We start from the raw sequence: 55,647 nt of genomic DNA on the forward strand, positions 1-55,647 counted from the left end.
GCGGATGCAGGAGCTGCCGTTCGTGCACGTGGGCCGGGCGCTTCGCTATCTCGGCATCACCGAGACCGTGGCCCTGCGCCCCGCCGATCTCAGCATGCGCCAGGTCGAGACGCTGGAGGCCATGCTGGGCCATCCGATGGAGGGTCGGCTGTCCTATCTGGAGCGCGTGCGCGCCATCCAGATGGCGGCCATGAACGGCTCGTCCGAGGCTCAGCTTGTGCTGGCGGTGATGTATGCCGAAGGCATCGGCGTGCCGGCCGACTACGCGCGCTCGTTCCACTGGTTCTCGGAGGCCGACCGTCAGGGCTCGCCCGAGGCCAAGTTCGCCATGTCCACCTATTTCGCCCTCGGGGTTTCGGGTGTGGCCGACCAGGACAAGGCCCAGGCCGTGGTCTACCGCCTCGAATCCGCCCTCTCAGGTTTCCGCCCCTCGGTGGCGCGCATCCAGGCGATCCTCGCCCAGGTGTCGCGCTCGCAAGGTCAGTAAAGGATCGGGATCAGGTCATGAGACAGTCCCCGAAATCACCCAGTGCCAAATCCCTACGTGAACGCCCTCTGGTGCTGGCCACCGCCTTCGCGGCCATGATCGGGGCCGTGACCCTGATCGGCTCGGGCTCGGGCGGCAGCGCCCAGGCGCAGGTCGCGGCCAAGGTCGAGAGCCAGACCCGCCCCAACTTCGGCATTCTGCTCGATCCGCCGACCCGCACGCGCCCGCGCCACCGCCAGCGCCGGTGGAACTATGGCGAGCATCACCCCGGCTGGCGCCCGCCGCTGCCCGGTCCGATCCTGGGTCAGGAAGAGATCGTGCTGATCGACTGCGGCGGCAACTCGGGTTCGGGTGCGCTGGAACACGCCGTTGCGCGCGTCCGCCCGGGTGGCACCCTGATCGTGCGCGCGCGCGGCGGGCCGTGCGTGGGATGGCTGAACATCGACAAGCCCATGACCATCATGGGCGAGGGCGGCTTTGACAGGCGCGACTGGGATCGCCATCCCGCCGCCTCCATCCAGGCGCCTGCGGGTCTGCCCTGCATGACCGTGGCCCAGGGCGTGCGCGTCGAGGTTCGCGACATCGTGTTCGAGTCGCGCCATGCGGGCCAGGCGGCCTGTGTGGTCGGCTATGGCGCGCAGCTGATCTTCCACCGCACGGGCTTTCGCCATGGCGGCGACGAGGCGGCCATCTATGCCGACGGCGGGCTGATCGACATTCGCGGCTCGGTGATCGAGGCGGCCACCGTGGCACCGGCCATCATCGCCGACAGTGCCACCCTGACGGCTCATGAAGTGGATATCTCCCAGGCCATCACCGGCATCGAGATCATCCCCGGGCCGGGTGAGCCGTCGCGCCTGACGGCCGTGCACCTGAACGGGACCGAGGCCCAGCACACCTTTGGCCCGCGATCCATCGGCCTTCTGGTCCGGGCCGCGCGCAACTATGGCCGGGTCGAGGTCGAGCGCTCGCGCATCTGCGGCTACATCGACGGCATTGTCATCGAGGGCGCGTCGGTCGACGTTCGCCACAGCCGCATCTGCCGCGCCGACAAGGGGGCAGTGGTCTACAACGGCGAGCTGAGCCTGATCGAGAACCGCATCCGCGCCACCGAGGTCGGCTTCGGCGTAGTCTCGGGGCGCGCCGTCGCCAATGACAACACCTTCTCGCGCGTGCAGCAGGTCTATTACGCCGAGCCGCGCGCCAGCGTCGATCTGAACGGCAACCGCGTCTACACGCGCGCCAATCTGTGCCGGCCTCAGTTGGTGCCCGTGTGGCGCGACCGCTATCGCCTGATCTATCCGCGCCATCAGGGCTTCGAGTGTGTCTATACCTCCTATCCCGGCAACTGGTGGGCCGAGGAAGAAGGCTGGTACGGCATCGGCTACTACGACGACGCCTATCAGTGGCCCGGCTATCACGACTTCCATCAGGGCTGGGGCTGGTATGATCAGGGCGGTGCCTATGTGCCCGACCGGCGCTACTTCGGTGATGATCGCTGGGGCCAGCGGCGCAGCGGCGGGGGCCTGTTCGGCGGCGGGCCGCGCCGCAGGTAGCAGCCACAGCCTCACGCGCTGCGCGCATTCCACCCTTAGGGACCTGCCACCCTGAGGGACCATGCCACCTTGAGGGGCGGGGAACCCCGACGCGCCCCCGCTGTTGTCCAGACAGGACAAAGGAGGTTTGCCATGACCGACAAGACACGCCACAGCGAGACCGAACGCGCTCAGAACAACGAGAAGAAGGCGTCAGACACCCTGCGCCCCGAAACTCACGAGCTTGAGGGCACGGGCAACATCAAGGACCGCGAGGCGCAAATCCGTGCCCGCGAGGCCGCCGAGGGCGAAGTGGAACCCGCCAAGCCCGCGCTCAAGCCCGGTTTGGTTACGCCGACCGATCCGACCGCACCCCTCGCCACGGGTGCCAGCGGCGCTTTCGGTGCAGGCGGGCCCGAGGGCTTCGGCACCGGAAGCTGATTACCGCTCAAGTGCCGTCTCGCACTGGCAAGGCCTCGCAGGACCACCTGCGGGGCTTTTTGCTGCGCGCTCATGCTGCAGAAGGTGGTAGGCGCGGAGGGACTCGAACCCCCAACCAGACCGTTATGAGCGGTCGGCTCTAACCATTGAGCTACGCGCCCCCACGCTGCCCTCGCTAGCAGGCGCGCTCTCTCGTGCCAAGGAAAGCGTGGGGGCAACACGGCTGGCCGCAAGCATGACGGCGATTTCACGCAGGTGAACGGATATTCGCCCCATTCGTTTGGCCACCATTCAGGGGCAATGCTGGAGCTTGCCCCCGACCCTGATGCCGGAGCCATCCGACACCGCGTGCCAGGGCCGTGACCCCTCAAGGAGAGCCTGATGGCCGTTTCTCTCTACTCACCCAAGCCTGTCATGGCTGCCATGACCCCGCGCAAGGCGCTCGCCGCCGCCCTGATGGGCGCGGGCCTGATCCTGGCCGTGCCTGCCGCTGCCCAGGACTATTCGCACGGCGCCCATCACATGAGCGTCTCGCCCACCTTCACCCTGTCGGCTTATGGCGAGGTGCGCGTGGCGCCCGATCTGGCGACCATCAACTTTGCCGTGGTCACCGAGGCCGCGACGGCAGAGGCGGCCATGCGCCAGAACCGCGAGCGCATGAACCAGGTCATGGCTGCCCTGCGCCGGGCCGGAATCAGCGAGCGCGACATCCAGACCTCGGGCCTGAACCTGTCGGCGCAATATGACTATGTGCAGAACGAGCCGCCGCGCCTGCGTGGCTATCAGGCCACCAATCAGGTGACGGTGCGGGTGCTCGATCTGGACCGCGTGGGCAGCACGGCCGATGCCGTTGTCTCTGCGGGCGTCAACCAGATCAACGGCATCAGCTTCGGCCTGCGCGATCCCCAGACTGCCGAGAACGCCGCGCGCGAACAGGCTGTGCGCGCCTTGCAGGCGAGGGCGCAGCTCTATGCCAATGCCACCGGTATGCGCCTGATCGGCCTGCGCTCCCTGACCGAAGGCGCGTCCTACGCGCCCCAGCCGCCCATGCCCATGTATGCGCGTATGGCCTCCATGGAGGCGGACAGCTCTACGCCAGTCGCGCCGGGCGAGCTGACCTTGAGGATCACGATCACGGGCGTTTACGACGTCGCACGCTGATTGCGCTTCAGACGAAAAAGGCCCCGGCTTGCCGGGGCCTTTGACGTTTTCGGGCACATCTGATCAGGCGGCGCGCTTGATCGTGTTGCCATCATCCAGCAGCACCACGCTGGGGGCGTGCTGTCGCGCTTCCTCGGCGGGAAGCTGGCAGTAGGAGACGATGATCACCTTGTCGTTGGGCTGGGCCAGACGGGCGGCGGCCCCGTTGATACCGATCACGCGCGAGCCGCGCGGGGCGGGAATGGCATAGGTGGTGAAGCGCGCACCGGTGGTGATGTTGAGCACGTCCACCTGCTCGTGCGCCAGAATGCCCGCCGCATCCAGCAGGTCGGTGTCGATGGCGATCGAGCCCTCGTAGTCCAGATCGGCCTGGGTCACGGTGGCGCGGTGCAGCTTGGCTTTCATCATGGTCAGCAGCATGACCGGAACTCTCGATTTGGCGGCCGGAGAGGGCGCTTTTGCGTGCCCCTCATATAAGGCGGGCGGGCTTTGGCATCAATGATCTTGCCGCAGCGCAACATAAGCTGTGTGCGCCATGTCCCGCTTTCGCCCATTAAGGGACCTTCATTTGACGCCAACACATTGGACTGTATGGTCCAGCCACCGGCCGTCCGGCCATGATGCGGGGCACGATGAAACAGTTTGCACTCACGTTCGTGGCGGCTTTTGCGGCCATGATGCTCTTCTTTCTGGCCCTGCCGTTTGTCCTGATCGGCCTCGTGGCGGCTTCGGCGGGCTCGTCGACGCCATCGGTGCCTTCGGTCGCGGTGATCGAGCTGGACCTGCGCCAGGGCCTGACCGATCAGCCTGATCCCAGCCCCTTCTCGGTGTTCGGCGGTGGTGGCCTCGCCCTGATCGAAGTGGTGCAGACTCTTGATCGTGCCGCCGAGGACAATCGCGTCAAGGGCCTGTTCGTGCGCCTGCCCGAAGGGGGCATGACGCCTGCGGTCGCCGACGAGCTGCGCCAGGCCTTTCGCCGCTTCCGCGCCTCGGCCAAGCCGATCATCATTCACAGCCAGGGGCTGATGCCCTCGGGCGCGGTGATCTCCACCTATATGCTGGGTGCCTCGGGCAGCGAGTTCTGGATGCAGGAGAACGCCTCGTTCCAGGCCACGGGGCTGGCGCGCGAGGAGCTGTTCTTCGGGCGCGCCTTCCAGCGCTATGGCGTGCGCGCCGATTTCGAGCAGCGCTACGAGTACAAGAACGCGCCCAACAGCTTCATCCAGTCCGACTTCACCGAGGCGCACCGTGAGGCCACGGTTTCGTGGATGACCTCGGTCTATGAAACGGCCATCGCTTCTGCGGCCCAGGACCGTCGGCAGGAGCCCGCCGTCCTGCGCGCGGCCATCGAGGGCGGTCCCTACGGCGCTGCCGAGGCGCGTGCGGCGGGCCTGATCGACCGCACCGGTCAGGTCACGGATGCCGAGGCTGAAATCCTCCGGCGCGCGGGCAACAACGCCCAGATGATCCGCTACAGCGACTATGTGGCCCGCGAGCGTCGCCGCGACAGCGGGCGGCACACCATCGCCATCGTGGGCGGCGAGGGTGCCATCATGACCGGTCGCGGCAGCAGCGACCCGTTCGCCTCGGGCTCGACCATCTATTCCGATACCCTGGCCCAGGCCATCCGCGATGCCACCCGCGACAGCGCGGTGCGGGCCATCGTGTTTCGCGTCTCGTCTCCCGGCGGCTCGGATGTGGCCTCCGAACAGATTCTGGCTGCCGTGCGCGAGGCCAAGGCGGCGGGCAAGCCGGTGGTGGTCTCCATGGGTGCCTATGCGGCATCGGGGGGCTACTGGGTTTCGTCCGAGGCCTCGGCGATCGTGGCCCAGCCCACGACTCTGACCGGCTCCATCGGCGTGTTCGGTGGCAAGTTCGTGCTGGGCGACGCCCTGTCACGTTTCGGCCTCGACATGCGCAGCGTCAGCGTGGGCGGCGACTATGCGGACGCCTTCGACACCAGCCGTCCCTTCGATCAGGCTGAGCGCGCCGCCTTCTCTGCGTGGATGGATCAGGTCTATGAGACCTTCGTTACGCGGGTTTCTGCAGGCCGTAACCTGCCGGCGGCGCGCGTGCGCGAGATTGCCCGCGGGCGGGTCTGGACAGGGGCCCAGGCGCGTGAGCTTGGCCTCGTCGATGAGCTTGGCGGGCTCTATGAGGCCATCGCCCGCGCGCGCGTGCTGGCCGAAATCCCCGAGGGCGACAGCGTGCGCTATCGCTACTTCCCCCGCCAGCGCAGTCCTTTCGAGGCTTTTGGTGCCCTGTTCGGCGGATCGAGCGAGACGGCTGAAACCCTGATCGCCCTGAATGCCTTCTTCAGTGACCCGACCGTTCGCGCGGCACTGTCCGAGGCCCGCACGGCCCGTCTTCGCTCTCAGGGCGCGGTGGTGCTGGCTGACGAACCGCTCAATCCCTGAGGCCATCGCGCGCCTCAGCCTGGGTTCATGTGCGGGCGCATGGAGTGCATGCGGCAGCGGTTCGCATTGACGCCGCCGTCCTGGCCCCTCACTCTTGAGGCGGGCTGAGCGGGCGGCACCCCAGGCGCACTGGTGCGTTTTTGTGCGGTGCGTTCTTATCTCGAGGCCCAGCCTCGCAAGGAGTGAAGTCATCATGGACCGGCACAGCCTCTCATTCGGCAAGGCTTCTGGCTCCGGCAACGAAGGTTCGGGACAGGGCGCGCGCAGGGGCGGTGGCATCGCCTCGGCCCTGGCCGGGTTTGCAGGTCTGATCGCCACGGGGACAGCTCTGGCCGCCGGGGCGATCCTGGCGGTGTTCACAGCCATGGCCGTCGCGGTCTTTGCGCTGATCGCTGGCGTGGCTGTCTTCTTCACCGGCCTTGCCCTGAAGGCGCGCCGACGCCATCGCACCCGCAACGCTCCGGCAGGCGAGGGGGTGATCGAGGCCCAGAAGATCAATGGCACCTGGGTCGCCTACGGCTGGGACCGGCAGAGCCGCTGAGCGCTGCGTGAGCATCATCGAGGCGCCATCGCCCAACTTCGATGCCCGGCGCGGCCCGCCGGACATGATCCTGCTTCACTATACCGGGATGCAGAGCGGCGAGGCGGCGCTGGAGCGCCTGCGCGATCCGGGCGCGCGCGTCTCTTCCCACTACATGATCGAGGAGGACGGGCGGGTATATCGCCTGGTGCCCGAGGAGCGCCGGGCCTGGCACGCAGGTCAGTCGTGGTGGCGCGGCGAGCGTGACATCAACGCCGTCTCCGTCGGCATCGAGATCGTCAATCCAGGCCATGAGTGGGGCTATCGCGCCTTTCCCGATGCCCAGATCGAGGCGGTCATTGGCCTGATCGGCGACATCCGCAGCCGCTGGCAGGTGCCCGATGCGCGTATTCTGGGCCATTCGGATGTGGCGCCGTCCCGCAAGACCGATCCGGGCGAACTGTTTCCTTGGCGCGCGCTGGCCGAAGCCGGTCACGGCCTGTGGTTCGAGCCTGCGCCCGAGCGGATCAAGTCGCTGGGTGCGCCACTCGGCCCCGGCGACGAGGGGCTGGGCGTGCACGTCCTTCAGGCGGGTCTTCACCGGCTGGGCTTCGAGCCCCGGCCCTCGGGGCGCTATGATGATGAGACCCGCATCACGGTAGAGGCCTTCCAGCGCCACTGGCGGCCGGAATGCGTGGACGGCATTGCCGATGGCGAGACGCGCGCGCGCCTCGTCGGCCTGCTGCAGCTGGCCAGCATCGAGAGCGTCACGGGCGTGCTCTAGAACCGCGTTTAGGCGCGCGCCATTGACCTTTAGCGTCCGGGGGCGCATCTGCACTGATGTCAGACGGTCGGGCGATCGCGGCGGGGCCTGACTCCGTCGAGGAAAGTCCGGGCTCCACGGCGCAAAGGCGGCGGGTAACGCCCGCCGGGAGCGATCCCAGGGACAGCGCCACAGAAAGCAAACCGCCGTCAGCCTCGTGCCGGCGGCAAGGGTGAAAGGGTGGGGTAAGAGCCCACCGCGCGGCTGGCAACAGTCGTGGCATGGCAAGCCCCGCCTGGAGCAAAACCGAATAGGGACACCGCGCCCGGGGCTTCGGCTCGCGGGCAGGGCGCGTCGGCCCGAGGTGTCCGGGTAGGTTGCTAGAGCGGTCCAGCAATGGCCCGCCCAGATGAATGATCGCCGCCCCCGCTCGCGGGCGGAACAGAACCCGGCTTACAGACCGTCTGACATTTTCCCTCGCCGCATTAAGCAGTTGGGCATCGCTGTGGCGCAAGACAATCCACAGCTGTGGATGCTTTGCCGTGTTCTGTATTCGTTCGTGGTGAGACGGCCTTTCCGCAAACAAAAGGGTTAATGTGGCAGTCAGTGTCATTGCGTCCCAATAGAACCCATGATAACCCAAATCATCACAGGCGGATGATCGCACCGGTCCTCCGTCCGCGTGGGCAACATGAGGTTTGGGGCGGGCCTTGCACGGCCCGGGGCGGAGCGGGTGTTTCTCTCGACCTACGAGAAGCAGCTTGATGCCAAGCGGCGCCTGGTGGTGCCCCAGGACTATCGCTCGCGCGAGAACGGCACCGAAGCCAGCGTGTTCTGCTTTCCCTCCATTGAGGCGGACTGTCTGGAGGCAGGCGGGCAGGCGCTGTTCGATCTCTATCAGAGAGTCATCGACGATCTGCCCTTCGGCGATGCGCTGCGCTCGTCGCTGGAGTGGATGGTCTATGGCGAGCAGAAGCCGCTGGCGTTCGACACCGCTGGTCGCATCGTCCTGCCCGAGCTTCTGTGCGAGGAGTTCGCCCTGACCGATCAGGTCGTGCTGGTGGGCCTGAAGGACCGCTTCCAGATCTGGAACCGCGAGCGCTGGCTTGAGCGCAGGGCCGAGCAGCGGCAGACGGCGCGCGCGGGCCTCTCCCAGCTCGCGGCCCTGCGTCGCGCGGCCATCGTCAAGGTGGGGGAGGCATGAGCCAGCCCCATCTCTCCGTCCTGCTCGACGAGGTTCTTGTTGCGCTTTCCCCGCTGGAGGGCGCCGTGATCGTCGACGCCACTTTCGGTGCCGGTGGCTACAGCCGGGCCCTGCTCGAAGGCGGCGCCAGCGTGATCGGCTTCGATCGGGATCCCGGCGTGATGCCTCACGTCGAGGCGGTGAAAGCGCAGGCAGGCGAGCGTTTCCGCTTCATCCCGCGCCGCTTCTCCGAGCTGGCCGAGGGGCTGGAGGATGCAGGCGTCAGCGGCGTCGATGGCGTGGTCATGGACATCGGCGTGTCGTCCATGCAGCTCGATGAGGCCGAGCGCGGCTTTTCCTTCATGCGTGACGGCCCGCTGGACATGCGCATGAGCCAGAGCGGGGCCACCGCCGCCGATCTGGTCAACCAGGCCGACGAAGCCGAGCTGGCGCGCATCTTCTATGTCTATGGCGAGGAACGTCAGTCGCGGCGCATCGCGCGTCGCATCGTGGAGCGGCGCACCGATCAGCCTTTCGAGACCACGCTCGATCTGGCGGCGGTCGTCGAGCGGGCGCTGGGCGGGCGCAAGGGCGCGCCGACCCATCCAGCCACGCGGGTCTTTCAGGCCCTGCGCATTGCGGTCAACGAGGAGCTGAGCGAGCTGGAGCAGGGGCTGGATGCAGCCGAGGCGGTGCTGAAGCCGGGCGGGCGTCTGGCCGTGGTCACGTTCCACTCGCTCGAAGATCGCATCGTCAAGCGCTTCTTCACCGAACGAGGCGGGCTGAAACCCCAGGGCTCGCGGCATGCCCCGCCCGTGGCCGCAGGGCCGGAGCCGACCTTTCACCTGCCGCACAAGGGTGCGCGCGAGCCCTCCGTGCAGGAACTGGCTGCCAACCCCCGCGCGCGCTCGGCGCGGCTGCGTGCCGGTGTCCGCACGGATGCGCCAGCCCTGAGGGCAGCGGCATGAGCGCGCTGTCGCATCTTTTCACAGCCCGCATGAGGGGTTTCCGCCTGATCGAGATCGTGGCGGGTGTGCTGCTCATCGCCATGGTGGTCTCGGTCTATGTCGCAAAGGCCGCAGCGGCGCGCGAGGACCAGCGCATCGCCGAGCTGGATCGCGCCATCGCGCGTGAGCGCAGCGAGATCCGACTGCTGCGGGCCGAGGTCAGTGCGCTGGAGCGGCCTGCGCGCATCGAGGCGCTGTCGCGCATGGCCGGGCTGGAGCGTGTCGATCCGGCGCGCGTGATCGACGTGACCGACCTGCGTCCCGCCCCCGCGCTGCCTGCGGATGCGGCCGGCGAGGCGCACGACGACGGCGAGGTGCGGCCATGAGGCTGGTGCACCCGCCGCTGCGCCTGATCGGCTCGCTGCTCTGGCGGCTGGAGCACGCTTTCGAGCGCGCGCGGGCCATGGACGCCTCGGGGCGCGGCACGCGCCTGCGCATCTTTGCGGTGATGTTCGGCTTTGCCCTGCTGTTCGGCTGGATCGCGACCGGGGCGGCGCACTCGGCGCTGATGTCGGGCACCCCGAGCGTGGCGACGCGGATGCTGCCCGATGCGGTCGGGCGTGCCGACATCGTGGATCGCAATGGCCAGCTTCTGGCCACCAACATCCGCCACTACGCTCTCTATGTTCAGCCCGACGAGGTGTGGGACCGCGCCCACGCCGTGCGCGCCATCCGCCGGGCCGTCCCGCGCGTGCCCGAGCGTCAGCTGCGCAACGCCATGGAGGCCAGCCGCCGCGCCTACGTCATGGGCGGGCTTGAGCCGGCCGAGCGCGAGGCGCTGATGGCGCTGGGTCTGGGCGGCATCTACTTCGAAAACGAGGACCGCCGCGTCTATCCGCTCGGCGGCACGGCGGCGCATCTGGTCGGCTTCACCGACAGTCACGGCGGCGCGATCAGCGGGGTCGAGCGCGCGCTCGACACGCGCGTGCGCGCCTCCGGTGCCCGTGGTCAGCCCGTGCCGCTCAGCATCGATCTGCGCGTGCAGGCGGCGCTTGAGCAGGAACTGCGGGCGGCCATGGCGGACCAGCAGGCGACGGGAGCGGTCGGCATCGTCACCGATGTGCACACCGGCGAGATTCTGGCTCTGGCCTCGCTGCCCGACTTCGATCCCAACCGCCAGGGCGAGATGGCGGACGAGCGCAAGCTGAACCGGGCTGCGGCCTCGGTCTACGAGATGGGCTCGACCTTCAAGATCTTCACCGTGGCCATGGCGCTGGATGCGGGCATCGCGCGGCTCGACACCACCTTCGATGCCACAGAGCCGCTGCGCGTGGGCGGGCGTGCGGTGCGCGACTTCCACGCCCAGAACCGTGTCATGACCACCGAGGAAGTCTTTCTGCACTCGTCCAACATCGGCACCTCGCGCATGAACATCGGGCTCGGCGGCGATCGCGTCAGGGGCTATTTCGAGGGCTTTGGCCTGCTGGCTCCGGCTCCGAGCGGACTGCCGGAGGCTGCGCGCCCGCGCCAGCCGCCCAACTGGCGCGACCAGACTCTCATCTCGCTGTCCTATGGCTATGCCACCATGGTCACGCCCCTGCACATGGCGGCCTCGGTGGGCGCGATCATGAACGGCGGGCTCTATGTGCCGCTCACCTTAGAGCCGCGCGGTCGCGAGGCCGTGCCGCAGGGCCACCGCGTGGTCTCCGAGGAGACCTCGCGCCAGATGCTGCACCTGATGCGTCAGAACGTGGTGCGCGGATCGGGCACGCGGGCCGACATTCCGGGGCTTCGCGTCGGGGGCAAGACGGGCTCGGCGGAGAAGGCGGTCAACGGACGCTATGACCGCACGCGCATGGTCTCTTCCTTCGCCTCGGTCTTTCCCTCGGAAGGCGCGCTCGATGCGCCCCGCTACCTCGTTTTCATCCTGATCGACGAGCCGCGCGGCAGCGCCGCCACCCACGGGCTGCGCACGGCAGGCTTCGTGGCTGCTCCCGTCGCCGGGCGCGTGATCGACCGCATCGCGGGGTTCCTGGGCGTGGAGCGCCTCGATGATCCGCGCCTGCATCGCTATGTGGCGCGCGATCCTCTGCCCGAGACCCTGTCGGACCTGTCCCTCCTGGCGGAGTATGCCCAGTGAGCGCGCGCAGGCAGAAGCTGTCGGACGTGCTGCGGCGCAGCCTCGATCATGATCCCGTCATCACGGGCGTGACCGCCGACAGCCGCAAGGTCGGGCCGGGTGCTCTGTTTGCAGCCCTTCCGGGCAGCGACGCCGATGGTCGCGCCTTCATTCCCCAGGCGCTCGCCAGCGGTGCGGCAGCGGTGCTCGCCCCGCTCGACACGCCCGATGGTGCCGCACCCGTTCTGGTCAGGAGCCACGACGTGCGCCGCGCTTATGCGCTGGCGGCTCGCAGTTTCTATGACGCCCAGCCGCACACGTGCGTGGCGGTGACCGGCACGAACGGCAAGACATCGGTGGCCACCTTCTGCCGCCAGATCTGGACGGCATTGGGCCATCGCGCAGCCAGCATGGGCACCCTGGGTCTCGTGGTGGGGCGCGACGAGGCCCTTACCGGTCCCGGCCTGACCTCGCCCGATGCGGGCGAGGCGGCGCGCCACATGGCCGAGCTGGCCGGCGCGGGCGTGACCCATGTGGCACTGGAGGCCTCGTCGCACGGGCTCGATCAGAGACGCCTCGACGGCATTGCCCTGAAGGCCGCCGCCTTCACCAATCTGAGCCAGGATCACCTCGACTATCATGGCGACATGGAGGCCTATCGGCGCGCCAAGCTGCGCCTGTTCGAGACCCTGCTGGCGCGCGGGCGCACAGCGGTCCTCAACGCCGATGCCGACGCCTATCCGGCCTTTGCCGCGTGCAGCATCATGGCCGGTCTCGATCTGTATGGCGTGGGCGAGCGCGGCCGCGATCTGACCTTGATCGAGCGCGAGGCCGTGGCGGACGGCCAGATCCTGACCATAGACGTCAAGGGACGTAGCCGGCGTGTGCACCTGCCGCTGGCGGGCAGCTTTCAGGCCGCCAATGCGCTGGTGGCGGCAGGGCTGTGCATCGCCAGCGGTGACGACGCGCAGGACGTGCTTGAGGCCCTGTCAGGCATCGAGGGCGCGCGGGGGCGGATGCAGCGTGTCGGCCAGACGGAGCAGGGCGCGGCGGTCTACGTTGATTATGCCCACACGCCTGACGGGCTCGAGACCGTGCTTGGCGCACTCAAGCCCCACGCGCACGGCAGGCTGATCGTGGTGTTCGGTGCGGGCGGCGACCGCGATCGCAGCAAGCGCCCGCTGATGGGGCAGGTGGCTGCGCGCCTCGCCGATGTGGCCATCGTCACCGACGACAATCCGCGCTCCGAAGACCCTGCGGCCATTCGCGCCGAGGTCATGGCGGGCGGGGCCGGTCTCATCGAGATCGCCGGGCGCGCCGAGGCGATCGGTGCCGCCGTGGCCATGCTGGCGCAAGGCGATCTGCTGATCGTCGCCGGAAAAGGTCACGAACAGGGTCAAATCATCGGAAAAACCGTCTATCCCTTCGACGATGCGAGCGAAGTGGCGCGCGCGTTGAAGGACAGGGGCACATGACACGCGCTTTGTGGACGGCGGAGCAGATCGCGGCGGCAACCGGGGGTCGCCTGATCGGAACGGGTTTCGCCGCGACTGGGGTCAGCTTCGACAGCCGCTCGGTAGAGGCCGGAGACCTGTTCGTCGCGCTCGCGGGCGCGCGCGACGGTCATGATTTCGTGCAAGGTGCCTTTGCCGCAGGCGCTGCGGCGGCCCTGGTCACGCGAGAGCTGGACGGCGGGCCGATGGTGGTGGTCGAGGACACCTTGCGCGCCCTTGAGGCCCTTGCCGTCGCCGCGCGCGACCGCGCCCCCGAGATCAGGCGCGCCGCCGTGACCGGATCGGTGGGCAAGACCAGCGTGACCCAGGCCATTGCGGCGGGACTTCGCCTTGCCGGGCCGGCCCACAGCTCGATCAAGTCCTTCAACAATCATATCGGCGTGCCTCTGACCCTTGCGCGCATGCCGCCGGACTGCGCGCGCGCGGTGTTCGAGATCGGCATGAACGCACCCGGTGAGATCGCGCCGCTGTCCCGCCTCGTCCAGCCCCACGCCGCCTGCGTCACGACCGTTGGCCCGGTCCACATCGAAGCCTTTGCCGATGGCGAGGAAGGCGTCGCACGCGAGAAGGCCAGCATCTTCGACGGGCTGGGTCCGGGCGGCGTGGCGGTCATCAATGCCGACAATCCGTGGTTCGAGATTCTCAAGAAGCGCGCCCTGCACGCTGGCGCGCGCATCATCACCTTTGGCGCGGGCGACAATGCCGATGCCCGCCTGCTGGACTTCGTGCCCGATGCAGACGGCGCCAGCGTCAGTGCCCGCATCTTCGACCATGACTATGTGTTCCGCCTGCGCCAGTCGGGCTTTCACTGGGGCCTGAACGCCCTGGCCGTGCTGATGATGCTCGATGCGCTGGATGTCTCGCTCGAGACCGGCTTACAGTCGCTGTCGCAGTTCGAGCCATTGTCCGGTCGTGGCCGAGTGCGCGAGGTGTCGCTGGGCCGGGGGCATTTCACCCTGATCGACGAGAGTTACAACGCCAACCCGCTGTCGATGCGCGCAGGGCTGGCCTCGCTGGGCGCGCGCGCCGTTGCATCCGGCGGGCGGCGCATCGCGGTGCTGACCGACATGCTGGAGCTGGGCGATCAGTCCGCGGATCTGCACACCCGGCTTGCGGAAGCTGTGGAACAGGCCGGGATTGATCTGGTCTTTAGCGCTGGCTCGCATATGAGGCATCTGCACGATGCGCTCGATCCGGCGCGGCGCGGCGCCCATGCACCCTCGGCGGACCAGATCGCACCGGTGGTCTGCGAGGCCGTGCGCGAGGGCGATGTCGTGATGGTCAAGGGGTCCAACGGCTCGAAGGCGGCCTCGATAGCGGTGGCCCTGCTGGGCCTTGAGCTGGGCCGCAACGAGCGCGGCGAGGGATAGGGGAAAGCCCGATGTTTTATCTGATCTATCTGGCCTTCGCCGATCTGGCGTCAGACTATCCCCTGCTGAACCTTATGCAATATCAGACGGTTCGCGTCGGCCTCGCGTTGATGACGGCTCTGATTATCGCCGTGGCCATGGGCTCGCGCTTCATCAACTGGATGCGCTCAAAGCAGGGCCGGGGTCAGCCGATCCGTACCGATGGCCCCGAGGGGCATCTGCTGACCAAGCAGGGCACGCCGACCATGGGCGGGCTCATGATCCTGGCGGGTCTGGTGGTGGCCACCTTGCTGTGGGCGGACCTGCGCAATCCTTTCATCTGGATCGTGCTGATCCTGACCACGGGCTATGGCCTGCTCGGCTTTGCGGACGACTATGCCAAGGTCACCAAGCAGACCTCTGCGGGCCTGTCCGGCAAGCAGAAGCTGGCGGCCCAGTTCGCCCTTGCCATCGTGGTGGCCGTGATCGCCGTGACCATGGCCACGCCCTCGCCGACCTCGCCGGGGCTCGAGACCTCGCTGGCGTTCCCGTTCTTCAAGGATGTGCTGCTGAACCTCGGCTGGTTCTACATCGCGTTTGCCGCCGTGGTGATCGTGGGCGCATCCAATGCGGTGAACCTGACTGACGGCCTCGATGGTCTGGCAATCGTCCCGGTGATGATGGCCGCGGCGGCGTTCGGCATCATCGCCTATCTGGTGGGCAACTTCGTCTTCGCCCAGTATCTTCAGGTCCACTTCGTGCCCGGCGCGGGCGAGCTGGCCATCTTCTGTGCGGCCCTGATCGGCGCAGGCACGGGCTTTCTCTGGTACAATGCGCCGCCGGCCAAGATATTCATGGGCGACACCGGCTCGCTGGCCCTGGGCGGCGCACTGGGCGGAGTGGCCATCTCGACCAAGCACGAGATCGTCCTGGCCATCGTCGGCGGGCTGTTCGTGGTCGAGGCGCTGTCGGTCATGATCCAGGTGGCCTATTTCAAGGCGACCGGAAAGCGCGTGTTCCTGATGGCACCGATCCACCACCACTTCGAAAAGATGGGTTGGGCCGAGTCCACGGTCGTGGTGCGCTTCTGGATCGTTGCCGCCATGCTGGCCATGATCGGCCTGTCCACGCTCAAGCTGAGGTAGATCATGATTGCCGTCCCCGGCTTCGAGGGCAGGGCGGTGGCGGTGGTCGGGCTGGGCCGCTCGGGCCTGCCTGCGGCAGAGGCGCTTCGCGCCGGAGGCGCGCGCGTGCGCGTCTGGGATGACGGCGAGGCCGCGCGGCAGGCGGCGGCGGGCGCGGGCTTCGAGGTCACGGACCTGACCGGCACGGAATGGAGCGATCTTGCAGCGCTGGTTCTCTCTCCGGGCGTGCCCCTGACCCATCCCGCGCCGCACTGGAGCGTGGCGCGCGCGCGCGATGCCGGCGTTGAGATCATCGGCGATCTGGAGCTGTTTGCGCGTGCCATGGCGGCCTTGCCCCAGCACGCCCGTCCGCGCGTCATCGCCATCACCGGCACCAACGGCAAGTCGACCACCACGGCCCTGATCGGCTGGCTGCTGCGCAGCGCGGGGCTCAGCGTGCATGTGGGCGGCAACATCGGCATCGGCGTGCTGTCCCTGCCCGCGCCTGTGGCAGGGTCGGTCTATGTGCTTGAGGCCTCCAGCTATCAACTCGATCTGACCGGCAGCTTTGCCCCTGACGTGGCGGTGCTGACCAACATCAGTCCCGATCATCTGGAGCGCCACGGCGACATGGTGGGCTATGTCGCCGCCAAGCAGCGGCTGTTCCGCAACCTGTCGGGCGATCAGGTGGCCGTGTTCGGCGTCGACGACGACTGGAGCGCGGCCATGGCCGAGACCCTGCGCGAGCGCGGCGGGCGGGTCGAGAGCGTCAGCGTCCATGGCCGCCCGGCGGATGTCACCCGCAGCGATCAGTGGCTGTTCGATGCCGGCGAGCCCCTGTTCGATCTGGCGAGCGCGCCTGCGCTGTTCGGTGCCCACAATGCCCAGAACGCGGGACTGGCGTGGCTGGCCGTGCGCGCACTGGGCCTCGGTGACGCCAGCATTGCAGCGGGGCTACGCTCGTTTCCCGGCCTCGCCCATCGCATGGAGGAGGTCGGACGGCTCGGCGGTGTGCGCTTCATCAACGATTCCAAGGCCACCAATGCCGATGCGGCGCGTCAGGCCCTGCAAAGCTTTGCCAGGGTTCACTGGATCGGCGGGGGGCGCGCCAAGAGCGACGGCGCCGTGCCGCTGCTGGATCTGACCGGGCGGATGGCCCATGCCTATCTGATCGGCGAGGCAGCCGCCTCGTTTGCCGATGTGCTGGGCGCGCGCGTGGGCGTCACCTTGTCGGGCACGCTCGAGCAGGCCGTACGCGATGCTTTTGAAGGTGCCGTGAGCGACGCCGAAGGGCGCGCAGGCGAAGACGCGGTAGTGCTGTTCTCGCCTGCCTGCGCCTCGTTCGACCAGTATCCCGACTTCGAGGTTCGCGGCGAGGCGTTCCGCGCCCATGTCGCCGCCCTGGGGGCACGCATGAGCACCGGGGGGAGCGCGTCCCGGTGAACAGCCCCGCCCGCCCCTTCGCCCGCACCGACCGCTCGCTGATCGCCAACTGGTGGTGGACGGTGGATCGGGGCGTGCTGATGGCCGTGCTGGTGCTGATCGTGCTGGGGGTCGCCCTGTCCTTCGGTTCCAGCCCCGCAGCAGCCCAGGCCAGCGGGATCAGCCATGACCCGTTCTATTTTGCCTGGCGCATGGTGATGTTCGCTGCCGCCGGTCTGACCGTCATGTTCGGCGCTTCGCTGCTCTCGCCCAGAGGGGTGCGGCGCATCGCGGTCCTGACCTTGCTGGGCTCGCTGTTTCTCATGATGATGCTGCCGCTGATCGGCGACAATGTGAAGGGCGCGACACGCTGGATCAGCGTCGGACCGTTCGGTCTCCAGCCCTCTGAAATGGTCAAGCCGGCCTTCATCGTCTTTGCGGCCTGGATGTTCTCGGAGTCCCAGAAGGGGCAGGGGATACCGGGCATCACCATCGCCTTCGTGACCCTGCTGATCATCATCGGCCTGCTCTACATCCAGCCCGACATCGGACAGACCCTGCTCATCGTGGCGGTGTTCGGTGCCGTCTTCTTCATGGCCGGCGTGCCGCTCAAGTGGATGGGCGTCATGCTCGGAGCAGCGGTTGTGGGCGGGGCCGCGATCTATGCGACCGTGCCCCATGTGCGAGACCGCGTGGCACGCTTCACCTCTCCCGATCAGGCCGATACCTATCAGATCGACCGGGCCGCCGAGGCCATCGCGGCAGGCGGGCTGGTGGGGCGCGGAGCGGGCGAGGGCGTGATGAAGCGCTCGGTTCCCGACCTGCACACCGACTTCATCTATTCTGTTGCCGCCGAGGAGTTCGGCCTGATCTTCTCGCTGCTGCTGATCGGCCTTTATGCCTTCATCGTTCTGAGGGGTATGAGCCGGGCATTGCGGCTCTATGACCCGTTCGAGCAGACGGCGGCGGCGGGGCTGTTCATGCTGCTGGGCTTGCAGGCCGTCATCAATGTGGCGGTCAATCTGAACCTGATCCCGACCAAGGGCATGACCCTGCCCTTCATTTCCTATGGCGGTTCCTCGATGATCGGCATGGCGCTCACCATGGGTTTTGCCCTGGCCCTGACCCGCAGGCGGGCGGGCGCGTTCGATCCCGGCGAGAGCCCCCTGTTCGAGCGTTTGAGGCGTGGCGGATGACAAAGGCAGACGAGGCTCCCCTCGCAATTCTGGCCGCTGGCGGCACGGGCGGGCATATGTTCCCCGCCGAGGCGCTGGCGCGCGAGCTGATGGCGCGCGGCTGGCGCATCGTGCTGGCCACCGACCGGCGCGGTGAGGTCTATGCCAGCAACTTCCCCTGCGAGACGCGCCTCGATCTGGATGCGGCGACCTTTCGGGGACTGAACCCCGTGCGGCTGGCGCGCGCGCTTGTCAGCAATGCCTCGGGGGTGATGCGCGCGCGCCGTGCCATCAGCGAACTGCGCCCGCGGGTGGTCGTGGGCTTTGGCGGCTATCCCTCGCTGCCGACCCTGATCGCTGCCCTGTCCGCGCGCGTGCCGAGTGTCATTCACGAACAGAATGCCGTTCTGGGCCGCACCAACCGCCTGCTGGCGCCGCACGTCGGTCATCTGGCATCGGGCTTTCCCGTGTTGGAGCGGGCTAGACCTGCCGACCGCCAGCGCAACGAGGTGGTCGGCAACCCCGTGCGCGCGGCCGTGCTGGAGATCGCCGATCTGGACTACCCTGATGCCTCCGGCCCGCTTCGCCTGCTGGTCACGGGTGGCAGCCAGGGCGCGCGCCTGCTCTCGCTGACGGTGCCGAAAGCCGTGACCCTGCTGCCCGAAGCCCTGCGCGCACGCCTGCGCATCGCCCAGCAGACCCGGCCGGAAATCCTCGACGAAGTGCGTGCCCTCTATGACAAGGCCCGCGTGGAGGTGGAGCTTGCGCCGTTCTTCTCGGACATGGGCAGTCGGCTGGCCGAGGCGCATCTCGTGATCGGGCGGGCGGGCGCTTCGACCTGTGCCGAGCTGGCGGTGGCGGGTCGGCCCGCCATTCTGGTGCCTCTGGCCATTGCGGCGGACGATCATCAGCGCCTGAATGCCGAGCACTTGAGACAGGCGGGCGCCGCAGAGGTGATAAGTGAATCCGACCTGACGCCGGAGCATCTGGCCGGGCGGCTCGAGGCCCTGCTCGGCGACAGCGAGGGGCTCAGGGCGCGGGCCTTGTCCGCACGTGGCGTCGCCATGAAGGATGCAACAGCGCGTCTGGCCGATCTGGTCGAGAAGGCCGCCCGGCCATAGTGCAAAGCACGCACGAGCCCGCTATAGCCGCTGGATGATTTCGCGCAGCAAGCTCCGTCCCGTCCCGTTCAAGATCGGCCCAGTCCACTTCATCGGCATGGGTGGCATCGGCATGAGCGGCATCGCCGAGATCATGCTCAAGATCGGCTATCAGGTGCAGGGTTCGGACGCGCGCGCCAGCGCCAACACCGAACGCCTGGAAAAGCTGGGCGCAAGAGTGTTCATCGGCCACGACGCGGCGCACATCGGCGAGGGCGTGTCAGCCGTGGTCTATTCGACCGCCGTGCCTGCGGACAATCCCGAGATGCAGGTCGCGCGCGAGCGGCGCATCCCGCTGGTCCGCCGTGCCGAGATGCTGGCCGAGCTGATGCGCCTGCAGTTCTCGATCGCCGTCGGGGGCACCCACGGCAAGACCACCACCACCTCGATGGTGGCTTCCCTGCTGGATGCGGGCGGGCTCGACCCCACCATCGTCAACGGCGGCATCATCAACGCCTATGGCACCAACGCAAAGGTGGGCGATGGCGACTGGATCGTGGTCGAGGCGGACGAGAGCGATGGCAGTTTCCTGCGCCTGAAGTCCACTGCAGCCATCGTGACCAATATCGACCCCGAGCATCTCGATCACTATGGCGATTTCGATGCGGTGCGCCGCGCGTTCTGCGACTTCATCGAGAACGTGCCCTTCTATGGCTTTGGCGTTGTATGCCTCGATCACCCCGAGGTGCAGCGCATGGTGGCGAGCATCGATAACCGCCGCCTGATCACCTACGGGCTCAATCCTCAGGCCATGGTCAGGGCTGATCGCTGCGAGATGTCGCCGGACGGGGCGCGCTTCGACGTGCTTATCCAGCAGCCCGGAACGGCCGCCCTCGACGAGCCAGAGCGCATCGAGGCGCTGCACCTGCCCATGGCGGGCTGGCACAATGTCTCCAACGCCCTGGCGGCCATTGCCGTGGCCCGCGAGCTGGGCGTGGACAACGAGAGCATCCGCAAGGGACTGGCCGATTTCGGCGGGGTCAAGCGTCGCTTCACCACCACGGGCGTCGTCGGCGATGTGCGCATCATCGACGACTATGCCCATCATCCGGTCGAGATCGCCGCCGTGCTCAAGGCCGCGCGCCAGGTGGTCGAGCGCGATGGCGAGCGGGGGCGCGTCATCGCCGTCGTCCAGCCCCATCGTTACACCCGCCTGCGCGACCTGATGAGCGAGTTCTCGAGCTGCTTTGCCGATGCTGACAGCGTGATCGTCGCCGATGTCTATGCGGCAGGCGAAGCGCCCATCGAGGGCGTGGACAAGCTGGCGCTGGTCGAGGGGCTCAAGCGCTTCGGGCACCGCCGTGTGCAGGCTCTGGACAATGCGGCGGCCCTGCCCCGGCTGATCGCCGAGGAGAGCCGGGCAGGCGATGCGGTGGTGCTGCTGGGCGCGGGCGACATCACGGCGTGGGCCTATGCGCTGCCCGCCCAGCTGGAGGCGCTGGCGTGACCGATCACCTTGAACTGCCCGAAGTGCGCGGCAAGCTGCTGCGCGACGAGCCGCTGGCGCCTTTCACATGGTTCAGGGTGGGCGGGCGCGCGGACGTGCTGTTCCTGCCTGCGGACCCCGAGGATCTGGCCCAGTTCCTCAAGGCGCTTGATCCCGCCATCCCGGTCAGCGTTCTGGGCGTGGGCTCGAACGTGATCGTGCGCGATGGCGGTATCGAGGGCGTGGTGATCCGACTGGCGGGGCGCGCCTTTGCTGGCGTGGAGGTCGAGGGCACCAGGCTGCGCACCGGGGCCGCTGCGCTCGATTCCATGGTGGCGCGGGCCAGCGCCAGGGCAGGGCTGGCGGGCCTTGAATTCTATGCCGGCATACCCGGAACCATCGGCGGTGCCTTGACCATGAATGCGGGCTGTTACGGCACCGAGACGTGCGACGTGCTGGTCTCGGCCTGGGGGCTGAACCGGGCCGGTGAGCGGGTCGACTACCAGCTTGCCGACTTCGGCTACAGCTATCGTCACTCGCAGGCACCGTCCGAGATCATCTGGATCGAGGCCGTGTTTCAGGGGCGTTCCGATGCGCCCGACGCGGTTCAGGCGCGCATCGACGCCATCACCGCGCGGCGCGAGCAGACCCAGCCCATTCGCGAGAAGACCGGCGGCTCCACCTTCAAGAACCCCGAGGGCCATTCCTCATGGAAGCTGGTCGATGAGGCGGGCTGGCGCGGCAGGCTGCACGCCGTGACCGGGGGCGGGGCCATGTTCAGCGAACTGCACGCCAACTTCATGATCAATCCCGGCGAGGCCACGGCGGCCGATCTGGAGGGGCTCGGCGAGGCGGTGAGAGCCGATGTTAAGGATAAATTCGGCGTGGACCTGCAATGGGAAATCAGGCGCATAGGGCGGCCGTGATTCCTCGCCTGTACGTGCCTTTTCCTGACCGCGCCCTGGCGGAGTATCCGGCTTGAAAGCGTTTTCCGATCTTCATGTCGCCGTGCTGATGGGCGGGCTGTCGTCCGAGCGCGAGGTGTCCTTGAGTTCCGGCGAGCAGTGCGCGGCGGCTCTGGAGCGGCTGGGCGCGCGCGTCAGCCGGCTGGATGCGGGGCGCGATCTGGCCCAGCGGCTGGTCGCCCTGTCGCCTGATGTCGCCTTCAACGCCCTCCACGGCGCGTGGGGCGAGGACGGCTGCGTTCAGGGCGTGCTGGAGACGCTTGGCATCGCCTACACCCACTCGGGCGTGCTGGCTTCGGCCCTGGCCATGGACAAGGATCGCTCCAAGGCGGTGCTGGCGGCGGCGGGTGTGCCTGTGCCCGGTGGCGGCCTGTTTGATCGCCGCGAGGTCGCGCGCCGCCATGTGATCGCGCCTCCTTACGTCATCAAGCCCAATGCCGAGGGCTCATCGGTCGGCGTGTTTCTGGTGCGCGATGACAGTGAGGCCCCTGTGGCCGCCGTGGGCGCCGAGGGCTGGACCTACGGCGAGCAGGTGATGGTCGAGCCCTATGTCGCCGGTCAGGAACTGGCCGTGACGGTGATGGGCGAGGCGGGCGGCCCGCGCGCCCTGACCGTGACCGACATCACGCCGGTGAAGGGCTTTTACGATTACGAGGCGAAGTATGCGCCCGGCGGCTCGGTGCACGAGCTGCCCGCGCGCCTGCCCGAAGCGGTTTTCCACAGGTGCCTGCGCCTCGCAGAGCGTGCGCATTCGGCATTAGGTTGCCGGGGTGTGACCCGATCCGACTTTCGTTATGACGATGTTAAGGACGTTCTTGTTCTGCTGGAGGTCAACACCCAGCCCGGCATGACGCCGACCTCGCTCGCGCCAGAGCAGGCGGCCCATGTGGGGATGGGCTATGAAGACCTGGTTCGGTGGATCGTGGAGGACGCCTCATGCCCGCGGTAGTTCGCGGCGGCCGGCGAACAAATTCCAGCCCGCAGAGATCGCGGCCCCAGTCGCGCGCCAGTTCGCGCCCGGCGGGGGGCGCGAAGTCCCGTCGGCCGGAAGTGCCCGGCAAGCTCGCTGCTCTGTCCAGTCTGGACCTGTCGCCGCGCGCGGCAGCGATCGGCCTTGGCGTCGTGGCGATGGTGTGCGCGGGCATCATCTTTACCGGATCGCGGGCCGAGCGCCTGTCGGCCTTTGTCAGCGGCGGTATCAACCAGCAGCTGGCGGCGGCGGGCCTGCAATTGCGCCGCGTGCACATCCAGGGTGCATCCACCGAGGCCAATCGCGCCATCCAGCAGGTTCTGAGCCTGCGCCAGGGCGAGCCCATCACGGCCGTGGACCTCGACATGGTGCGCCAGCAGGTCGAGGCTGTCGGCTGGGTCGAAAAGGCCCGCGTCGTGCGCCTGCTTCCCGACACCCTCGTCATTGCCGTGACCGAGCACGACCGCCTGGCCGTCTGGCAGAGCGGCGGGCGCAATGCCGTCATCGACAGTCAGGGCCGTGTGATCGAGGGCGCTGATGCGGCGCTCTATCCCGAACTGCCACTGGTGGTCGGCGAGGGCGCTCATTTGCAGGCGACCGATGTGATCCGCTCCCTCAGCGAGCGGCCTGACCTTATGCGGCGCGTCGAGGCGATCGTGCGCGTGGACGGGCGGCGCTGGGATCTGCGCCTGCGCGACGGCAGCCTGATCATGCTGCCCGAGGCCAATGTGGATGCGGCCCTGATCCAGCTTGAGGCGCTCGATCAGCGTCAGGGCCTTCTGGGGCGGGGCTTCGAGCGGGTGGACCTGCGCCTTCCCGAAGCGGTGGTCGTGCGCCCGAGAGGGACGGGCCGAGGATGAGGGCAGGGGTGTCATGAGCAGAACCGATCCGCGCCAGAACACGAGGGTTGGAGATACGCGCGCGCCGGTCGTGGCCGCGCTCGATCTTGGCTCGTCCAAGGTTTCCTGCTTCATCATGAAGCCCGAGGGCGTGCGCCATGCCGACCGCACCGTGCGCGTGGCGGGTGCCAGTCACGTTCAGTCGAGGGGCATTCGCGGCGGGGCCATTGTCGATCTGGACGATGCGGCCCAGGCCATCGGCCATGCGGTCGAGCGCGCCGAGCGGGCCGCGGGGGCGCCGGTGTCTGGCGTCATCGTCAGCACGGCCATCGGCCAGATGGTCAGCCATCGCCTCAGTGCCGAAGTCTCGCTGGGCGCGCGACCTGTTGGCGATGCGGACCTGGCGCGCGCCATCGCCTCCGCGCTCGCCCAGCTTCGCGTCAGCGAGCGCCGTCCCATCCATGTCCTGCCCGTCTCGTGGTCGGTCGATCGCGTCGGCGGGATTCGCGATCCGCGCGCCATGAGCGGCTCCAGCCTCGGGCTGGAACTGCTGGTGGTCAGCATGAGCGAGAGCGCGTTCACCTCGCTCAGCCACTGTCTGGAGCTGGCGCACCTTGATCTTCAGGGCGTGGCCGCGGCTCCGGTCGTCTCGGCCCTTTCCGCGCTTGAGGAAGACGAGACGGACCTGGGCTGTGTGTGCATCGATCTGGGCGCGGGCACCACCACCGCCTCGGTCTGGCACGAGCGTGCGCTTGTTCACGTCGAGAGCCTGGGCATCGGCGGCGAGCACGTCACGCGGGACATCGCGCGCGGCCTGTCCACGTCCCAGGCGGGGGCCGAGCGACTCAAGACCCTGCATGGCTCGGCCATGGCCTCGGGCAATGAGGACCGCGAGATGGTCGAAGCGCCTCATCGCGGCGAAGACCCGGACGTGGGGCAGGTCGTGGTGCCGCGCTCCATGCTGAAAACCATCATCGCCTCGCGGGTCGAGGAGACGCTGGAGCTGATGCGCGACCGGCTGCGCGCATCCGGTGCCGGACCTGTGCCGGGCGCAGGCATCGTTCTGGTCGGCGGTGCCAGCCAGCTCAATGGCGTGCGCGAGATGGCGGTGCGCGTGTTCGACCGGCCGGTCAGGCTGGGTCGGCCCCAGCGGGTGCCTCATCTTGCCGATGCCGCCTCGGGCCCGGCCTTCTGCGCGGCCTCGGGCGTGCTGCTCAAGACGGCTTATGGCCCGCGCGAAGCGGTCTCGGCGCGCAAGCTGCTCTCGCGCCAGATCACGGCGGCGGATGCGCCCGGCGTCAGCCGCGGCGGCCTGCTGGCCCGTGCGACGGGCTGGCTGCGCGAGAACCTCTGACTACGCGCCCTCGCGCACGCCCAGTATCCAGCCTTCCTCGCGCTCGACCTGGGCGACCATGGCCGCGTCCACGCCCGCAGGCGGGGCGAACAAAGCGCCCAGCTCGCCTTTCTCGTCCAGCCGCGCAAAGGTCTCGGCGGTGATGCGCACCTGGGCTGCATCCTTGACCTCGCCGGGCTCGGGCGTGATGTCGAACAGCGAGGGCCAGACCTCGACGAACAGGGCGCTCAGGGACTCGACGTCAGAGGGCTCAAGCCCCCGCCAGCCCGTGCCGAACGGCCATACCGCAGCACTCGAACCCATGGCCGTCATCAGGCGGTGAACCGCGGCGATACCCACCAGAGACTGACCGCCCACAGCACCCGCGCCGTGCATCTGCCAGACACTCTTGGGCTGTCTGCGTCCCTTGCGCGCAGCCACCTCTGTGGCGCGGAACTCGGGCAGTCCCGCAAAGCCCGAGGACTTTGTGGTCTTGAGCCAGCGCTGGGCCTGACTGGCCGGACAGCCCCAGAACGGCTCGGGCGCATCGGTCATCAGCCGGTTGATCTTGGCGGCCACGGCAAAGCGGTTGTTGGTGTTGTCGCGCTTGTCCACCACGTTGTCGGCGATGAACTTCCACATTCCGCTCCAGTCAGCCGGACCGAGCTTCAGCTTCTCGGCGGTGCCCTGCGGATAGCCGAGCGCAAAGTCGAAGCCGACCAGGGCGCGGTCGCCGCGCTTGTTCAGGTCGGTCAGGATCGAGGCGATCAGGGCCTCGCCTTCCGCGCGCGTGGCCGGATTGTGAGCCTCATAGGCGAGGCGAAAGCGCACGTCGCGCTTCATCACGCCGACCCACAGCGACTGCTCGCCGGTCTTGCGGCCCTCGCCCGCGGTCCAGTCGGCGATGACATAGGCGTCGAACAGGCGCTTCACGAGAAGCCTCCGGGGCAGGACATTTCAGGGCGAAAGATGGCGGGCTTTTACCCCTCATGGGCGAGGGGCACTAGGGCTAATCGTGCGCAGATCGCTCGCTCTGGCGAGGGGCCATCGGCAGCTTTAGCAGAGCCTCGACATGGGAGAGCCAGCGCCGCCCCAGCCGCATGGCCTCGGCGGGCGAGCCCGTCTCGGTGGGCTTCAGCGCATCCCACAGTGTGAGTTCGAACTCGGGGTTGCGCGGGTCATCGAACATCAGACGCAAGGTGACGGCTTCGGCATCGGGGGCCATCACATCGAGCGCGCGGCGCTGTTCACCGCGCTGCACCCGCGCCACCACATGACCGTCTACAATCATCTCTGCCCCGGCGATCTCGTCGAAGCCATAGACCAGTCCGCTGGCACCCCGGTCCCACAAGACGCAGACCTGCCCGGTCTCGAAATCCAGCCCCGCCGCACGGCCCTCGGCCAGTGAGATGGCGACCGCCTCAAGCTCTGGCCCCAGCGCGCGCACCATGGCGCGTTCAAGGCGGCGACCCGGCTGCATCCACCACGCCAGAGCCAGGCTGAGCGTCGTCAGGGCCGCTGCCGCCAGTGCGATCAGAAGCAGGATGCGCACCATCTCGATCATGGGCTTCAGTCCGCCAGTTCGATGACGACCGGCACATGGTCGCTGGGCTTGTCCATGGCGCGCGCATCGCGGTGGGTCTCGATGGCCGCGAAGCGGTCGCAGGCCTGGGCCGACATCAGGGCGAAGTCGATGCGGATGCCGTGATTCCGCTGCCAGGCGCCGGCCTGATAGTCCCAGAAGGTGAAGGTGCCGGGCGGCTGCTCGCCGACCTCATGGGCATCGAACAGGCCGATGTTCTTCAGGGCGCGCAGGGCGGCGCGGCTCTCGGGCTGATAGAGGGCGTCGTCCAGCCATGCGGCGGGATTGGCGGCGTCCTCGGCCTCTGGAATGACGTTGTAGTCGCCGCACAGAACCAGGGCTTCCTCGTGTGCGAGCAGGGTGCTGGCGTGTCGGCGCAGGCGCTCGAACCAGCGCAGCTTGTAGCCGAACTTGTCCGAGGCGACCGGATTTCCGTTGGGCAGATAAAGTCCGCCCACGCGCACGGGGCGCGGACACTCGATCAGCGCCTCGATGTAGCGGGCCTGTTCGTCGCCGTCGTCTCCGGGCAGGGCGCGGCGCACCTCCGACAGGGGATATTTTGAGAGCAGGGCCACGCCGTTATAGCTCTTCTGGCCGAAGACCTCGACGTTGTAGCCAAGGTCTTCGAAGGCTTCACGCGGGAACTTCTCGTCCACGCACTTGATCTCCTGAAGGCACGCCACGTCTGGCGCATGGGTGCTGAACCACGCCAGCACGGTTTCCAGGCGCGCATTGACCGAGTTCACGTTCCAGGTGGCGATACGCATGAGGAGGCCGGGCTAAAGGATGATCAAGGCGGCAGGCTAATGCGATTTGGGCCTTGAGGCCAAGGTTGTGCGCCGATGCAGCTGCGCGCCCGGCAGAAAATGCCCGGCAGGGGGAAATCTTTGCCGCCCGCCTTCTGGCACCCGGCAGATTCTGCCGCGTCCGAACGCGGTAAATCAGTGATTAACACTTTAAAATCAGTAACTTAATGCACGCTGCGACCCCTCCAGACTGGCGCGCGGCTTGCTAGAGGTATCGATGGGCAAAATGCTCCCGGCAGACAAAACGTCAGCCGGACACCTTGAAAGAAGGACTACGTGCCATGGCGCTGAACAGCGTTAACACGAACGTGGGCGCGATGATCGCGCTCCAGAACCTGCAAATCACCAATCAGGAACTGGCCGTCACCCAATCCCGTATCAACACGGGCAAGAAGATCAATTCGGCCAAGGACAATGGTGCCATCTGGGCGATCGCCCAGGGTCAACGCGCTGAAATCGGTGCTCTGAACGCGGTGAAGGACAGCCTTCAGCGTGGCCAGTCGGCCGTGGACGTTGCCGTTGCTGCCGGTGAGTCGGTCTCCGACCTGCTGCTGCAACTGAAGGAGAAGGCGCTCGCCGCCACGGACTCCTCGCTGACCACCTCGGCCCGCAACGCCCTGAACGAAGACTTCGTCGCCATCCGCAACCAGATTGCGACCGTGGTCGGCAACTCCGAGTTCAACGGTGTGAACCTGCTCAAGGGCACCCAGGGCTTCAACGCTCTGGCGAACGTCGCCGGCGACACCATCGCCATCGGTGTCGAGGACATGTCGCTGTCGGGCTCCATCGTGACCCTGACCACGGCCCAGACCGTTGCCACCCAGACCAACGCCACTGCCGCCCTGGCCGCCGTGGATGCTTCGATCGCCAACGTCTCGGCCGCGCTCGCGCGTCTGGGCACCGGCTCGAAGTCGCTGGGCACCCACCTGACCTTCGTCGGCAAGCTCCAGGACACCCTGGAAGCTGGCGTGGGCAACCTCGTCGATGCGGATCTCGCCCGTGAGAGCGCGCGCCTGCAGGCCTTGCAGACCAAGCAGCAGCTTGGCGTTCAGGCCCTGTCGATCGCGAACTCCTCGACGTCGATCCTGCTCGGACTGTTCCGCTAAGGATCACGCCTGAAAGGCGGCGGTGCCGAGTAGCGTTCCGGCACCGCCTGCCCTTCCGGCCACGACCGGAGGCCACGCCCCTTCTCGGGGCTGGACAGAAGGATGAACGAAGCCGCCAGGATAGGCATCATCAGCACCTCCACCGTCGCCCCGCTCTCGTCGTCTGACGGCAGCGGTTTTCGCGATTCGGATCCCTCGAAGGATGCGGAGCGCCTCGAGCGCTACCGCCTCATCATCGAGAAGGTCCCCGACCGACCGGGCTATGTCTACAAGACCCTCGACCGCGTGACCGGCGAGGTCGTGGCCCAGTTGCCGCGAGAGGAAGTGCTGAGGCTGCGCGACCAGCCGGATTATGTGACGGGCAAGCTGATCAACACCCGCATCTGATCCGCACGAGATAGCCGACCCACAACCGTGTGAAGCGCGCTTCACACGGCAAAATGCTTTGAGGGGTTAACGGCGGCGTTAACCATACGCACACGACTCACCGTCTAGCTATTAACCATATAGCCAGAGAAGGTGGCCCCATGACGTCGAGCGTTCACACCAACACATCCGCCCTGATCGCGCTTCAGAATCTGAACAAGACCAATGAGCGGCTGGCCGACGTGCAGGGCCGGATCAACACCGGTCTCAAGGTTCAGGGGGCCAAGGACAACGCCTCCATCTGGGCCATCGCCCAGGGCCAGAGGGCCGACATGGGCGCGCTGGCAGCGGTCAAGATGAGCCTTGATCGCGCCACCTCCATCGCGGACGTGGCGCTGGCGGCAGGCGAGAGCGTCTCGGACCTGCTGATCCAGCTCAAGGAAAAGGTGGTCGCGGCCAACGACTCCTCGCTGAAGACCCAGTCGCGCGAGCTGCTGAACGCGGACTTCCAGGCGATTCTGCGCGCCATCGGTCAGGCGATCAACAATGCGACCTTCGACGGGGCCAATATCCTGAACGGTGCCCTGACCAACGGCATCCAGTTCCTGGCCAATGCCGAAGCCAATGCCTTCGTGACGCTGGGCGCGCGCAACCTCAGCCTCGGCGGCGCGATCATGGAAATCTCGAACGCCGACAGTCTGCTGACCATGACCGGCGCGACCACGGCCCTGTCGCGGCTCGACAACTCGATCGCCCAGCTCAATGCTGCACTCGGCGAGATCGGCTCTCAGGCCAAGCAGATCGCTGCGCACAACACCTTCGTCTCCAAGCTGATGGACACGCTGGAAGCAGGGATCGGCAATCTGGTCGATGCGGACCTTGCCCGCGAGAGTGCTCGACTGAACGCCCTTCAGGTGCAGCAGCAGCTTGGTGCCCAGGCCCTGTCCATCGCCAACCAGGCGCCCCAGATCATCCTGTCGCTGTTCCGCAGCTAGGGCTCGGCGCGCGCGTCGCAGGGTTTTCTTCACCCGCTCGCGGGATAATGGAGCCATAGCCATAGAGGCGCCGCGCGCTCGTGATCAACAACAGCTATCTGCTGGGCCTGTTCAGTCTGCAAACCGGGATCGGCAGCAGCGGGACCAGTGCGCTCGCAAACCCGCCACGCCCGCGCACCACGCCGACGCCGCCCTGGGATGCCAAGGCTGTCGTTCCCCAGGCCGATGCCCTGCTTCGCGCCGCGCTGGGCGGGCGTCGCATCATCGACGAGACCGCTGCACGCCTCGATGTGCCCGGCGCTTCGCGCGACTATCAGCGCCTGTTCACGCTCTATCAGGGCCTTGAGACCCTGACGGCGCTCGCCAATCGTGCCGGGGTGAAGGGGCTGAGTGCCACCGAACAGGCCCTGGTGGCGCGTCGCTTTGAATCGGGCCTGGCCGAACTGGGGCAATGGCTGCCTGGTGCAGGCTTCGACCGGCTCAACGTCACCCAGGGCATTTCGACCAGCTCGACCAAGACCACCGCAGGCGTGGCCCGCGACAGCGCGCGCTCCATCACCGCCCCGATCCATTCGGGATCGCCTGACGCTCCGGTGGCCGCCTTCATGGGCGATGTGCGCTTTTCCATCGACATCGGCCGGATCGCCGGTGACGTGCGCGTGGACATCGACCTTTCAGACATGGGCGACGAGACGCGAACTCTGGGCAGCGTGCTGGCCTTCATCAATCAGAAGCTCGAGGACGCGGGCGTGCAGACGCGCCTTGGCCGCGAGCAGATCAAGGCCGAACCGCGCACCGTTCAGGCGGGGGGGCGCACCATCACCCTGCCGGCAGGGCTCGACCAGTGGGCGCTGGCCGTGCGCGGCTCTGTCGGCGAGAGTATCAGCTTCAGCGCGCCCGATACCGCCGATGCGGTCTATGTCACACAGAAGAATGGCGCAGGTGCCGCCCAGTTGCTCAAGTTTCAGGATGGGGACGCCATTGCAGGCGCCATCCCGCGTCCCGGTGACACCTATTTCGTCGACGGGCGCAGCGTGCAGGAAGCGCTGCCTGCCAATGTGAGCGCTGTGCGCGAGACGCTGGGCGCGGCCGATGGCGGGCTGTGGGTGCTGGCCGATGTCAGCACCGGATCTGCGAACCAGCCGATCAAGGGCGCGCAGGATGTGGCCCTGATGCGTTTCGACAGCGCAGGGCGGCTGATGTTCACGCGCACCCTGGGCGCTGCGGACGAGGCTTCGGGTCTGGCCATGGCGCTTGGCCCCGACGGGCAGGTCGCCATCGCGGGGTCCGTGAAGGGCGCGCTTGAGCCGGGCAGGGCGGGGGCCGATGCCCGCCTGACCGATAGTTTCGTCACCGTGTTCGATGCGACCGGACAGGAGATGTGGAGCCACCGCGAGGGCGCGCGCGGGGAGGACGAGGCCACGGCGATCAGCTTCGATGCCAGCGGTCGCCTGATCGTGGCGGGGCGCACGCGCTCGGCCATGCCCGAGACGGGGCAGGCGGTTCAGGGCGGCTGGGATTCCTATGTGCGCATCATCGAGACCTCGCGCGCCCATGCCTTTGCCCCCATAACGGCGCGGGTGGTCGAAACCGTGCAGTTCGGCACCACGGGCGATGATGGCGTCAGCGCAATCGCCCTGTCAGGCGATACCCTGATCGTGGCGGGCATCGAGGCGGGTGAGGGCGTGCTGCGCAGCTATGATCTGTCGGGCGGCACGCCTGTGCTCGGCCAGACCCGCAGCCTTGGCACGCTGGGCGGGTCCATCGCGGGCGTGTTCATCGAGGACGGGCGGGTGATCGTGGCGGGCACCACTTCCAATGCGGCCCTGTCCGCAGACGCCATCACCTCGGACCACTCGGGGGGGCGCGACGGCTTCGTGGGCAGTTTCGACATGAGCCTCGGCGACGGGCAGCTCAGCTATTTCGGGGCCGAGGGTGACGACACCATCGCCGATGTGAAGGTTCTGGGCGGCAAGGTCTGGATCACGGGCGTTCAGAACCGAGATCCTCTGGCCAAGGATGATGCGCCATCACGCGCCTATCTGCACCGCATCGATGCCGCCAGCGGCACTCTGGAGTGGAGCCGAGACTGGTCGGGAGAGGGCGCACAGGCCGTGCCCATGAGTCTGGCCGTGGCGGCAGGCGGAGCCTCGGTTCTTGATCGGCTGGGCCTGCCCCAGGGCACCATCCCGCAATCCGATTCCAAGCGACTGGTCGATGCCACCGCACTCCGGGCGGGCGATCGCTTCTATGTCGCCAGTCCCACGGGGCGGCCCGTGGCCGTGACCATCGAGGCGCGTGACACGCTCCAGACCCTGGCGCGCAAGATCGAGCAGGCCTCGCAGAACAGGCTTCAGGTCACGCTTATGTCCGAAGGCGGCCACGTCACGGGCAAGGACGGCGAAACGCCGGTCACGGCAGGGGGCTTTCAGCGCCTGATGATCGCGCCGCGCTCGGGCCGCGAGGGTGCGATGCTGATGGCGGGCGAAGCGGGGCGCGATGCCCTGTCCGCACTTGGCCTGACGCCGGGACTGATCGCGCCGTCCACAGCGGGCCAGAAGGATGCGCGCAAGACCTACGGGCTCCAGCTTCTGTCCAGCCTGAACCTGAACTCTCCCGATGCGATCAAGGCCGCCGGTCAGGCCCTGCAACAGGCCATGTCGGTGGTGCGCACCGCCTATCGCGACCTGAACAGCGCGCTCAATCCCTCAAGCCCGGCCATCAGCGGCAAGGCACCGGCCTATCTGACCGGCCAGATCGCCAACTATCAGGCCGCGCTGGCGCGCCTGACCGGGGGCTTGTGAGCGCAAAAGCCCGGCTTGCCGGTTGACGTGCGACGTGCGGGCGGGGTTACTGCTGCTCTCCCTTCCAGCATGAGCGTTCCATGTCACAGAATAATCGTCTGATCCTGATTCTCGGCGCCGCAGCTGCTGTCGTGGTGGCGGTGGTGGTCGCTCTGCTGATGAACCGTGGTCCCGCGCCTGACGAACCGCCGCCTGCATCCAAGGGCGGCCTGCAGCTTGAGGTCACCGAGGTGCCGACCCTGGAGCCCACGCGCGAGCTGCGCTGCTTTGTCGACGGCCAGTTTGTGGGCATGACCACCCTGGCGGACTGCGCGCGCCGCAACGGTCTGGCCACTGACGCGCTGGATGTGGGTATCGATGCCTCGGGCGAACTGGCAGCCGCGCCGACCGCGTCATTCACGCCGCCGCCCGCCCTGCCTCCTGTGGACCTCGCCGAAGTCGCACCCCCGCCGGCCAGCACGCCACAGCCTGCGCCCCTTCCCGCGCCTGGACCCCAGCCCGTGCCCGTCAGCGGGCCGAGCGCGACCTGCCTGCGCCACACGGGCAACGACTGGACCCAGATGTCCAGCGCCACCGATCTGAACACCTGTGTGCAGATGCTGTTCTCGGGAACCTGCGTGCGTCCGGGCGAGGCGCGCTATGGACGCTGGGGTGACATGACCTTGCGCCTGGTGCCGCGCCGCGTCGAACAGTCGGGCGACAATGTGCGCTTCCGCACCTTGGCCGAGCAGGACCGCAACTGTTCCATCGCGCGCGTGAACTGAAGGATTGCCGCCATGAACCGAGCCCTGATCGCGTCTGCGCTGGTCTGCACCGGTGCCCTTGCGCTGGCTGCCTGCGGGGGCGGCACCGAGGCCCCAAACGAGCGCGGCGTCTGCTATCACGTGGTCAATGTCGGCCTCGATGGCGAGGTGCGCGGCGAGGTGCGCTACAACGTTCTGGCGAATGATCAGGAGAGCATCGAGATGTGCGCCGCCCGTCTTGAGGAAATGCGCCAGCAGTTCCAACGCATGGCCGGGGGCAACGACCATGTCGTGGGCACCTATCAGGGCCGGTGGATCTATATCGACCGCGCGGGCGTCTGGTTCGCGCCCTCGCGTCAGGGGGGGCGCTTCTTTGCCCTGAGGCGCACGGGCGACGGACGCCTGGCCATCCCCGGCATTTTCGAGACCCAGCCGAGCGGTCCACAGGCACAGCCGGGCAGCTAGCTTTCGCGGGTTGCCACGGCGCGCGCCAGCGGCTGAATAGGCGGGCGCGCACCCCGGTGCGATTCAGCAGGCTCTTATTTTTGAGGAAACGGCGATGGCGGGCAGTGTCAACAAGGTCATTCTGATCGGCAACCTGGGCCGCGATCCCGAAATCCGCTCGCTGAACTCGGGCGATCGCGTGGCCAACCTGCGCATCGCCACCTCCGAGAGCTGGCGCGACAAGGCCACGGGCGAGCGCAAGGAAAAGACCGAGTGGCACCAGGTCGTGATCTTCAACGACAACCTCGTGCGCGTGGCCGAGAACTATCTGCGCAAGGGCTCTAAGGTCTATATCGAAGGGGCGCTGCAGACCCGCAAATGGACCGACCAGCAGGGCGTGGAGAAATATTCCACCGAGGTGGTGCTTCAGAAGTTCCGCGGCGAGCTGACCATGCTTGACGGGCGTGGCGGCGGTGAGGGCGGCGGCGGCTCGCGCTCGGGCGGAGACGATGATTACGGCTATGGCGGCGGCTCTGGCGGTGGATCGGGCGGTGGTTCTGGTGGGGGCTCGTCCTCGGGCGGCGGCTCGGGCAACTACGACCTCAACGACGACATCCCGTTCTGACCTGTTCTGATCGCTCGGGCGGCGCGCGCCGGCACGGCTACGCAGGCGTTACGCCCGCTTTCCATATGTGATGGGACGCAAGGCGCGCGCCTTGTTAGAGCGGGGGCGTGAGCACTCCGTCCGCCTCCCCCGCGCACCAGCCCCCCACGACCCAGTCTCTGGCCTGGCCCGAGATCGCGGCCATCGCGGCCATCGCGCTGATCTGGGGGGTGAACAATGCCGCCTCCAAGGTGGCCACGGACGTGCTGCCGCCGCTGCTGATGGGCGGGCTGCGCTTTGCCATTGCCGGGGTGTTTCTGGTGTGGTTCGTGCGCCCGCCGTTCCCCAATCTGAAAAGCCTTGCCCTGCTGGTCCTGTTCGGCGGGCCGATCCACTTCGGTCTGGTCTATCTGGGCTTCTGGATGGCTCAGGACCTGAGCCCCTATTCGGTCGCGCTTCAGCTCTGGATACCTTTCACGGCCCTGTTCGCCTTCCTGCTGCTGGGCGAGCACCTGTCGCGACTGGCCATCGCAGGTCTGCTGGTCGCCTTTGCGGGCGTGGCGTTCATGACGCTGGACCCCCACGCCGTCAGGGACTGGGCAGCGATCGCGGTGGGTATCGCTGCCAGCGCGGCCTGGGCCCTGACCACGGTGATCGCCCGGCGCACCACCAAGGTGGCCCCGCTCAAGATGCAGGGGCTGCTGGCGCTGGTTGCGGCTCCCAGTCTGCTGCTGGGCTCATGGCTGTTCGAGAGCGCCCAGGGCGAGGCCATCGCAGCGGCCACGCCACTGGTGTGGGCGAGCGTGCTGTGGGCGGCGCTGGTCTCGACGGTGGTGGCCACCGGGCTGCTGTTCTGGCTGGTCCAGCGGCGCGAGGCGGGGCGGGTGACGCCCTATCTTCTGTCCACGCCGCTCATCACAATCGCCATCGGATGGGCCTTCATGGGCGACATTCTGACCCCCCAGATCCTCATCGGGGCGGCCCTGACCATGGCGGGGGTGGGCGTGGTTTCGCTGGCCGAGCGGGGCCTGCGCGCAGGCGCGGTCAGATCATAGGAATAGCCAAGCAAAATCATATGCATAAGTCGTCGATGGCGCGGGCATAAAAAGGCGCGCCGTCTTTGCGCTGAGGGGCCGGGGGTGCTAACAGTGAGGGACGTTTCGAGCGTGCGATTCTGATGCGCTCAAGGCCCGCATCGCGGCCCGCCCCATCCCTGGCAGCCCATCCCTAGCAGACTGATCCGTTCCTTGACTGATTTGCCCCCCGAAGACACCGCCCCCGAAGGCCAGAGCGGCATCGCGCCGATCGCCATCGAGGAGGAGATGAAGCGCTCCTATCTCGACTACGCCATGAGCGTGATCGTGGCGCGGGCCCTGCCGGACGTGCGTGATGGCCTCAAGCCCGTGCACCGGCGTATCGTCTATGCCATGAACGAGGAGGGCCGCACCTCCGACAAGAAATACGTCAAGTCGGCCAACATTGTGGGCGATGTGATGGGGCGCTATCACCCCCACGGCGACAGCGCGATCTACGACGCCCTTGTGCGCATGGCCCAGCCGTTCTCCATGCGTCTGATGCTGGTCGATGGTCAGGGCAACTTCGGCTCGGTGGACGGCGATCCCGCCGCGGCCATGCGCTACACCGAAAGCCGCATGACCCCGGCTGCCGAGGCCCTGATCGCGGACATCGACAAGAACACCGTCGACTATCAGGAAAACTACGACGGCACCCGGCGCGAGCCGAGCGTTCTGCCCGCGCGCATCCCCAACCTGCTGGTCAATGGTGCGGGCGGTATCGCCGTGGGCATGGCGACCAACATTCCGCCGCACAATCTGGGCGAGGTGATCGACGCCTGCGTGGCGGTGCTGGATGACCCGGACATCGGCATGGACGCCCTGCTCGAGATCGTGCCCGGTCCCGATTTTCCCACCGGCGGCGAGATCATGGGCCATTCCGGTGCGCGTCAGGCCCTGATGACCGGGCGTGGCTCGGTCGTCGTGCGGGGCAAGGCCAGCATCGAGGAGGTTCGCAAGGACCGCGAGGCCATCATCGTCACCGAGATTCCCTATCAGGTGAACAAGGCCAGCTTGATCGAGCGCATCGCCGATCTGGTGCGCGAAAAGCGTATCGAGGGCATCAGCGACATCCGCGACGAAAGCGACCGCCAGGGCATGCGCATCGTCATCGAGATCAAGCGCGACGCCCAGGCCGATGTGGTGCTGAACCAGCTCTACCGCTTCACGCCCCTGCAATCGAGCTTCGGCGTCAACATGCTGGCGCTGAACCGGGGCCGCCCCGAACAGATGGGCCTGCGCGAGATGCTGGGGGCCTTCCTCGATTTCCGCGAGGAAGTGGTGGTGCGGCGCACCAAGTTCGAGCTGGCCAAGGCGCGCGACCGTGGCCATGTGCTGGTCGGTCTGGCCACCGCAGTGGCCAACATAGACGAGGTGATCCACATCATCCGCTCGTCCGCCGACCCGTCCGAGGCGCGCGAGCGGCTGCAGGCCAAGGCTTGGCCCGTGGGCGACATGATGGCGCTGGTCGATCTGATCGCCGATCCGCGCACCGTGATCGTCGAGGACTCCAAAATCCGCCTGACCGACGAGCAGGCCCGCGCCATTCTGGCCCTTACCCTCTCGCGCCTGACCGGCCTTGGTCGCGACGAGATCTTCGACGAGGCGCGCACGCTGTCGGATACCATCCGCGATCATCTGACGCTTCTGTCGGATCGTGCCAACATCCTCGCCGTGGTGCGCGAGGAGCTGATCGAGGTGAAGGACCGGTTCGCCACCCCGCGCCGATCCATCTTCGTGGAGGGCGGCGCCGATCTGGAGGACGAAGACCTCATCCCGCGCGAGGAAATGGTCGTTACCGTCACCCATTCGGGCTACGTCAAGCGCACGCCGCTGGCGACCTATCGCACCCAGCATCGCGGCGGCAAGGGCCGGGCGGGCATGGCGATGAAGGACGAGGACGCCGTGGTGGGCATCTTCGTGGCCTCGACCCACGCGCCGGTGCTGTTCTTTGCCTCCAACGGCAAGGCCTACAAGATGAAGGTCTGGCGCCTGCCGCTGGGCACGCCCCAGTCGCGCGGCAAGGCGTTCGTCAATCTGCTGCCCATCGAGCCCGGCGAGACGATCATGAACGTGCTGCCCCTGCCCGAGGACGAGGCGACCTGGGACCGCTACGACATCATGTTCGCCACCCGCTCGGGTGATGTCCGCCGCAACAAGCTGAGCGATTTCTCCAGCGTCAATCGCGCGGGCAAGATCGCCATGCGGCTGGACGAGAACGACAGCATGGTGGGCGTGCAGTTGTGCACCGCCGACAGCCACATCCTGCTGACCACCGCCAACGGCAAGAGCATCCGCTTCCGCGCCGACGACGTGCGTGTGTTCAAGGGTCGCGATTCCACGGGCGTGCGCGGCATCCGCCTTCTGGGCGACGATGCCGTGATCTCCATGGCCGTGCTGCAAGCTACCGATGCCACGCCCGCCGAGCGCACCGCCTTCCTGCGCCATGAGGCGCGGATGCTGGCCGCCGCAGGCGCTGCGGATGCCGAGGACGCTGTCGTTGCCGACGAAGACGAGGACGGCACGGAGGCCGCCGATCTCAGCGCCCAGCGCCTGGCCGAGATGGGTGCCCAGCAGCAGTGGATCCTGGCCGTCACGGACACGGGCTTCGGCAAGCGCACCTCGTCCCACGCCTATCCGCTGCGGGGGCGCGGCGGGCAGGGAGTGGATGCCCACGACCTGAAGAAGGCGGGAGAGGGGCGCCTGGTGGCCTCGTTCGCGGTCGAGGACGGCGATGGCCTTCTGATGATGACCAACGGCGGCCAGCTGCTTCGCATCAACGTCTCGCAGGTGCGTCAGACCGTGAACCGCAAGACCAAGGGCGTCATCGTCCTGCGTCTGTCGGAGGGCGAGCGCATCGTCTCGGTCGAGCGCCTCGTAGAGCCCGAGGCCGGGATGGACGATCAGGACGGCGGCGAGACCATGGCCGCCCCGGAGGCGGAGGGCTGAGAGGGGCGTGAGCGCGTCTCGCATCACCCTCGACGGCAGGCCGGCCACGGCCGATGATCTGGCGCGCATGGCCATGGTCAACTACGGGGCCTACACCTCGTTTCGCGTCGAGGGCGGGGCGGTGCGCGGCCTGTCGCTTCACCTGGAACGGCTGGAGCACTCGGCCCTGGAGCTGTTCGGGGAAAGCCCCGGTCCTGCGCTGCTGCACAGGCGGATCGTGGAGGCGGTGACGGGGCGCGATCAGGCCTGGGTGCGCATCAGCCTTCACGCGCCCCAGATCAGCCACCGCCATGTGACCTATCGCGGCGCGCCCCAGATCATGGTCGCGGTCTTCGATCCACCTCCGGCCCTGAGCCCAGCCACAGGCACCGGCTTCCGGCTTTTTCCTCTGACCTATGAGCGCGAGCGTCCCCACCTCAAGCATCTGGCCACCTTCGGCCTGATCGCCGCCCGGCGCGAGGCACAGGCGCGCGGCTTCGATGATGCGCTTTTCCTGACCCGTGAGGGCCAGATCAGCGAGGGCACACTGTGGAACATCGGCTTTGTCCGCGGCGACACGGTCATCTGGCCCGAGGCCCCCATGCTCGACGGCGTGACGCGGCGTCTGATCCATCAGGGCCTTGCCGGAGCGGGGCTTGGGGCAACGTCTGCTGCGGTGCGACTGGAAGGCCTTGGCGCTTTCGATCACGCCTTCCTGTGCAATGCGGCGACGCCGTGCGCGCCGATCGCCGCCATCGGGGATCACGCCTTTGCACGCGATGACGCCGTGACAGAGCGCATCGTGGCCGCCTTCGCGCACCAGCCACCCGAGCCGCTGGGCTAGGTTCGCCTCGAAAGCAGTGCTAGATCAGGCCATCAGACGGGGAGGCAGCAGCCCTGATGCGTATCGGACTTTATCCCGGCACCTTCGATCCGGTGACCAGCGGTCACCTCGACATCATCGGCCGTGCGGTCAAGCTGGTGGACCGGCTGGTGATCGGTGTCGCGCGCAACGACGACAAGGGCCCGCTGTTCACCACCGAGGAGCGCGTGCAGATGCTGCGCGCCGAGGTCGCGGGCTTTCAGGCGGACATCGTGGTCCGGCCCTTCGACAGCCTGCTGATGCATTTCGCCGAGAGCCTTCAGGCCAATGTGATCATCCGGGGGCTGCGCGCCGTCGCCGATTTCGAATACGAGTTCCAGATGACGGCCATGAACCAGAAGCTGAACGCCGACATCGAGACGGTGTTTCTGATGGCCGATCCGCGCCATCAGGCGATCGCGTCGCGGCTGGTCAAGGAGATCGCCCGGCTGGATGGCCGCATCGACGATTTCGTGAGCCCGGCCGTGGCCCGGCAGGTTCGCGCCAAGATCAAGGGAAGCTGACAGGTGAGAAGAAGATTGGTGGCGCTGGTCGGCGCTCTGGGCGTGCTGGGCGCGGGACTGGTCATGACAGATGCGCCTGCCGTGGCGCAGGCCGCAGGCGAGTGGCGCACCGTTGCGCCCGAGAACCTGCTGGTGATCGACACCAATCGCGGGCGCATCCTGATCGAGATGGTGCCCCAGGCCGCGCCGGCCCATGTCGAGCGCATGAGAACCCTGAGCGCGAGCGGCTTTTACGACGGCCTGACTTTCCACCGCGTTGTCAACGACTTCATGGCTCAGGGGGGCGATCCTCAGGGCGACGGCATGGGCGCCAGCGACCTGCCCAACCTGGCCGGTGAGTTCCGCTTTCGTCGCGGTGCGGACCTGCCGTTTGCCGAGGTGACGGGCATGCGCGTCAGCCAGACCACGCCGGTCACCTTTGGCATGGCGGGGGTGCTGCCCGTTGCCACCCAGCCCGATGCCCAGATGATGATCACCCGCGATGGCCGCGTCGATGCCATGACCTGGTTCTGTCCCGGTGTGGCCGCCATGGCGCGCGGCGGCGATCCCAACTCGGCCAACAGTCAGTTCTTTCTCATGCGCCAGACCCAGACCCTGCTGAACGGCGACTACACCGCATGGGGTCGCGTGGTGGCGGGGCTCGACGTGGTGCGCGCGCTCAAGCATGGCCCCGATGCCATGGACGGCGCCGTGCGTGACAATCCCGATGTGATGACCCGCGTGCGCGTTGCCGCGGATCTGCCCGAGGCCGAGCGCCCCCGGGTCGAGGTTCTGGACGTGCGCGCTCCGGCCTTCGAGGCCCTGGTCGAGCGCACCCGCACTGAGCGCGGCGTGCGCTTTTCCATCTGCGATATCGAACTGCCTGCCCGGGTGAGCTGAACGGGCCGCCCCGGCCTGAGGAGACCGTGACCATGCTGCGACGCGCCCTTGCTGCCACCCTTGCCCTCTCGCTCGCCCTGCCTGTCGCGGCGTCGCTCGCACAGGACGTTTCCGTCTCCAGCGGCCCGGCCGTCGCCGACAGCGACTGGCGCGAGGTGCCGGGCGAGAACCTGCTGGTCATCGACACCAACAGGGGGCGCATTCTGGTCGAGATGTCGCCTTCGGTGGCACCGCGCCATGTCGAGCGCATCCGCCTGCTGGCGCGTCAGGGCTTTTACGACGGCATCGCCTGGCACCGGGTCATCGACTGGTTCATGGCCCAGACGGGCGATCCGCTGGGCACGGGCGACGGGCAGAGCTACTACCCCGATCTGGTGGCCGAGTTCACCTTCCGCCGCGGCCCCGAGCACGACTTCGTTCCGGTGGCCAGCCCGGCGGGCACCTCGCTGGGCTTCATGGGGGCTCTGCCGGTTGCCAGCCAGCCCGACGAGCTCATGGCGGTCACGGGCGACGGGCGCGTGCATGGCTGGGGGCTCTATTGTCCGGGCGTGGCCGGCATGGCGCGCGGCGATGCCAACGACAGCGCCAACAGCCAGTTCTTCCTGATGCGCCAGCCCTATCCGGCGCTCGACAAGCGCTACAGCGTCTGGGGCACGGTGGTCTCGGGCCTCGACGTGGTGCGCGCACTGAAGGTGGGCGATGGCGACAACGGTGCGGTCACCTCCGAGCCCGACCGGATGCTGCGTGTGCGCGTGGCCGCCGACCTGCCCGAGACTGAGCGTCCGCTGGTGCGGGTGCTGAGCGCGCGTTCGGCCTATTTCCAGGGGATGCTCGCCCAGACAAGAGCCGAGCGCGGGGCCGATTTCTCGCCCTGTGATCTGACCTTTCCGGTGCAGGTGACCACGCGCGGCTGAGATCAGCCCCTGGCCGGGCGGCGCCTGCCCGCCGCCTGATGCATCAGCGACATGAGCAGGCCCTCGCGCAGGCCCCGGTCGGCGACGCGGATGCGGTTGGAGGGCCAGACCCGCTGGACGGCCTCGAGGATAGCGGCACCGGCCATGACCAGCTCGGCGCGCTCCGGCCCGATGCAGGGCTCAAGCGCGCGGCCCTCGCGGCCCATTTCCAGTAGCAAGCTGGTGGCGTCGCGGCACTCCGCCGCCGTCATGCGCAGGCCGTCCACGCGGTCGCGACGATAACGGTCGAGGCGAAGATGGATGCCCGCCAGGCTGGTGATGGCCCCTGAGGTTCCGATCAACTGGCCGCGGCCAGAGGCGAAGATGGGGGCCAGTGCCTGCACCTGCGGATGGGCCTGGCTGTGGGCCGTGAGGGGTTCGTGCATTGACGCGACCATGGCCTCGAACCAGGCTTCGGCGCAGTCCTCGGGCTCTGGGTGCATGTCGGCCAGGCTGACCACGCCTATGGGCACGGACATCCACCCGACTGTCTCGAAGCGCCCGCGCGCGCGCCGTCGCAGCCACGACACCTCGGTCGAGCCCCCGCCGACATCGACGATCAGGGCGGCATGGGCGGAAGGATCGAGCAGGTTCAGGCACCCCTGCACAGCCAGCCGGGCTTCTTCTTCCGCCGGGATGATCCTCAGCTTCAGGCCAGTGTCGCGGCGCACCTTCTCGATGAACGCCGCCCCGTTGGCCGCCTGTCGGCAGGCCTGGGTGGCCACGGCCTCGATGCGCCCCGAGGTGATGTTGCGCCGGGCCAGCCGCTCGGCACAGACACGCAGGGCCTCGAGGGTGCGCGCCATGGCCGCCTCACTGAGCTGACCGGATTGGGACAGGCCCTCGCCCAGCCTCACGATGCGAGAAAAGGAATCGACCACGCGAAAGCCGCCCGGCACCGGCCGCGCGATCAGAAGCCTGCAATTGTTGGTCCCGAGATCGAGCGCACCGAAAACGTCTGCACGCGCCTCGATCTTGGGGCCGGAGTCGCGCTCGCGCGCGCCATCGGCTGGGATCATCGGCCGAACCTTCGTGGCGGGAGTCATTCCCGCGTCGCTGTCAAGCTAGCGCCTGCAAGCGGCCCTGCATAGCGCCAGGGGGCGCATAGGTGCTGTGTGCGGAGCAATTGAGGCACGCGCCCCGAAAGGGCCGGGATTTGGCCAAGAGCCTGAATATTTCCGATATTTCCTTGTCACGGCCCGGTCAGTTCCCCTGCTGCAAGATGGCGGGCATGATGACCATGAGAGAAGCAAAATTCGGGATAGGCGAGGTGGTCTGCCACCGCGACCAGGCCCTGCGAGGCATCATTGTCGATGTCGATCACGCCTTTGGCAGCGAGGCCGAGTGGCTGCGTGATCTCTCGCCGCCAGAGGGCATTCGACGCGATCAGCCCTTCTATCACCTGCTCGCCGAGCATGATGACGAGCCCTGCATGATCTATGTGGGTGAGGACAGCCTGATGGCTGATCCTACCGGCAGGCCCGTTCGCCATCCCGGTGCGGGCGATCACTTTGCCCGCTTCGAAGGCGGACGCTATGTTGGCATGGCGAAACCGATGCATTAGGCCACCCGTTGCAAGGGCGGGTGGCGCGGATTCGCACCGCAGAGCACACCGCTGACCACAGGGCACCCGAGACAGAGGTCGCCTGAAACAGGGACGGAAAGATCGCCATGTCGAAAGCCTCATCCGAAGCCGGTTTCGAGCACGTTTTCGAGGCACCGCCCGAGGGGGCCAACGCCGACTGGACCATTGATCAGGACTGGGACGGCTACAGCGATGTCGAGCACGAGACCTGGGTTACGCTCTACGAGCGCCAGATGAAGATCCTGCCCGGGCGCGCTTGCGACGCCTATCTCAAGGGGCTGGATGCGCTGGACCTGAAAGGGCGGGGGATACCGGACTTCCGCCGCATCAATCCCATTCTGAACGATCTGACCGGCTGGAGCGTCGTGGCGGTGCCGGGTTTGGTGCCCGACGAGGTGTTCTTTGACCATCTGGCCAATCGCCGCTTTCCGTCCGGCCAGTTCATCCGCAAGCCCGATCAGCTCGATTATCTGCAGGAGCCCGACATCTTCCACGATGTCTTTGGCCATGTGCCCATGCTGACCGATCCGACCTTTGCCGATTACATGGAAGCCTATGGCAAGGGCGGCCAGCGCGCGGCGAGCCTTGGGATGCTCAGCAATCTGGCGCGGCTCTACTGGTACACGGTCGAGTTCGGTCTGATGGAAACGGCCGAGGGTCTGCGCATCTACGGCGCGGGCATCGTCTCGTCACGCACCGAGAGCATCTTTGCTCTGGAAGACGACTCGCCCAACCGGCTGGGCTTTGATCTGGAGCGCGTCATGCGCACGCTCTATCGCATCGACGATTTCCAGCAGGTCTATTTCGTCATCCCTTCGCTCGAGCACCTGCTGGAGCAGACCACGCGCGATTTCGGCCCGATCTACGAGAGGCTGAAAGGGGCCGACGAACTGCCGATCGAGGCCATCCTGCCCGGCGACAAGGTCTATACGCGCGGCACCCAGGCCTATGCGCGCTCTGGTGGCAGGTTCGCGCCCGCCTCGTGAATGACGTGCGGCGCGCGCTGTTTTCTTTCGAAAATTTCATAAGAGGGATGCGGAACGTCGCGGCGCGGGCATGGTTAGCCTCGTATGTCGGATTTCAGGGACGTCTCGCGCGAGCAGCGCTTCGAGCAGGGATTCGTCGACCCGCATGGTGAGTTGCGGTGCGTGTGGGCGGACTATGGCGGCAGCGAGGGGGTCAGAATCATCCTGCACGTCGAGGCCGAGCCCGAGCTGCGCGGCACCGGTGCCGCTGGCCGCTTCATGGAGCGCCTGACCGAGCACGCCCGCGACAATGACCTCAAGCTGGTCGCGCGCTGCGCCTATGCGGCAGCCTGGGCACGTCGCAATCCCCGCTCGCGCGATGTGTGGCAGGACTGAGGCTTTCGCGCAGGCTCTCGTGCTGGCAGGCCGGTCCTTTGCGCCATCTCGTTGTAACATTGCGTTTCGCCGCCGGGTGCGCCCTTAACGGGTGGCGCAAACCTTGTCACAGTCACGCCGTTCCTCACGCCTGAACGGATAGCTGCCTGACAATGATAAGAGCCCGCCGTGCGCGCATCGTGGCGACCCTAGGACCGGCCAGCCGCTCGCCGGGCATGGTGCGCCAACTGGCCCAGGCTGGCGTGGATGTGTTTCGCCTGAACTTCAGCCATGGCAGCCATGCCGATCATGAGGCGGCGCTCAAGGCTGTGCGTGGTGCCGAGATAGCCCTTCAGCGCCCCATCGGCGTGCTGGCCGACCTGCAAGGCCCGAAGCTGCGCCTTGGCACCTTTGCCGAGGGGGCCATCGAGATTGCCCCCGGTGCCCGGCTGACACTCGATCTTGACCCGGAGCCCGGAAACGCCGCGCGCGTTTGCATGCCCCACCCGGAGATATTCCGCGCGCTGGAGGTCGGTCATCTGCTGCTGCTCGATGACGGGCGCGTGCGGCTCAAGGTCGTATCGCGCACCGAAGAGAGCGCCGAGGTCGAGGTAATGAGCGGCAGCCGCCTGTCGGACAGGAAAGGCGTTGCGGTGCCCCAGGCCGTGGTGCCGCTGTCGGCGCTGACGCCCAAGGATCTGGAAGACCTCGCCTTTGCGCTCAGGATCGGCGTGGACTGGGTGGCACTCAGCTTTGTCCAGCGCGCCGCCGACATGGCCGAGCTTCGGCGGCTGGTGGGCGGGCGGGCGGCCTGTCTTGCCAAGATCGAGAAGCCTCAGGCGCTGGACGAGCTGGAGGCCATCCTCGATGCCTCGGACGGGGTGATGGTGGCGCGCGGCGATCTCGGCGTCGAGCTTGAACCCGAGGAGGTGCCCGTCGCGCAGAAGGCGATCCTGCGCGCGGCCCGCAACCGCGGTGTTCCTGCCATCGTCGCCACCCAGATGCTGGAGTCCATGACCTCGGCACCTGCGCCGACGCGCGCCGAGGCGTCAGACGTGGCCAATGCCGTCTATGAGGGGGCCGATGCGCTGATGCTGTCGGCGGAAACGGCGTCTGGCGACTATCCTCTCGAAGCGGTCACCATGATGAACCGCATCATGGAGCGGGTGGAGCGCGACCCGGCCTGGCCCGACCTGATGGATGCCGAGCACGCCCTGATGGACGAGCACGATGTCGATGCCCTGGTGGCGGCAGCGCGCAAGGCGGCCGATGCGTCGAGCACAGCGTGCATGGTGGTCTTCACCACCCTGGGTGGCACCGCACGGCGCATGGCGAGGGAGCGTCCCTTGCAGCCCGTCCTGGCCCTGACGCCCAACCCGGACACGGCCAGAAGGCTCGCGCTGGTCTGGGGGCTCGAGCCGCGGCTCGGTCGCCAGCCCGACTCGCTCGAGGACGTCACCGACGATGCCGTTGCCGGTGCGGTGAAATACGGCCTGGCCGAGCCGGGCCAGCGCATCCTGATCCTGGCGGGCACGCCCTTCGGTGCGCCCGGCGCGGCCAACCTGCTCCGGCTGGCCCACGCGCCGGTCAGGCGAGGCCGCAAGAAGCCAGAGCGGTGATCAAATACATCGGCTCCAAGCGTGCCCTGATCGGCGAGATCATGCGCTGCATCAGGGGCTTCGGGCTGGAGCGGGCGCGCTGTGCGGACCTCTTCTCCGGCACGGCGAGGGTCGGCCACGCCATGAAGGGCGAGGGCCTTGCGGTCCATGCCAACGACATCAATGCCTATGCCCACACCCTCGCGATTACCTATGTGCAGGCTGATCGCGAGGTCTGGTACGAGCGCGCCGGGCGTCTGATCGCCGAGCTGTCGGACGTCGCGCCCGAGGCGGCCTGGTTCACCCGCAGCTTTTGCGAGGACGCGCGCTATTTTCACCCCGACAACGGTGCGCGCATCGACGCCATCCGCGAACGCATAGCGGCGCTGTCGCTGGAGCCGGAACTGGAGGCCATCGCTCTGACCTCGCTGATGGAGGCGGCCGACCGCGTCGATTCCACTGCCGGCGTGCAGATGGCCTACATGAAGTCGTGGGCACCGCGCGCACTCAAGCCGCTGGTGCTTCGGGTGCCCGAGCTGAGCGGGCGCGTCCATGCGCCGTGCCGGGCCACGCGCGCCGATGCGCTCGACATCGCAGGCGAGGTGGAGGCCGATCTGGTCTATCTCGATCCGCCCTACAACCAGCATTCGTATCTGGGCAATTATCACGTCTGGGAGAGCCTGGTGCTGTGGGACAAGCCCGAGACCTATGGCATCGCCAACAAGCGCGTGGACGTTCGCACCCGCAAAAGTGCCTTTAACAGCAAGCCCGGCATCCGCGCGGCCATGCAGGGGCTGATCGATAAGCTCAAGGCACCGAACCTGATCGTCTCGTTCAACGACGAAGGCTATCTCAAGCGCGAGGAACTGATGCAGATGCTCTCGGCGCGCGGCCATGTCAGCGTCGTCGAGATCGCCCGCCCGCGCTATGTCGGCGCGCGCATCGGCATCCACAATCCGCAGGGCGAGAAGGTCGGCAAGATCGGCAGGCTGCGCAATGTGGAGTATCTGTTCGTGGCCAGCGAGCGGCCCGTCTCCGGGCTGGTGAGCCGCCAGTGAAGTGCCCGGAACCGCTCCTGTGAAAGGGGCGTTAGAGGTACCATGCAGAACGTCGAGAGCACATTCCGCGTCCGCCGGATGCCCGATCCGGCCTTCGAGGCCCATGCTGCCTGGCGGGCACCACGTGCGGTGCGCGCCAGCACCGTTCCCGCCAATGATTTCGGCTATCGGCGCCCTGTGATCGCCCCGCAACATCGTGCCAGTGCGCGTACCATGGTCCGCAGCCTGGGCAGACGCGAGCGTGACTTCATGATCGCGGGCTTCGGCGCGCTGATGGCCGGGCTGCTGGGTGCCATGGCGGGGCTGTGGCTGCAGCTCTGAACGGCCTTGAGCGGGTCTTCGATCACGCCATGAAAAAGGCCCGCCCCGATGCCGGAGCGGGCCGTTTTTCTTAGCAGAGCTTACGGCTCAGTCGTCGTAGTCGATGTCGCGGATGCTGCCGTCGTGGTTGATCTCGACTTCGATCTCGCGCCCGTCGGCGGTCCAGCCCTCGACCTCCCAGCCATAGTCCTCGCGGTCCACGTCCTTCAGGCGCACAAGGCCGTTCTGGCGGGCGATCTCGATGGCCTGTTCGCGCGTGATGCGCTGGTCGCTGCGGCTCTGTTGGGTGCGATTGTGATCGTCGATGGCCGTGCTGGAGGCGGTAAGGCCGGCGGCTCCGGCGGGCAGCGCCAGCGTCAGCGCTGCGACAGTGGCAAGCAGGGTTTTCATCCTGTGTCTCCTTTGCGCTCTTCCCTCCGGCACAGATAACCCGCACGGGCCTGCGAAAGTTGCGCCAGCGCTTGACTTGAGAGGCGCGCGGGCACAGGGATGAAGGGCTCTCGCGGGAGAGATCGGGCGGGGATTCCCGGCCCGGAGCCGAAGGCGCAACCGCCCCGGAAACGCTCAGGCAAAAGGACCGCGAGGGCGCACGGACGCTGGAAAGCAGCCTGCGCGCAGGCTCGCCGAAGGAGCAAGCACGGTCCCGGCCGCTGCGGAATCTCTCAGGCTCATGGGACAGCGGGGGCGCGTGCCGGAGGTGGAGCCCTCTATCCGGGCTCTGTCGCCATTTATGCCGACCCCAACAGGCCTCGCGGCCAGCCGGAGCGTACCATGACCGAGCCCCTGAAGCGCACGCCCCTTTATGACGCCCATGTCGCTCTTGGCGCGCGCATGGTGCCGTTCGCAGGCTACGACATGCCCGTCCAGTATGAAGGCGTCATGGCCGAGCACCGCTGGACGCGCGAGCACGCCGGTCTGTTCGATGTCTCCCACATGGGCCAGGCCAGGCTGAGCGGTGCCGATGCCATCGGCCAGTTCGAGCGCTTCGTGCCCGGCGACTATCAGGCGCTCAAGGCCGGGCGCCAGAAATACTCCCTGCTGCTGAACGATCAGGGCGGGATCATGGACGACCTGATGGCGGGCAAGCCCGACCACGACGGGCTGTTCATCGTCGTCAATGCGGCCTGCAAGGATGCGGACTTTGCCCATATCGAATCGCACCTTGCAGGTGATGCCCGCCTGACCCGTCTGGAGGATCGCGCCCTGCTGGCCATTCAGGGGCCTGAGGCCGCCGCGGTCATGGCCGGGCACGAGCCGGTGCTGGCCGATTTCGGTTTCATGGACACCGCGCGCCTGATGCTGTTCGGCGTGGACTGCTTCGTGTCGCGCTCGGGCTACACGGGCGAGGACGGCTACGAGATTTCCGTGCCCGCCGATCAGGCCGAGCGTATCTGGAACCTGCTGCTGGCGGACGAGCGGGTGAAGCCCATCGGCCTTGGCGCGCGCGATTCCTTGCGTCTGGAGGCAGGCCTGCCGCTCTATGGTCATGACGCGGACGAGACCACCAGCCCGGTCGAGGCGTCTCTGACCTTTGCCCTGTCCAAGTCACGTCGCGAGCGTGGCGATTTCCCCGGTGCGGCGCGCATCGAGCGCGAGATGGCCGGTGATCTGGCACGTGTTCGCGTCGGTCTGCACGTGAAGGAAGGCGCACCTGCGCGCGAAGGTGCCGAGATCGCGGATGCGGACGGCACCTCGATTGGCAAGGTGACATCGGGCGGGCCCTCGCCCAGCCTCTCGCGCAACATCGCCATGGGCTATGTGCCGCCGTCCCACAGCCAGCCGGGCACCAGCGTCAGCGTCATCGTGCGCGGCAAGGCCCTGTCCGCCGAGGTCGTGCCCATGCCCTTCCATCCGGCCCGTTATCACCGCAAGGCGAAAACCGCCTAGATCGTCCATCCAACCGCCAAGGAACAAGGCCATGCGTTTCACCAAGGATCACGAGTGGATCAGCCTCGACGGCGATATCGCCACCGTGGGCATCACCCGCTATGCCGCCGATCAGCTCGGTGACGTGGTGTTCGTCGAGGTGCCCGAGGCGGGCAGGCGCATCGGTGCCAAGGACGGTTTTGCCGTGGTCGAGAGCGTCAAGGCCGCCTCTGATGTCTATGCGCCCGTGGCGGGCGAGGTCGTCGAGGGCAACGGCGCGCTGGCCGATGCACCCGAGACCGTCAACAATGATCCTGAAGGCGATGGATGGTTCGCACGCATCCGTGTGGACAATACCGCCGACATCGAGGCCCTGATGGATCGCGCCGCCTACGACGCCTATCTGTCGACGCTTTGATGTATCGGCCCGCGGCCTTTGCGGTGGACGATCCGGCCCGGCTGGGCGCGCTGATCAAGGCGCACCCGCTGGCCTGCCTCGTCGCGCATGGGCCGAAGGGCCTGGTGGCCGCCCACGTTCCGCTGCTTGCCGTGACCGACCCGGATGGCCGCATCGTCGAGCTGATCGGACATATGGCCCGCGCCAATCCGTTCTGGGTCGAGGCGGGCGAGGGTGCCGAGGTGCTGGCCGTCTTCACCGGCCCGGACGCCTATGTCTCGCCGTCCATGTATCCGTCGAAAGCGCAGCATTGCCGGGTGGTGCCGACGTGGAACTATCAGCGAATCGAGGCGCGCGGGCGCCTGCTCCTGATTACCGAGCCGAGCGAGACCCGTCCCTATTTTGAGGCCCCGACCGATGTCATGGAAGCGGTGCGCGAGTCGGCGTGGTCGGTCGATGACGCTCCGGAAGCCTACATCCGCCAGCTTACCCTGGGCGTGGTCGGCCTGCGGATCGCACTGAGCGGCATTGAAGGCGTTTTCAAGCTCAGCCAGAACAAGAGCGAAGCCGACCGGGCCGGCGTGGAGACCGGGCTGGCCGCAGAAGATGCATCCGCAGCACGCGCCGTGTCGAAGCTGATGGCTGACACAAGGGGGGCGGCATGAGCCACGCCTACACGGCCCATGTCGTATGGAGCGCCGATGCCGAGGCCCATCGCTCTGGCCAGTACAGCCGCGCCCACGAATGGCGCTTCGATGGCGGTGCTTCGGTGCGCGCATCCTCGGCCCCGCCCGTGCCGGGCAGCGATCCGTCCGGGGTGGATCCCGAGGAGGCCCTGGTGGCTGCAGTATCGTCCTGTCACATGCTGTTCTTTCTGGCCCATGCGAGACGCCACGGCCTTGTCGTCACCGCCTATGACGATCAGGCCGAGGGCCGGATGTCGCCCAATGCCGAGGGCAAGCTCTACATCTCCCGCGTGACGCTGCGCCCGCTCGTCACTTTCGATGGTCCTGCCGATCCAGCCGTGGTGACGCAGGTCCACGATCTCGCCCATTCCGACTGTTATCTGTCCCACTCCATTCGCGGCGACGTCGTTGTGACGCCGCGCTGACCTCCCCCAAGGACGCCTCCCATGCGCTATCTTCCCCTGACCCCTGAAGACCGGACGGCCATGCTGGCCGCCATCGGCGCCCGATCCGTGGACGACCTTTTCGTGGACGTGCCCGAGGCGGCACGGCGTGAAGGCTTCGTGGACCTGCCCCGCGTCATGGGTGAGCTGGAGGTCGAGCGCGCGCTCAAGGCCATGGCGGCGAGGAACACGGTGGCGGGCGATGTGCCGTTCTTCTGCGGGGCGGGGGCCTATCGCCACCATGTGCCCGCCACGGTGGACCACATCATCCAGCGCTCGGAGTTCCTGACCAGCTATACGCCCTATCAGCCCGAGATCGCGCAGGGCACGCTGCAGTATCTCTATGAGTTCCAGACCCAGGTGGCCAACCTGACCGGCATGCCGGTGGCCAATGCCTCGCTCTATGACGGCTCGACCGCCATGGCCGAGGGCGTGCTGATGGCCACGCGCGTCACGCGGCGCAACAGGGCGGTGATCTCGGGCGGCGTGCACCCGCACTATGTGGCTGCCACCGAGACGGTGGTGCACGCCATGGGCGTCGAGACCGAGGTGCTGGCCCCTGCCGTCGATGCCGAGGCTGCGGTGATCGACTCCATCGGCCCGGACACGGCATGCGTGGTGGTCCAGACGCCCAACATCTTCGGCACGGCCACGGATGTGACGAAGATCGCCGAGGCAGCGAGATCAGCAGGCGCCCTGCTGATCGTGGTGGTGACAGAAGCCGTCTCCATGGGCCTGCTGAAGTCGCCCGGCGAGATGGGTGCGGACATCGTGGCCGCCGAGGGCCAGTCGATCGGCAATGCCCTGAACTTTGGCGGCCCTTATGTCGGGCTGTTCGCCACCCGCGACAATCTGGTGCGCCAGATGCCCGGTCGCCTGTGCGGCGAGACTGCGGATGCGGAGGGGCGGCGCGGCTTCGTGCTGACGCTCTCGACACGCGAGCAGCATATCCGGCGTGACAAGGCGACGTCCAACATCTGCACCAACTCTGGCCTCTGCACCCTGGCGTTCAGCATCCACATGAGCCTGCTGGGCGAGGCGGGCCTGCGCCGTCTGGCCTTGCTGAACCACGAGAAGGCGCTGGCCACCCGCGATGCGGTGGCGTCGGTGCCGGGTGTCGAGGTGCTGACACCGCGCTTCTTCAACGAGTTCGCGGTGAAGCTGCCTAAGAACGCCGTGGCGGTGGTGGATGCCTTGGCCGAACAGGGCGTGCTGGCGGGCGTGCCCTATGGCCGCCTCAACCCCGGCGCCGGGCTCGACGATGTGCTGCTGATCGCAGCCACCGAGACCACGACGGACGAAGATATCCAATCCCTGAAAGCCGCCCTGGCGGAGGTTGTGTGATGAGCACCATGAACACAGTGGGTCGCCCCACCACCCCGAACACCGTCGAAACCCGCCCTGCCACGCTTACGGGCGGGCGCGGCCTGTTGCAGGACGAGGCCCTGATCTTCGAGGGCGACGGCTGGGACAAGACCGGCGTCGATCTGCCCGAGCCGAAGGCGGATGGCAGCGATCTGGGCGATCTGGTGCGGACCGATCCCATCGGCCTGCCGGGTCTGAGCGAGCCCGAGGCCATGCGCCACTATGTGCGCCTGTCCCAGAAGAACCACGCCATCGACCTGGCCATCTATCCGCTGGGCTCGTGCACCATGAAGCACAACCCGCGCCTCAACGAGAAGATGGCCCGCCTGCCGGGCTTTTCCGACATCCACCCGCTGCAGCCGCAGTCGAGCGTGCAGGGCGCGCTGGCACTGATGGATACCCTGTCCCACTGGCTGACTACCCTGACCGGAATGCCGGCCGTGGCGCTGTCGCCCAAGGCCGGAGCCCATGGCGAGCTGTGCGGCCTGATGGCCATTCGTGCGGCGCACCGCGCGGCAGGGCAGGGGCTGCGCTCCGACCACCCGCGCAACAAGGTGCTGGTGCCGACCAGTGCCCACGGCACCAATCCGGCCACGGCGGCCTTCGTCGGCTATACGGTTGTCGAGGTCGCTCAAACCGATGACGGGCGCGTTGACGTGGCGGACCTGGCCTCCAAGCTGGGCGAGGACGTGGCCGCCATCATGGTGACCAACCCGAACACCTGTGGGCTGTTCGAGCGCGATATTCTCGAGATCAGCCGCCTGACCCACGAGGCGGGTGCCTATTTCTATTGCGACGGTGCCAACTTCAACGCCATCGTCGGGCGCGTGCGGCCGGGCGATCTGGGTGTCGATGCCATGCACATCAACCTGCACAAGACCTTCTCGACGCCCCACGGCGGCGGCGGGCCGGGCGCAGGTCCGGTGGTGCTGTCCGAGGCTCTGGCGCCCTTTGCGCCCGCGCCCTGGGTCGTCGGCGGCAAGGACGGCCTGCGGCTGGTCGAGCGGGCCGAGGACGAGGCCGCCCAGGCTTTCGGACGCCTGTGCGCGTTCCAGGGCCAGATGGGCATGTATGTGCGCGCGCTCAGCTACATGATGAGCCATGGTGCCGACGGCCTGCGCCAAGTGGCCGAGGATGCGGTTCTGAACGCCAACTACATCAAGGCGCGCCTGTCCGACCTGATGAGCCCGGCTTTCCCTGACGGCCCGTGCATGCACGAGGCCCTGTTCGACGATGAGTGGCTCAAGGGTACGGGCATCACCACCCTCGACTTTGCCAAGGCGATGATCGACGAGGGCTTCCACCCCATGACCATGTACTTCCCGCTGGTGGTTCACGGGGCCATGCTGATCGAACCGACCGAGACGGAATCGAAGGCCGAGCTGGACCGCTTCATCGAGGCCATGCGCGCTCTGGCGGCTGCGGCGAAAGCCGGAGACGCGGACCGCTTCAAGGGTGCGCCCTTCCATGCCCCCATGCGCAGGCTCGACGAGACGCGCGCGGCCCGCCAGCCGGTGCTGCGCTGGCGCCCGGCGGAAGGCAGCAACCGCGCCGCGCAGTAGCGCGCTCATCCCCTACCGCGTTCAGGCGCCCTGTGATCGCAAGGTCACAGGGCGCTGCCTTGTGCGCGGTATCTGACACGGTTTTCATCTGCACGCCCCAGTTCCGCCGCAGGCGCAGGGGCATGAAACCTTTGTAAAGCACGGTGTGGCACACTTGCCTCAATCAAGTGGCGTCCCATCTGTGTCCTGCGACCTTTTCCCCTGTCGGGCGTTGTCCATTCGATGCCCCAGAGCACCCTCGAACCGGCCTGAGCGGAGGCGGACCCGAAATGACCGAGCTTACGATCACAGGATGCAGCCGCGCTCAGGCGCGCGCGGGCGCCCGTGGTCTGTTTGCGCGGACCATGAGCCGGGTCTGGAGAATGCTCCGGCTGGCGCTGGGCGTCATGATCATTGCGCTGGGCATACTGATCGCGCCGCTGCCCGGCCCCTTCGGCCTTCCGCTGGCGGTGGTGGGCCTTATGATCGTGCTGCGTAACTCCTACTGGGCCAAGCGCCAGTTCATCCGTGCCCAGCAGGCCCGGCCCAACTGGGTCTATCCCTTCCGCCGCTTGATGCGCCGCAGGCCCGAGTTTGCGCCCGTGATCTGGCAACAGATGCTCCGCATGGAGCGCCTGGTGCTGCGCACCGAGAGCAGCCGCACCCTGCGTCGCCTGCGTCGCACCCTGCGTGCCCGCTCGCGCCCGCGCCCGTTCTGGAACTGACGCGCGAAGGGCGTGCCGCCGTTCTCTCGTCCGCGCTGATTACCCTTCCACACTGCCCACCCTGATCGCCATCAGGCACCCGCCCGGTCTTTGCCGCGGACACTTGGCACGAGCCCGTAGCCGGGCCTCACGGGAGACGTTTTGCCATCACCCTGCCGCCTTTTGGCCATGGGCGGCAAAATGCGCTATGATGACGCTGCGTAAGGTCGAGGGGCGTAAATCGGGGGGCGGAACTTCTGAGAGGGAGGGATGGTCATCATGATGACGCGTCTCAAGTATGGAGCCATTGCCGGATTTGCCGCCACATTGGCGGTGTCACTGCTGGAGGTGATCAACCTCTGGCTCGGGCCATGGTTCGTCAGTTTCCCGCGCCTGCTCTCCATCATGCTGGGAGCTTCGGACAATCTGGCGATCGGCTGGATTGCTCACTTCGTCGCGGGCACGGCCCTGCTCGGCACCGCCTTTGGCCTTCTGTGCCCGCGCCTGCCCACCGACACGGTCGAGAGCAAGGGCATACTGTTTGCCGTCGGGGCCTGGGTGCTGATGATGTTCACGGTGGCACCCATGGCCGGGCTGGGCATCTTTGCCGCGCGTGCCGACTTTCCGACCATGATCTGGATGTTCGTCAGCCATGTGGTGTTCGGCGTCGTGCTGGGGGCCGTCTATGGCCGCCTCGTGGCGCGCTCACGCCATCAGCAGGTGCCTGAGGGTGCCAGCGTGGTACGCTGAATCGGGCGCTGAAGCATGAAAACGGCCCGCCCTCGAAGCGAAGGCGGGCCGGATAAAGGTCGGTCGTGGGCGGTGGAGGACTAGTTCAGCCGCTGTCCCAGATCGCTGATGGCCTGATCGAGCAGGGGGTCGCTCTTCTGCCCCTCGACCCGTTTGGCCAGCACGTCCTCGGCGATGCGCGCGGCCATTTCGACAGCGGCGGTCTTTACCTCGGTCATGGCCTGGGTCTCGGCCTGGGCGATCTTGCGCTCGGCCAGGGCCTGACGGCGGGCCACGGATTCCTCGAGGCGTGCCCTGGCATCGGCTTCCATCTGGCGGGCATCCGCTTCGGCGGCAGCCAGCATGGCGCTGGCCTGGGCCTCGGCCTCGGCCTTTTCCTGACGGATCTGGGCCAGCAGGGCTTCGGCCTCCGCGCGCAGGCGCGCCGCTTCGTCAAGCTCGCCCTGAATCTTGGCGGCCTTGGCGTCCAGCGCG

The 55,647-nt window shown here is 67.4% G+C and carries 56 protein-coding genes, 1 tRNA gene, 1 other RNA gene and 1 riboswitch (2 of these 59 cut by a window edge); of the genes, 50 read left to right on the forward strand and 8 right to left on the reverse strand.

Translation table 11 applies throughout. From position 1 onward, the window contains the following. The 3 genes from ACK4E3_RS11425 to ACK4E3_RS11435 all read left to right on the forward strand — a co-directional run. Window positions 1-487: the 3' portion of a tetratricopeptide repeat protein gene (locus tag ACK4E3_RS11425; protein WP_409700767.1), read on the forward strand. The gene continues 914 nt to the left of window position 1, outside the view; only the last 487 of its 1,401 coding nucleotides appear in the window; its start codon lies off the left edge, out of view; the stop codon is at window positions 485-487. A 17-nt stretch (window positions 488-504) separates the two neighbouring features. Next, the gene (locus ACK4E3_RS11430; protein ID WP_409700770.1) at window positions 505-2,043 is read left to right on the forward strand and encodes a hypothetical protein; all 1,539 of its coding nucleotides are present in this window, start codon (window positions 505-507) and stop codon (window positions 2,041-2,043) included. Window positions 2,044-2,175: 132 nt separating this feature from the next. After that, window positions 2,176-2,463, forward strand: coding sequence for a hypothetical protein (locus ACK4E3_RS11435; RefSeq protein ID WP_409700773.1), 288 nt, complete (start codon window positions 2,176-2,178; stop codon window positions 2,461-2,463). 85 nt (window positions 2,464-2,548) lie between these two features. On the opposite strand, the gene ACK4E3_RS11440 is transcribed toward ACK4E3_RS11435, so the two are convergent. Continuing rightward, window positions 2,549-2,624 (reverse strand) — tRNA-Ile (locus ACK4E3_RS11440). 220 nt (window positions 2,625-2,844) lie between these two features. Between ACK4E3_RS11440 and ACK4E3_RS11445 the strand changes: the two genes are divergently transcribed. Continuing rightward, on the forward strand, window positions 2,845-3,624 hold the full coding sequence (locus ACK4E3_RS11445) for an SIMPL domain-containing protein (protein ID WP_409700776.1): 780 nt from the start codon (window positions 2,845-2,847) through the stop codon (window positions 3,622-3,624). A 63-nt stretch (window positions 3,625-3,687) separates the two neighbouring features. Here the strand turns inward: ACK4E3_RS11445 and panD are convergent, their stop codons facing one another. Next, entirely contained in the window at window positions 3,688-4,044 is a 357-nt protein-coding gene (gene panD / locus ACK4E3_RS11450) for an aspartate 1-decarboxylase (protein ID WP_409700779.1), read from the reverse strand. A 212-nt stretch (window positions 4,045-4,256) separates the two neighbouring features. On the opposite strand from panD, the gene sppA reads away from it, so the two are divergent. From sppA to ftsA, 19 genes are all read left to right on the forward strand, one after another. Then, on the forward strand, window positions 4,257-6,041 hold the full coding sequence (sppA, locus tag ACK4E3_RS11455; RefSeq protein WP_409700782.1) for a signal peptide peptidase SppA: 1,785 nt from the start codon (window positions 4,257-4,259) through the stop codon (window positions 6,039-6,041). Between the two features lie 193 nt (window positions 6,042-6,234). Beyond that, complete coding sequence (locus ACK4E3_RS11460; RefSeq protein WP_409700785.1) at window positions 6,235-6,582, forward strand: hypothetical protein; 348 nt, start codon at window positions 6,235-6,237, stop codon at window positions 6,580-6,582. Window positions 6,583-6,646: 64 nt separating this feature from the next. Further along, window positions 6,647-7,345, forward strand: a complete 699-nt coding sequence (locus ACK4E3_RS11465; RefSeq protein WP_409701272.1) for an N-acetylmuramoyl-L-alanine amidase — start codon at window positions 6,647-6,649, stop codon at window positions 7,343-7,345. Window positions 7,346-7,404: 59 nt separating this feature from the next. Then, an RNA gene (gene rnpB / locus ACK4E3_RS11470) (RNase P RNA component class A) lies at window positions 7,405-7,796 on the forward strand. A gap of 261 nt (window positions 7,797-8,057) precedes the next feature. Further along, window positions 8,058-8,528 (forward strand): division/cell wall cluster transcriptional repressor MraZ, encoded by a 471-nt coding sequence (locus tag ACK4E3_RS11475; RefSeq protein ID WP_409701275.1) that lies wholly within the window; start codon window positions 8,058-8,060, stop codon window positions 8,526-8,528. Next, window positions 8,525-9,475 carry a 16S rRNA (cytosine(1402)-N(4))-methyltransferase RsmH gene (rsmH, locus tag ACK4E3_RS11480; protein WP_409700788.1) on the forward strand — a complete coding sequence of 317 codons (951 nt, stop codon included), beginning with the start codon at window positions 8,525-8,527 and terminating at the stop codon, window positions 9,473-9,475. The genes ACK4E3_RS11475 and rsmH overlap by 4 nt, the downstream gene beginning before the upstream one ends. Next, a complete protein-coding gene (locus tag ACK4E3_RS11485) occupies window positions 9,472-9,840 on the forward strand; it encodes a cell division protein (protein ID WP_409700791.1) in 369 nt (122 codons plus the stop codon). Before rsmH ends, ACK4E3_RS11485 begins: the two co-directional genes overlap by 4 nt. Next, the gene (locus tag ACK4E3_RS11490; protein WP_409700794.1) at window positions 9,837-11,594 is read left to right on the forward strand and encodes a peptidoglycan D,D-transpeptidase FtsI family protein; all 1,758 of its coding nucleotides are present in this window, start codon (window positions 9,837-9,839) and stop codon (window positions 11,592-11,594) included. The genes ACK4E3_RS11485 and ACK4E3_RS11490 overlap by 4 nt, the downstream gene beginning before the upstream one ends. Next, on the forward strand, window positions 11,591-13,048 hold the full coding sequence (locus ACK4E3_RS11495; protein WP_409700797.1) for a UDP-N-acetylmuramoyl-L-alanyl-D-glutamate--2,6-diaminopimelate ligase: 1,458 nt from the start codon (window positions 11,591-11,593) through the stop codon (window positions 13,046-13,048). The genes ACK4E3_RS11490 and ACK4E3_RS11495 overlap by 4 nt, the downstream gene beginning before the upstream one ends. Beyond that, the gene (murF, locus tag ACK4E3_RS11500) at window positions 13,045-14,457 is read left to right on the forward strand and encodes a UDP-N-acetylmuramoyl-tripeptide--D-alanyl-D-alanine ligase (RefSeq protein WP_409700800.1); all 1,413 of its coding nucleotides are present in this window, start codon (window positions 13,045-13,047) and stop codon (window positions 14,455-14,457) included. Before ACK4E3_RS11495 ends, murF begins: the two co-directional genes overlap by 4 nt. An 11-nt stretch (window positions 14,458-14,468) precedes the next feature. Next, window positions 14,469-15,581: a phospho-N-acetylmuramoyl-pentapeptide-transferase gene (mraY, locus tag ACK4E3_RS11505; protein ID WP_409700803.1), complete on the forward strand. Its 1,113-nt coding sequence runs from the start codon at window positions 14,469-14,471 to the stop codon at window positions 15,579-15,581. 3 nt (window positions 15,582-15,584) lie between these two features. Beyond that, the gene (gene murD, locus ACK4E3_RS11510) at window positions 15,585-17,003 is read left to right on the forward strand and encodes a UDP-N-acetylmuramoyl-L-alanine--D-glutamate ligase (protein WP_409700806.1); all 1,419 of its coding nucleotides are present in this window, start codon (window positions 15,585-15,587) and stop codon (window positions 17,001-17,003) included. After that, window positions 17,000-18,178, forward strand: coding sequence for a putative lipid II flippase FtsW (ftsW, locus tag ACK4E3_RS11515; protein WP_409700809.1), 1,179 nt, complete (start codon window positions 17,000-17,002; stop codon window positions 18,176-18,178). The genes murD and ftsW overlap by 4 nt, the downstream gene beginning before the upstream one ends. Further along, window positions 18,175-19,278: an undecaprenyldiphospho-muramoylpentapeptide beta-N-acetylglucosaminyltransferase gene (murG, locus tag ACK4E3_RS11520; RefSeq protein ID WP_409700812.1), complete on the forward strand. Its 1,104-nt coding sequence runs from the start codon at window positions 18,175-18,177 to the stop codon at window positions 19,276-19,278. Before ftsW ends, murG begins: the two co-directional genes overlap by 4 nt. Window positions 19,279-19,312: 34 nt before the next feature. Further along, complete coding sequence (gene murC, locus ACK4E3_RS11525; RefSeq protein ID WP_409700815.1) at window positions 19,313-20,764, forward strand: UDP-N-acetylmuramate--L-alanine ligase; 1,452 nt, start codon at window positions 19,313-19,315, stop codon at window positions 20,762-20,764. Continuing rightward, the gene (gene murB, locus ACK4E3_RS11530; RefSeq protein WP_409700818.1) at window positions 20,761-21,669 is read left to right on the forward strand and encodes a UDP-N-acetylmuramate dehydrogenase; all 909 of its coding nucleotides are present in this window, start codon (window positions 20,761-20,763) and stop codon (window positions 21,667-21,669) included. Before murC ends, murB begins: the two co-directional genes overlap by 4 nt. An 88-nt stretch (window positions 21,670-21,757) precedes the next feature. Next, the gene (locus ACK4E3_RS11535) at window positions 21,758-22,657 is read left to right on the forward strand and encodes a D-alanine--D-alanine ligase (protein ID WP_409701278.1); all 900 of its coding nucleotides are present in this window, start codon (window positions 21,758-21,760) and stop codon (window positions 22,655-22,657) included. Between the two features lie 101 nt (window positions 22,658-22,758). After that, window positions 22,759-23,538 carry a cell division protein FtsQ/DivIB gene (locus ACK4E3_RS11540; protein WP_409700821.1) on the forward strand — a complete coding sequence of 260 codons (780 nt, stop codon included), beginning with the start codon at window positions 22,759-22,761 and terminating at the stop codon, window positions 23,536-23,538. A 13-nt stretch (window positions 23,539-23,551) separates the two neighbouring features. Continuing rightward, window positions 23,552-24,871: a cell division protein FtsA gene (gene ftsA, locus ACK4E3_RS11545; RefSeq protein ID WP_409700824.1), complete on the forward strand. Its 1,320-nt coding sequence runs from the start codon at window positions 23,552-23,554 to the stop codon at window positions 24,869-24,871. Here the strand turns inward: ftsA and ACK4E3_RS11550 are convergent, their stop codons facing one another. The 3 genes from ACK4E3_RS11550 to xth form a co-directional block, all read right to left on the reverse strand. Continuing rightward, window positions 24,872-25,783: a cobalamin biosynthesis protein CbiG gene (locus tag ACK4E3_RS11550; protein ID WP_409700827.1), complete on the reverse strand. Its 912-nt coding sequence runs from the start codon at window positions 25,781-25,783 to the stop codon at window positions 24,872-24,874. A gap of 76 nt (window positions 25,784-25,859) precedes the next feature. Continuing rightward, window positions 25,860-26,414, reverse strand: a complete 555-nt coding sequence (locus tag ACK4E3_RS11555; RefSeq protein WP_409700830.1) for a hypothetical protein — start codon at window positions 26,412-26,414, stop codon at window positions 25,860-25,862. Window positions 26,415-26,419: 5 nt separating this feature from the next. Continuing rightward, window positions 26,420-27,199 carry an exodeoxyribonuclease III gene (gene xth / locus ACK4E3_RS11560; protein ID WP_409700833.1) on the reverse strand — a complete coding sequence of 260 codons (780 nt, stop codon included), beginning with the start codon at window positions 27,197-27,199 and terminating at the stop codon, window positions 26,420-26,422. A gap of 320 nt (window positions 27,200-27,519) precedes the next feature. Between xth and ACK4E3_RS11565 the strand changes: the two genes are divergently transcribed. The 13 genes from ACK4E3_RS11565 (at window position 27,520) to ACK4E3_RS11625 (ending at window position 41,480) form a co-directional block, all read left to right on the forward strand. Beyond that, window positions 27,520-28,344, forward strand: coding sequence for a flagellin (locus ACK4E3_RS11565; protein ID WP_409700836.1), 825 nt, complete (start codon window positions 27,520-27,522; stop codon window positions 28,342-28,344). Window positions 28,345-28,446: 102 nt separating this feature from the next. Next, on the forward strand, window positions 28,447-28,731 hold the full coding sequence (locus ACK4E3_RS11570) for a hypothetical protein (RefSeq protein WP_409700839.1): 285 nt from the start codon (window positions 28,447-28,449) through the stop codon (window positions 28,729-28,731). Between the two features lie 140 nt (window positions 28,732-28,871). Continuing rightward, entirely contained in the window at window positions 28,872-29,705 is an 834-nt protein-coding gene (locus tag ACK4E3_RS11575; RefSeq protein WP_409700842.1) for a flagellin, read from the forward strand. 80 nt (window positions 29,706-29,785) lie between these two features. Then, window positions 29,786-32,509, forward strand: coding sequence for a transcriptional regulator (locus ACK4E3_RS11580; protein ID WP_409700845.1), 2,724 nt, complete (start codon window positions 29,786-29,788; stop codon window positions 32,507-32,509). 80 nt (window positions 32,510-32,589) lie between these two features. After that, window positions 32,590-33,273: a hypothetical protein gene (locus ACK4E3_RS11585; RefSeq protein ID WP_409700848.1), complete on the forward strand. Its 684-nt coding sequence runs from the start codon at window positions 32,590-32,592 to the stop codon at window positions 33,271-33,273. 12 nt (window positions 33,274-33,285) lie between these two features. Continuing rightward, window positions 33,286-33,717 carry a hypothetical protein gene (locus ACK4E3_RS11590; protein WP_409700851.1) on the forward strand — a complete coding sequence of 144 codons (432 nt, stop codon included), beginning with the start codon at window positions 33,286-33,288 and terminating at the stop codon, window positions 33,715-33,717. A 94-nt stretch (window positions 33,718-33,811) separates the two neighbouring features. Then, window positions 33,812-34,321 (forward strand): single-stranded DNA-binding protein, encoded by a 510-nt coding sequence (gene ssb / locus ACK4E3_RS11595; RefSeq protein ID WP_409700854.1) that lies wholly within the window; start codon window positions 33,812-33,814, stop codon window positions 34,319-34,321. A 107-nt stretch (window positions 34,322-34,428) separates the two neighbouring features. After that, window positions 34,429-35,355 (forward strand): DMT family transporter, encoded by a 927-nt coding sequence (locus ACK4E3_RS11600; RefSeq protein ID WP_409700857.1) that lies wholly within the window; start codon window positions 34,429-34,431, stop codon window positions 35,353-35,355. A 192-nt stretch (window positions 35,356-35,547) separates the two neighbouring features. After that, window positions 35,548-38,322, forward strand: coding sequence for a DNA gyrase subunit A (gene gyrA, locus ACK4E3_RS11605; RefSeq protein WP_409700860.1), 2,775 nt, complete (start codon window positions 35,548-35,550; stop codon window positions 38,320-38,322). Window positions 38,323-38,329: 7 nt separating this feature from the next. Further along, complete coding sequence (locus tag ACK4E3_RS11610; RefSeq protein ID WP_409700863.1) at window positions 38,330-39,145, forward strand: aminotransferase class IV; 816 nt, start codon at window positions 38,330-38,332, stop codon at window positions 39,143-39,145. Between the two features lie 56 nt (window positions 39,146-39,201). Continuing rightward, window positions 39,202-39,687, forward strand: a complete 486-nt coding sequence (gene coaD / locus ACK4E3_RS11615; RefSeq protein ID WP_409700866.1) for a pantetheine-phosphate adenylyltransferase — start codon at window positions 39,202-39,204, stop codon at window positions 39,685-39,687. A gap of 3 nt (window positions 39,688-39,690) precedes the next feature. Further along, window positions 39,691-40,566 carry a peptidylprolyl isomerase gene (locus tag ACK4E3_RS11620; protein ID WP_409700869.1) on the forward strand — a complete coding sequence of 292 codons (876 nt, stop codon included), beginning with the start codon at window positions 39,691-39,693 and terminating at the stop codon, window positions 40,564-40,566. Window positions 40,567-40,598: 32 nt separating this feature from the next. After that, a complete protein-coding gene (locus tag ACK4E3_RS11625) occupies window positions 40,599-41,480 on the forward strand; it encodes a peptidylprolyl isomerase (protein WP_409700872.1) in 882 nt (293 codons plus the stop codon). A gap of 2 nt (window positions 41,481-41,482) precedes the next feature. On the opposite strand, the gene ACK4E3_RS11630 is transcribed toward ACK4E3_RS11625, so the two are convergent. Further along, window positions 41,483-42,538, reverse strand: a complete 1,056-nt coding sequence (locus tag ACK4E3_RS11630) for a Ppx/GppA phosphatase family protein (protein ID WP_409700875.1) — start codon at window positions 42,536-42,538, stop codon at window positions 41,483-41,485. 212 nt (window positions 42,539-42,750) lie between these two features. Between ACK4E3_RS11630 and hspQ the strand changes: the two genes are divergently transcribed. The 6 genes from hspQ to ACK4E3_RS11660 all read left to right on the forward strand — a co-directional run bounded on the left by hspQ (window position 42,751) and on the right by ACK4E3_RS11660 (window position 47,421). After that, window positions 42,751-43,083, forward strand: a complete 333-nt coding sequence (hspQ, locus tag ACK4E3_RS11635) for a heat shock protein HspQ (protein WP_409700878.1) — start codon at window positions 42,751-42,753, stop codon at window positions 43,081-43,083. A gap of 107 nt (window positions 43,084-43,190) precedes the next feature. Continuing rightward, window positions 43,191-44,090: a phenylalanine 4-monooxygenase gene (gene phhA / locus ACK4E3_RS11640; protein WP_409700881.1), complete on the forward strand. Its 900-nt coding sequence runs from the start codon at window positions 43,191-43,193 to the stop codon at window positions 44,088-44,090. Window positions 44,091-44,174: 84 nt separating this feature from the next. After that, window positions 44,175-44,465 (forward strand): N-acetyltransferase, encoded by a 291-nt coding sequence (locus tag ACK4E3_RS11645; protein ID WP_409700884.1) that lies wholly within the window; start codon window positions 44,175-44,177, stop codon window positions 44,463-44,465. Window positions 44,466-44,617: 152 nt separating this feature from the next. Continuing rightward, window positions 44,618-46,063 (forward strand): pyruvate kinase, encoded by a 1,446-nt coding sequence (pyk, locus tag ACK4E3_RS11650; protein WP_409700887.1) that lies wholly within the window; start codon window positions 44,618-44,620, stop codon window positions 46,061-46,063. Then, complete coding sequence (locus ACK4E3_RS11655; protein WP_409700889.1) at window positions 46,060-47,100, forward strand: DNA adenine methylase; 1,041 nt, start codon at window positions 46,060-46,062, stop codon at window positions 47,098-47,100. Before pyk ends, ACK4E3_RS11655 begins: the two co-directional genes overlap by 4 nt. A 42-nt stretch (window positions 47,101-47,142) precedes the next feature. Beyond that, window positions 47,143-47,421, forward strand: coding sequence for a hypothetical protein (locus tag ACK4E3_RS11660; RefSeq protein WP_409700892.1), 279 nt, complete (start codon window positions 47,143-47,145; stop codon window positions 47,419-47,421). 87 nt (window positions 47,422-47,508) lie between these two features. On the opposite strand, the gene ACK4E3_RS11665 is transcribed toward ACK4E3_RS11660, so the two are convergent. Beyond that, window positions 47,509-47,811: a PepSY domain-containing protein gene (locus tag ACK4E3_RS11665; protein ID WP_409700895.1), complete on the reverse strand. Its 303-nt coding sequence runs from the start codon at window positions 47,809-47,811 to the stop codon at window positions 47,509-47,511. Window positions 47,812-47,914: 103 nt separating this feature from the next. Continuing rightward, window positions 47,915-48,011, forward strand: a riboswitch (glycine riboswitch). Window positions 48,012-48,192: 181 nt separating this feature from the next. On the opposite strand from ACK4E3_RS11665, the gene gcvT reads away from it, so the two are divergent. From gcvT to ACK4E3_RS11705, 8 genes are all read left to right on the forward strand, one after another. After that, a complete protein-coding gene (gene gcvT / locus ACK4E3_RS11670; RefSeq protein WP_409700899.1) occupies window positions 48,193-49,308 on the forward strand; it encodes a glycine cleavage system aminomethyltransferase GcvT in 1,116 nt (371 codons plus the stop codon). Between the two features lie 31 nt (window positions 49,309-49,339). After that, on the forward strand, window positions 49,340-49,705 hold the full coding sequence (gcvH, locus tag ACK4E3_RS11675; RefSeq protein ID WP_409700902.1) for a glycine cleavage system protein GcvH: 366 nt from the start codon (window positions 49,340-49,342) through the stop codon (window positions 49,703-49,705). Then, entirely contained in the window at window positions 49,705-50,349 is a 645-nt protein-coding gene (locus ACK4E3_RS11680; RefSeq protein ID WP_409700905.1) for an FMN-binding negative transcriptional regulator, read from the forward strand. The genes gcvH and ACK4E3_RS11680 overlap by 1 nt, the downstream gene beginning before the upstream one ends. Continuing rightward, a complete protein-coding gene (locus ACK4E3_RS11685; protein WP_409700908.1) occupies window positions 50,346-50,795 on the forward strand; it encodes an OsmC family protein in 450 nt (149 codons plus the stop codon). The genes ACK4E3_RS11680 and ACK4E3_RS11685 overlap by 4 nt, the downstream gene beginning before the upstream one ends. 21 nt (window positions 50,796-50,816) lie before the next feature. Continuing rightward, a complete protein-coding gene (gene gcvPA / locus ACK4E3_RS11690; RefSeq protein ID WP_409700911.1) occupies window positions 50,817-52,157 on the forward strand; it encodes an aminomethyl-transferring glycine dehydrogenase subunit GcvPA in 1,341 nt (446 codons plus the stop codon). Further along, on the forward strand, window positions 52,157-53,740 hold the full coding sequence (gene gcvPB / locus ACK4E3_RS11695) for an aminomethyl-transferring glycine dehydrogenase subunit GcvPB (RefSeq protein ID WP_409700914.1): 1,584 nt from the start codon (window positions 52,157-52,159) through the stop codon (window positions 53,738-53,740). Before gcvPA ends, gcvPB begins: the two co-directional genes overlap by 1 nt. A 269-nt stretch (window positions 53,741-54,009) precedes the next feature. Next, on the forward strand, window positions 54,010-54,444 hold the full coding sequence (locus tag ACK4E3_RS11700) for a hypothetical protein (protein WP_409700917.1): 435 nt from the start codon (window positions 54,010-54,012) through the stop codon (window positions 54,442-54,444). Between the two features lie 258 nt (window positions 54,445-54,702). Continuing rightward, entirely contained in the window at window positions 54,703-55,173 is a 471-nt protein-coding gene (locus ACK4E3_RS11705; protein WP_409700920.1) for a DUF6789 family protein, read from the forward strand. Window positions 55,174-55,253: 80 nt separating this feature from the next. Here ACK4E3_RS11705 and ACK4E3_RS11710 read toward each other — a convergent pair whose 3' ends face one another. Further along, a protein-coding gene (locus ACK4E3_RS11710) for a F0F1 ATP synthase subunit B (protein WP_409700923.1) crosses the window boundary here: on the reverse strand, window positions 55,254-55,647 show its 3' portion. It continues 122 nt past the right edge of the window; the window shows 394 of its 516 coding nt (coding positions 123-516); the start codon falls outside the window, past its right edge; it ends in the stop codon at window positions 55,254-55,256.

The sequence above is a fragment of the Brevundimonas sp. genome, assembly GCF_046299595.1.
Classification (GTDB): domain Bacteria; phylum Pseudomonadota; class Alphaproteobacteria; order Caulobacterales; family Caulobacteraceae; genus Brevundimonas.

Coding starts and splice junctions, on each gene's coding strand:
- ACK4E3_RS11430 (WP_409700770.1), top strand. CDS start 505: ATGAGACAGTCCCCGAAATCACCCAGTGCCAAATCCCTACGTGAACGC.
- ACK4E3_RS11435 (WP_409700773.1), top strand. CDS start 2,176: ATGACCGACAAGACACGCCACAGCGAGACCGAACGCGCTCAGAACAAC.
- ACK4E3_RS11445 (WP_409700776.1), top strand. CDS start 2,845: ATGGCCGTTTCTCTCTACTCACCCAAGCCTGTCATGGCTGCCATGACC.
- panD (WP_409700779.1), bottom strand. CDS start 4,044: ATGCTGCTGACCATGATGAAAGCCAAGCTGCACCGCGCCACCGTGACC.
- sppA (WP_409700782.1), top strand. CDS start 4,257: ATGAAACAGTTTGCACTCACGTTCGTGGCGGCTTTTGCGGCCATGATG.
- ACK4E3_RS11460 (WP_409700785.1), top strand. CDS start 6,235: ATGGACCGGCACAGCCTCTCATTCGGCAAGGCTTCTGGCTCCGGCAAC.
- ACK4E3_RS11465 (WP_409701272.1), top strand. CDS start 6,647: ATGATCCTGCTTCACTATACCGGGATGCAGAGCGGCGAGGCGGCGCTG.
- rsmH (WP_409700788.1), top strand. CDS start 8,525: ATGAGCCAGCCCCATCTCTCCGTCCTGCTCGACGAGGTTCTTGTTGCG.
- ACK4E3_RS11485 (WP_409700791.1), top strand. CDS start 9,472: ATGAGCGCGCTGTCGCATCTTTTCACAGCCCGCATGAGGGGTTTCCGC.
- ACK4E3_RS11490 (WP_409700794.1), top strand. CDS start 9,837: ATGAGGCTGGTGCACCCGCCGCTGCGCCTGATCGGCTCGCTGCTCTGG.
- murF (WP_409700800.1), top strand. CDS start 13,045: ATGACACGCGCTTTGTGGACGGCGGAGCAGATCGCGGCGGCAACCGGG.
- mraY (WP_409700803.1), top strand. CDS start 14,469: ATGTTTTATCTGATCTATCTGGCCTTCGCCGATCTGGCGTCAGACTAT.
- murD (WP_409700806.1), top strand. CDS start 15,585: ATGATTGCCGTCCCCGGCTTCGAGGGCAGGGCGGTGGCGGTGGTCGGG.
- murG (WP_409700812.1), top strand. CDS start 18,175: ATGACAAAGGCAGACGAGGCTCCCCTCGCAATTCTGGCCGCTGGCGGC.
- murC (WP_409700815.1), top strand. CDS start 19,313: ATGATTTCGCGCAGCAAGCTCCGTCCCGTCCCGTTCAAGATCGGCCCA.
- ACK4E3_RS11535 (WP_409701278.1), top strand. CDS start 21,758: ATGGGCGGGCTGTCGTCCGAGCGCGAGGTGTCCTTGAGTTCCGGCGAG.
- ftsA (WP_409700824.1), top strand. CDS start 23,552: ATGAGCAGAACCGATCCGCGCCAGAACACGAGGGTTGGAGATACGCGC.
- ACK4E3_RS11555 (WP_409700830.1), bottom strand. CDS start 26,414: ATGATCGAGATGGTGCGCATCCTGCTTCTGATCGCACTGGCGGCAGCG.
- xth (WP_409700833.1), bottom strand. CDS start 27,199: ATGCGTATCGCCACCTGGAACGTGAACTCGGTCAATGCGCGCCTGGAA.
- ACK4E3_RS11565 (WP_409700836.1), top strand. CDS start 27,520: ATGGCGCTGAACAGCGTTAACACGAACGTGGGCGCGATGATCGCGCTC.
- ACK4E3_RS11570 (WP_409700839.1), top strand. CDS start 28,447: ATGAACGAAGCCGCCAGGATAGGCATCATCAGCACCTCCACCGTCGCC.
- ACK4E3_RS11575 (WP_409700842.1), top strand. CDS start 28,872: ATGACGTCGAGCGTTCACACCAACACATCCGCCCTGATCGCGCTTCAG.
- ACK4E3_RS11585 (WP_409700848.1), top strand. CDS start 32,590: ATGTCACAGAATAATCGTCTGATCCTGATTCTCGGCGCCGCAGCTGCT.
- ACK4E3_RS11590 (WP_409700851.1), top strand. CDS start 33,286: ATGAACCGAGCCCTGATCGCGTCTGCGCTGGTCTGCACCGGTGCCCTT.
- ssb (WP_409700854.1), top strand. CDS start 33,812: ATGGCGGGCAGTGTCAACAAGGTCATTCTGATCGGCAACCTGGGCCGC.
- coaD (WP_409700866.1), top strand. CDS start 39,202: ATGCGTATCGGACTTTATCCCGGCACCTTCGATCCGGTGACCAGCGGT.
- ACK4E3_RS11625 (WP_409700872.1), top strand. CDS start 40,599: ATGCTGCGACGCGCCCTTGCTGCCACCCTTGCCCTCTCGCTCGCCCTG.
- ACK4E3_RS11630 (WP_409700875.1), bottom strand. CDS start 42,538: ATGATCCCAGCCGATGGCGCGCGCGAGCGCGACTCCGGCCCCAAGATC.
- hspQ (WP_409700878.1), top strand. CDS start 42,751: ATGATGACCATGAGAGAAGCAAAATTCGGGATAGGCGAGGTGGTCTGC.
- phhA (WP_409700881.1), top strand. CDS start 43,191: ATGTCGAAAGCCTCATCCGAAGCCGGTTTCGAGCACGTTTTCGAGGCA.
- ACK4E3_RS11645 (WP_409700884.1), top strand. CDS start 44,175: ATGTCGGATTTCAGGGACGTCTCGCGCGAGCAGCGCTTCGAGCAGGGA.
- pyk (WP_409700887.1), top strand. CDS start 44,618: ATGATAAGAGCCCGCCGTGCGCGCATCGTGGCGACCCTAGGACCGGCC.
- ACK4E3_RS11660 (WP_409700892.1), top strand. CDS start 47,143: ATGCAGAACGTCGAGAGCACATTCCGCGTCCGCCGGATGCCCGATCCG.
- ACK4E3_RS11665 (WP_409700895.1), bottom strand. CDS start 47,811: ATGAAAACCCTGCTTGCCACTGTCGCAGCGCTGACGCTGGCGCTGCCC.
- gcvT (WP_409700899.1), top strand. CDS start 48,193: ATGACCGAGCCCCTGAAGCGCACGCCCCTTTATGACGCCCATGTCGCT.
- gcvH (WP_409700902.1), top strand. CDS start 49,340: ATGCGTTTCACCAAGGATCACGAGTGGATCAGCCTCGACGGCGATATC.
- ACK4E3_RS11680 (WP_409700905.1), top strand. CDS start 49,705: ATGTATCGGCCCGCGGCCTTTGCGGTGGACGATCCGGCCCGGCTGGGC.
- ACK4E3_RS11685 (WP_409700908.1), top strand. CDS start 50,346: ATGAGCCACGCCTACACGGCCCATGTCGTATGGAGCGCCGATGCCGAG.
- gcvPA (WP_409700911.1), top strand. CDS start 50,817: ATGCGCTATCTTCCCCTGACCCCTGAAGACCGGACGGCCATGCTGGCC.
- gcvPB (WP_409700914.1), top strand. CDS start 52,157: ATGAGCACCATGAACACAGTGGGTCGCCCCACCACCCCGAACACCGTC.
- ACK4E3_RS11700 (WP_409700917.1), top strand. CDS start 54,010: ATGACCGAGCTTACGATCACAGGATGCAGCCGCGCTCAGGCGCGCGCG.
- ACK4E3_RS11705 (WP_409700920.1), top strand. CDS start 54,703: ATGATGACGCGTCTCAAGTATGGAGCCATTGCCGGATTTGCCGCCACA.